The 57,124-nt window shown below is 53.5% G+C and carries 52 protein-coding genes and 1 tRNA gene (1 of these 53 cut by a window edge); 32 read left to right on the top strand and 21 right to left on the bottom strand.

The features are described from left to right. From ytfQ to ACTU3N_RS20970, 6 genes are all read left to right on the top strand, one after another. A protein-coding gene (gene ytfQ / locus ACTU3N_RS20995) for a galactofuranose ABC transporter, galactofuranose-binding protein YtfQ (protein WP_443088068.1) crosses the window boundary here: on the top strand, positions 1–815 show its 3' portion. The gene continues 142 nt to the left of window position 1, outside the view; 815 of the gene's 957 nt are visible here — the last part of the coding sequence; its start codon lies beyond the left edge, outside the window; it ends in the stop codon at positions 813–815. Between the two features lie 75 nt (positions 816–890). Continuing rightward, complete coding sequence (ytfR, locus tag ACTU3N_RS20990; protein ID WP_443088067.1) at positions 891–2,393, top strand: galactofuranose ABC transporter, ATP-binding protein YtfR; 1,503 nt, start codon at positions 891–893, stop codon at positions 2,391–2,393. Positions 2,394–2,406: 13 nt separating this feature from the next. Then, entirely contained in the window at positions 2,407–3,429 is a 1,023-nt protein-coding gene (ytfT, locus tag ACTU3N_RS20985; protein WP_443088157.1) for a galactofuranose ABC transporter, ATP-binding protein YtfT, read from the top strand. Beyond that, positions 3,416–4,414 (top strand): galactofuranose ABC transporter, permease protein YjfF, encoded by a 999-nt coding sequence (yjfF, locus tag ACTU3N_RS20980; RefSeq protein ID WP_443088066.1) that lies wholly within the window; start codon positions 3,416–3,418, stop codon positions 4,412–4,414. Before ytfT ends, yjfF begins: the two co-directional genes overlap by 14 nt. 111 nt (positions 4,415–4,525) lie before the next feature. After that, a complete protein-coding gene (locus ACTU3N_RS20975; RefSeq protein WP_443088065.1) occupies positions 4,526–6,091 on the top strand; it encodes a methyl-accepting chemotaxis protein in 1,566 nt (521 codons plus the stop codon). Between the two features lie 109 nt (positions 6,092–6,200). Then, a complete protein-coding gene (locus ACTU3N_RS20970; RefSeq protein WP_443088064.1) occupies positions 6,201–6,314 on the top strand; it encodes a DUF2569 family protein in 114 nt (37 codons plus the stop codon). Between the two features lie 33 nt (positions 6,315–6,347). Here the strand turns inward: ACTU3N_RS20970 and fbp are convergent, their stop codons facing one another. After that, positions 6,348–7,346: a class 1 fructose-bisphosphatase gene (fbp, locus tag ACTU3N_RS20965; RefSeq protein ID WP_443088063.1), complete on the bottom strand. Its 999-nt coding sequence runs from the start codon at positions 7,344–7,346 to the stop codon at positions 6,348–6,350. 355 nt (positions 7,347–7,701) lie between these two features. On the opposite strand from fbp, the gene mpl reads away from it, so the two are divergent. Next, a complete protein-coding gene (gene mpl, locus ACTU3N_RS20960) occupies positions 7,702–9,084 on the top strand; it encodes a UDP-N-acetylmuramate:L-alanyl-gamma-D-glutamyl-meso-diaminopimelate ligase (protein ID WP_443088062.1) in 1,383 nt (460 codons plus the stop codon). A 57-nt stretch (positions 9,085–9,141) separates the two neighbouring features. On the opposite strand, the gene ACTU3N_RS20955 is transcribed toward mpl, so the two are convergent. From ACTU3N_RS20955 to yjgA, 3 genes are all read right to left on the bottom strand, one after another. Continuing rightward, positions 9,142–9,840, bottom strand: coding sequence for a hypothetical protein (locus tag ACTU3N_RS20955; RefSeq protein WP_443088061.1), 699 nt, complete (start codon positions 9,838–9,840; stop codon positions 9,142–9,144). Between the two features lie 335 nt (positions 9,841–10,175). Next, positions 10,176–10,874, bottom strand: a complete 699-nt coding sequence (locus ACTU3N_RS20950) for a hypothetical protein (RefSeq protein ID WP_443088060.1) — start codon at positions 10,872–10,874, stop codon at positions 10,176–10,178. A gap of 129 nt (positions 10,875–11,003) precedes the next feature. Beyond that, positions 11,004–11,558: a ribosome biogenesis factor YjgA gene (yjgA, locus tag ACTU3N_RS20945; RefSeq protein ID WP_443088059.1), complete on the bottom strand. Its 555-nt coding sequence runs from the start codon at positions 11,556–11,558 to the stop codon at positions 11,004–11,006. 107 nt (positions 11,559–11,665) lie between these two features. On the opposite strand from yjgA, the gene pmbA reads away from it, so the two are divergent. From pmbA to ACTU3N_RS20890, 11 genes are all read left to right on the top strand, one after another. Next, the gene (gene pmbA, locus ACTU3N_RS20940; protein ID WP_443088058.1) at positions 11,666–13,006 is read left to right on the top strand and encodes a metalloprotease PmbA; all 1,341 of its coding nucleotides are present in this window, start codon (positions 11,666–11,668) and stop codon (positions 13,004–13,006) included. Positions 13,007–13,060: 54 nt separating this feature from the next. Then, positions 13,061–13,447 (top strand): cytochrome b562, encoded by a 387-nt coding sequence (gene cybC, locus ACTU3N_RS20935; RefSeq protein WP_443088057.1) that lies wholly within the window; start codon positions 13,061–13,063, stop codon positions 13,445–13,447. 305 nt (positions 13,448–13,752) lie between these two features. Continuing rightward, positions 13,753–14,070 carry a PRD domain-containing protein gene (locus tag ACTU3N_RS20930; RefSeq protein WP_443088056.1) on the top strand — a complete coding sequence of 106 codons (318 nt, stop codon included), beginning with the start codon at positions 13,753–13,755 and terminating at the stop codon, positions 14,068–14,070. A 10-nt stretch (positions 14,071–14,080) separates the two neighbouring features. Next, positions 14,081–14,443, top strand: a complete 363-nt coding sequence (locus tag ACTU3N_RS20925; RefSeq protein WP_079775591.1) for an SFCGS family glycine-rich protein — start codon at positions 14,081–14,083, stop codon at positions 14,441–14,443. A 2-nt stretch (positions 14,444–14,445) separates the two neighbouring features. Continuing rightward, a complete protein-coding gene (locus tag ACTU3N_RS20920) occupies positions 14,446–14,742 on the top strand; it encodes a DUF4312 family protein (RefSeq protein ID WP_443088055.1) in 297 nt (98 codons plus the stop codon). A 50-nt stretch (positions 14,743–14,792) separates the two neighbouring features. Next, positions 14,793–15,569, top strand: coding sequence for a DUF4311 domain-containing protein (locus ACTU3N_RS20915; protein WP_443088054.1), 777 nt, complete (start codon positions 14,793–14,795; stop codon positions 15,567–15,569). A gap of 9 nt (positions 15,570–15,578) precedes the next feature. Next, complete coding sequence (locus ACTU3N_RS20910) at positions 15,579–16,220, top strand: DUF4310 family protein (protein WP_443088053.1); 642 nt, start codon at positions 15,579–15,581, stop codon at positions 16,218–16,220. Between the two features lie 42 nt (positions 16,221–16,262). Then, the gene (locus ACTU3N_RS20905) at positions 16,263–17,396 is read left to right on the top strand and encodes an amidohydrolase/deacetylase family metallohydrolase (RefSeq protein ID WP_443088052.1); all 1,134 of its coding nucleotides are present in this window, start codon (positions 16,263–16,265) and stop codon (positions 17,394–17,396) included. Next, the gene (locus ACTU3N_RS20900) at positions 17,380–18,498 is read left to right on the top strand and encodes a DgaE family pyridoxal phosphate-dependent ammonia lyase (RefSeq protein WP_443088051.1); all 1,119 of its coding nucleotides are present in this window, start codon (positions 17,380–17,382) and stop codon (positions 18,496–18,498) included. Before ACTU3N_RS20905 ends, ACTU3N_RS20900 begins: the two co-directional genes overlap by 17 nt. Beyond that, on the top strand, positions 18,495–19,235 hold the full coding sequence (gene dagF, locus ACTU3N_RS20895) for a 2-dehydro-3-deoxy-phosphogluconate aldolase (RefSeq protein ID WP_443088050.1): 741 nt from the start codon (positions 18,495–18,497) through the stop codon (positions 19,233–19,235). The genes ACTU3N_RS20900 and dagF overlap by 4 nt, the downstream gene beginning before the upstream one ends. Positions 19,236–19,459: 224 nt before the next feature. Next, positions 19,460–21,370 carry a BglG family transcription antiterminator gene (locus ACTU3N_RS20890; RefSeq protein ID WP_443088049.1) on the top strand — a complete coding sequence of 637 codons (1,911 nt, stop codon included), beginning with the start codon at positions 19,460–19,462 and terminating at the stop codon, positions 21,368–21,370. Here the strand turns inward: ACTU3N_RS20890 and ACTU3N_RS20885 are convergent, their stop codons facing one another. Beyond that, a complete protein-coding gene (locus ACTU3N_RS20885; RefSeq protein WP_443088048.1) occupies positions 21,371–22,204 on the bottom strand; it encodes an oxidoreductase in 834 nt (277 codons plus the stop codon). 105 nt (positions 22,205–22,309) lie between these two features. Here ACTU3N_RS20885 and ACTU3N_RS20880 point away from each other — a divergent pair, with 105 nt between their 5' ends. Next, entirely contained in the window at positions 22,310–23,230 is a 921-nt protein-coding gene (locus tag ACTU3N_RS20880; RefSeq protein WP_443088047.1) for an AraC family transcriptional regulator, read from the top strand. Positions 23,231–23,242: 12 nt separating this feature from the next. Here ACTU3N_RS20880 and nrdG read toward each other — a convergent pair whose 3' ends face one another. The 5 genes from nrdG to treR all read right to left on the bottom strand — a co-directional run bounded on the left by nrdG (position 23,243) and on the right by treR (position 30,756). Continuing rightward, on the bottom strand, positions 23,243–23,707 hold the full coding sequence (gene nrdG / locus ACTU3N_RS20875; RefSeq protein ID WP_443088046.1) for an anaerobic ribonucleoside-triphosphate reductase-activating protein: 465 nt from the start codon (positions 23,705–23,707) through the stop codon (positions 23,243–23,245). 318 nt (positions 23,708–24,025) lie between these two features. After that, entirely contained in the window at positions 24,026–26,161 is a 2,136-nt protein-coding gene (nrdD, locus tag ACTU3N_RS20870; RefSeq protein ID WP_443088045.1) for an anaerobic ribonucleoside-triphosphate reductase, read from the bottom strand. Positions 26,162–26,540: 379 nt separating this feature from the next. Beyond that, positions 26,541–28,202, bottom strand: coding sequence for an alpha,alpha-phosphotrehalase (treC, locus tag ACTU3N_RS20865; protein WP_443088044.1), 1,662 nt, complete (start codon positions 28,200–28,202; stop codon positions 26,541–26,543). 51 nt (positions 28,203–28,253) lie between these two features. After that, the gene (gene treB / locus ACTU3N_RS20860) at positions 28,254–29,675 is read right to left on the bottom strand and encodes a PTS trehalose transporter subunit IIBC (protein ID WP_443088043.1); all 1,422 of its coding nucleotides are present in this window, start codon (positions 29,673–29,675) and stop codon (positions 28,254–28,256) included. A 133-nt stretch (positions 29,676–29,808) separates the two neighbouring features. After that, entirely contained in the window at positions 29,809–30,756 is a 948-nt protein-coding gene (gene treR / locus ACTU3N_RS20855; RefSeq protein WP_443088042.1) for a trehalose operon repressor TreR, read from the bottom strand. A gap of 441 nt (positions 30,757–31,197) precedes the next feature. Here treR and ACTU3N_RS20850 point away from each other — a divergent pair, with 441 nt between their 5' ends. Beyond that, complete coding sequence (locus ACTU3N_RS20850; RefSeq protein WP_443088041.1) at positions 31,198–33,582, top strand: beta-N-acetylhexosaminidase; 2,385 nt, start codon at positions 31,198–31,200, stop codon at positions 33,580–33,582. 40 nt (positions 33,583–33,622) lie between these two features. Here the strand turns inward: ACTU3N_RS20850 and ridA are convergent, their stop codons facing one another. The 4 genes from ridA to ACTU3N_RS20830 all read right to left on the bottom strand — a co-directional run bounded on the left by ridA (position 33,623) and on the right by ACTU3N_RS20830 (position 35,667). Continuing rightward, positions 33,623–34,009: a 2-iminobutanoate/2-iminopropanoate deaminase gene (gene ridA / locus ACTU3N_RS20845; RefSeq protein WP_443088040.1), complete on the bottom strand. Its 387-nt coding sequence runs from the start codon at positions 34,007–34,009 to the stop codon at positions 33,623–33,625. 108 nt (positions 34,010–34,117) lie between these two features. Beyond that, a complete protein-coding gene (gene pyrI / locus ACTU3N_RS20840) occupies positions 34,118–34,579 on the bottom strand; it encodes an aspartate carbamoyltransferase regulatory subunit (RefSeq protein WP_443088039.1) in 462 nt (153 codons plus the stop codon). 12 nt (positions 34,580–34,591) lie between these two features. Beyond that, entirely contained in the window at positions 34,592–35,527 is a 936-nt protein-coding gene (gene pyrB, locus ACTU3N_RS20835; RefSeq protein ID WP_443088038.1) for an aspartate carbamoyltransferase, read from the bottom strand. Positions 35,528–35,529: 2 nt separating this feature from the next. Next, positions 35,530–35,667, bottom strand: a complete 138-nt coding sequence (locus ACTU3N_RS20830; RefSeq protein ID WP_443088037.1) for a pyrBI operon leader peptide — start codon at positions 35,665–35,667, stop codon at positions 35,530–35,532. A gap of 342 nt (positions 35,668–36,009) precedes the next feature. On the opposite strand from ACTU3N_RS20830, the gene ACTU3N_RS20825 reads away from it, so the two are divergent. Continuing rightward, positions 36,010–36,462: a YhcH/YjgK/YiaL family protein gene (locus ACTU3N_RS20825; protein WP_443088036.1), complete on the top strand. Its 453-nt coding sequence runs from the start codon at positions 36,010–36,012 to the stop codon at positions 36,460–36,462. Positions 36,463–36,515: 53 nt separating this feature from the next. On the opposite strand, the gene argF is transcribed toward ACTU3N_RS20825, so the two are convergent. Both argF and argL read right to left on the bottom strand, forming a co-directional pair. Beyond that, the gene (gene argF, locus ACTU3N_RS20820; RefSeq protein WP_443088035.1) at positions 36,516–37,520 is read right to left on the bottom strand and encodes an ornithine carbamoyltransferase; all 1,005 of its coding nucleotides are present in this window, start codon (positions 37,518–37,520) and stop codon (positions 36,516–36,518) included. Beyond that, complete coding sequence (argL, locus tag ACTU3N_RS20815) at positions 37,490–37,564, bottom strand: putative translational regulatory protein ArgL (RefSeq protein WP_443088156.1); 75 nt, start codon at positions 37,562–37,564, stop codon at positions 37,490–37,492. The genes argF and argL overlap by 31 nt, the downstream gene beginning before the upstream one ends. A gap of 117 nt (positions 37,565–37,681) precedes the next feature. Between argL and rraB the strand changes: the two genes are divergently transcribed. Together rraB and miaE are read left to right on the top strand one after the other, a co-directional pair. Beyond that, the gene (rraB, locus tag ACTU3N_RS20810; RefSeq protein WP_443088034.1) at positions 37,682–38,104 is read left to right on the top strand and encodes a ribonuclease E inhibitor RraB; all 423 of its coding nucleotides are present in this window, start codon (positions 37,682–37,684) and stop codon (positions 38,102–38,104) included. A 45-nt stretch (positions 38,105–38,149) separates the two neighbouring features. Continuing rightward, positions 38,150–38,908: a tRNA isopentenyl-2-thiomethyl-A-37 hydroxylase MiaE gene (gene miaE, locus ACTU3N_RS20805; protein ID WP_443088033.1), complete on the top strand. Its 759-nt coding sequence runs from the start codon at positions 38,150–38,152 to the stop codon at positions 38,906–38,908. Positions 38,909–38,910: 2 nt separating this feature from the next. Here miaE and ACTU3N_RS20800 read toward each other — a convergent pair whose 3' ends face one another. After that, positions 38,911–39,414 carry a GNAT family N-acetyltransferase gene (locus ACTU3N_RS20800; RefSeq protein WP_443088032.1) on the bottom strand — a complete coding sequence of 168 codons (504 nt, stop codon included), beginning with the start codon at positions 39,412–39,414 and terminating at the stop codon, positions 38,911–38,913. 192 nt (positions 39,415–39,606) lie between these two features. Between ACTU3N_RS20800 and ACTU3N_RS20795 the strand changes: the two genes are divergently transcribed. Together ACTU3N_RS20795 and ACTU3N_RS20790 are read left to right on the top strand one after the other, a co-directional pair. Beyond that, positions 39,607–40,809, top strand: a complete 1,203-nt coding sequence (locus tag ACTU3N_RS20795) for a YjgN family protein (RefSeq protein ID WP_443088031.1) — start codon at positions 39,607–39,609, stop codon at positions 40,807–40,809. Between the two features lie 112 nt (positions 40,810–40,921). Further along, positions 40,922–45,205, top strand: a complete 4,284-nt coding sequence (locus tag ACTU3N_RS20790) for a hypothetical protein (RefSeq protein ID WP_443088030.1) — start codon at positions 40,922–40,924, stop codon at positions 45,203–45,205. A gap of 45 nt (positions 45,206–45,250) precedes the next feature. Here the strand turns inward: ACTU3N_RS20790 and ACTU3N_RS20785 are convergent, their stop codons facing one another. The 3 genes from ACTU3N_RS20785 to pepA form a co-directional block, all read right to left on the bottom strand. Next, positions 45,251–48,106: a valine--tRNA ligase gene (locus ACTU3N_RS20785; RefSeq protein ID WP_443088029.1), complete on the bottom strand. Its 2,856-nt coding sequence runs from the start codon at positions 48,104–48,106 to the stop codon at positions 45,251–45,253. Beyond that, the gene (holC, locus tag ACTU3N_RS20780; protein WP_443088028.1) at positions 48,106–48,549 is read right to left on the bottom strand and encodes a DNA polymerase III subunit chi; all 444 of its coding nucleotides are present in this window, start codon (positions 48,547–48,549) and stop codon (positions 48,106–48,108) included. Before holC ends, ACTU3N_RS20785 begins: the two co-directional genes overlap by 1 nt. A gap of 177 nt (positions 48,550–48,726) precedes the next feature. Beyond that, positions 48,727–50,238, bottom strand: a complete 1,512-nt coding sequence (gene pepA / locus ACTU3N_RS20775; RefSeq protein WP_443088027.1) for a leucyl aminopeptidase — start codon at positions 50,236–50,238, stop codon at positions 48,727–48,729. A 153-nt stretch (positions 50,239–50,391) separates the two neighbouring features. Here pepA and ACTU3N_RS20770 point away from each other — a divergent pair, with 153 nt between their 5' ends. The 5 genes from ACTU3N_RS20770 (at position 50,392) to ACTU3N_RS20750 (ending at position 54,993) form a co-directional block, all read left to right on the top strand. After that, the gene (locus ACTU3N_RS20770; RefSeq protein ID WP_231564360.1) at positions 50,392–50,442 is read left to right on the top strand and encodes a hypothetical protein; all 51 of its coding nucleotides are present in this window, start codon (positions 50,392–50,394) and stop codon (positions 50,440–50,442) included. Between the two features lie 63 nt (positions 50,443–50,505). After that, positions 50,506–51,606: an LPS export ABC transporter permease LptF gene (gene lptF / locus ACTU3N_RS20765; protein WP_443088026.1), complete on the top strand. Its 1,101-nt coding sequence runs from the start codon at positions 50,506–50,508 to the stop codon at positions 51,604–51,606. Next, positions 51,606–52,688 (top strand): LPS export ABC transporter permease LptG, encoded by a 1,083-nt coding sequence (gene lptG, locus ACTU3N_RS20760; protein ID WP_443088025.1) that lies wholly within the window; start codon positions 51,606–51,608, stop codon positions 52,686–52,688. Before lptF ends, lptG begins: the two co-directional genes overlap by 1 nt. A gap of 79 nt (positions 52,689–52,767) precedes the next feature. Further along, the gene (locus tag ACTU3N_RS20755) at positions 52,768–53,271 is read left to right on the top strand and encodes a hypothetical protein (RefSeq protein WP_443088024.1); all 504 of its coding nucleotides are present in this window, start codon (positions 52,768–52,770) and stop codon (positions 53,269–53,271) included. 84 nt (positions 53,272–53,355) lie between these two features. Further along, positions 53,356–54,993, top strand: a complete 1,638-nt coding sequence (locus tag ACTU3N_RS20750; RefSeq protein ID WP_443088023.1) for a dihydroxyacetone kinase subunit DhaK — start codon at positions 53,356–53,358, stop codon at positions 54,991–54,993. Between the two features lie 43 nt (positions 54,994–55,036). Here ACTU3N_RS20750 and ahr read toward each other — a convergent pair whose 3' ends face one another. Continuing rightward, positions 55,037–56,056, bottom strand: a complete 1,020-nt coding sequence (gene ahr / locus ACTU3N_RS20745) for an NADPH-dependent aldehyde reductase Ahr (protein ID WP_443088022.1) — start codon at positions 56,054–56,056, stop codon at positions 55,037–55,039. Between the two features lie 404 nt (positions 56,057–56,460). Between ahr and ACTU3N_RS20740 the strand changes: the two genes are divergently transcribed. Next, a tRNA-Leu gene (locus ACTU3N_RS20740) sits at positions 56,461–56,545 on the top strand. 220 nt (positions 56,546–56,765) lie between these two features. After that, complete coding sequence (locus tag ACTU3N_RS20735) at positions 56,766–57,002, top strand: Arm DNA-binding domain-containing protein (RefSeq protein WP_443088021.1); 237 nt, start codon at positions 56,766–56,768, stop codon at positions 57,000–57,002. Positions 57,003–57,124 lie beyond the last annotated feature (122 nt).

Genomic DNA, 57,124 nt, shown 5'->3' with positions numbered 1-57,124 from the left:
AGGCCAGCAAGCGGGGCATTACGCTGAAGATTGCTGACGCGCAGCAAAAACAGGAAAACCAAATCAAAGCTGTTCGCTCCTTTATTGCCCAGGGCGTGGATGCCATCTTTATTGCGCCGGTCGTGGCAACGGGCTGGGAACCGGTGCTAAAAGAAGCGAAAGATGCGGAAATTCCGGTGATCCTGCTCGATCGCTCGATTGATGTGAAAGACAAGTCTCTCTATCTGACCACCGTCACCGCAGACAACATCCTGGAAGGCAAGCTGATTGGTGAATGGCTGGTGAAAACCATTGGCGGCAAGCCATGTAATGTAGTGGAACTCCAGGGCACCGTGGGTGCAAGCGTTGCCATCGACAGGAAAAAAGGGTTTGCCGAAGCGATTTCTCAGGCCTCAAACATAAAAATTATCCGTTCTCAGTCCGGCGACTTTACCCGCAGCAAAGGTAAAGAGGTGATGGAAAGTTTTATTAAGGCGGAAAACAACGGCAAAAACATTTGCATGGTTTATGCCCACAACGACGATATGGTCATCGGTGCTATCCAGGCCATCAAAGAAGCGGGCCTGAAACCGGGCAAAGATATTCTCACCGGTTCGATAGACGGCGTACCGGATATATATAAAGCGATGATGGAAGGCGAAGCAAATGCCAGCGTGGAGCTGACGCCAAACATGGCTGGCCCGGCATTTGACGCGCTGGAAAAATTCAAAAAAGACGGCACCGAACCACCGAAACTCACCATCACAAAATCCACGCTCTACCTGCCGGATACGGCGAAAGAAGAGTTAGAGAAGAAGAAAAATATGGGTTACTGATAGCCGTGCTCCCCGGCCAGTTCTCTCCTGTAAGGAAGGGGCCGGGCGGGGAGACACCGTGCCGGGGAGGGAGAAATGTTCGCTGTAACAGACGATGAAATCCTGCGTACCGAAGGTTTAAGTAAGTTCTTTCCCGGCGTGAAGGCGCTTGATAACGTAGATTTCAGCCTGCGTCGCGGCGAAATCATGGCGTTACTCGGCGAGAACGGCGCGGGGAAATCGACGCTTATCAAAGCATTAACCGGCGTATATCACGCAGATAAAGGCACTATCTGGCTGGAAGGCCAGCCTGTGCGCCCAAAAAACACCGCTCATGCACAACAGCTTGGCATCGGTACGGTCTACCAGGAAGTAAATCTCCTGCCTAATATGACGGTGGCAGATAACTTATTTATTGGTCGGGAGCCGCGTCGCTTTGGCTTGTTGCGGCGCAAAGAGATGGAAAAGCGCGCCACGGCGCTGATGGAATCCTACGGTTTTTCACTTGACGTGCGTGAACCGCTAAACCGCTATTCGGTGGCGATGCAGCAGATTGTGGCCATTTGCCGCGCTATCGATCTCTCGGCCAAAGTCCTGATCCTCGACGAACCAACCGCCAGTCTGGATACCCAGGAAGTCGAGATGCTGTTTACCCTGATGCGCCAGTTGCGCGATCGGGGCGTCAGCCTGATTTTTGTCACCCACTTTCTCGACCAGGTTTATCAGGTCAGCGACCGTATCACCGTGCTGCGTAACGGAAGCTTTGTCGGGTGTCGCGACACGCGCGAGCTGCCGCAAATAGAGCTGGTCAAAATGATGCTTGGTCGTGAGCTGGACGATAAAGCGCTCCAGCGTGCGGGCCGGACATTATTAAGCGACAAGCCGGTGGCCTCGTTTCATGATTTCGGCAAAAAAGGCGTCATTTCTCCGTTCAATTTTCAGGTGCGACCTGGCGAGATAGTGGGCCTGGCGGGGCTGCTCGGCTCTGGGCGTACCGAGACCGCCGAAGTGATTTTTGGTATCAAGCCTGCCGACAGCGGTAGCGCGCTGATTAAAGGCAAAGCGCAAAAATTAAACTCGCCGCACCAGGCATCCTGCCTGGGGATTGGCTTTTGCCCGGAAGACCGAAAAACGGACGGCATCATCGCGGCGGCGTCGGTGCGGGAAAACATCGTGCTGGCGCTCCAGGCGCAGCGCGGCTGGCTGCGGCCAATTCCGCGCAAAGATCAAAACGCGATCGCTGAGCGGTTTATCCGCCAGTTGGGGATCCGCACACCGGGCGCAGAACAGCCGATCGAATTTCTCTCCGGCGGCAATCAGCAAAAAGTACTGCTCTCGCGCTGGTTACTAACCCGCCCGCAATTTCTGATCCTCGATGAACCAACGCGCGGTATTGATGTGGGCGCGCATGCGGAGATCATCCGTTTGATCGAAAGTTTGTGCGCCGATGGCCTGGCGCTGCTGGTCATCTCTTCGGAACTGGAAGAGCTGGTGGGCTACGCGGACAGGGTGATTATCATGCGCGATCGCAAACAGGTGGCAGAGATCCCGCTTGCTGAGCTTTCCGTTCCGGCGATCATGAACGCCATTGCGGCATAAGGAGAAGACAGTGATGCCTCAATCTCTTGGGCAAACGGAGCCGCCAAAGCGCCGCTTCAACTGGCCGACCGGGACGTCGCAAGTGGTCGCGCTGTTGCTGGTGCTGCTGGTGGACAGCCTCGTTGCGCCGCATTTCTACCAGATCGTTTTACAGGATGGGCGACTGTTCGGCAGCCCTATCGATATTCTTAACCGTGCTGCGCCGGTGGCGCTGCTGGCGATCGGCATGACGCTGGTTATCGCAACGGGCGGCATCGATCTCTCCGTTGGCGCAGTGATGGCGATTGCCGGGGCAACGGCTGCGTCATTAACCGTGGCCGGGCACAGTTTACCCGTGGTTTTATTGGCGGCGCTCGGCACCGGTGTGCTTGCCGGGCTGTGGAACGGTATCCTGGTAGCGGTTTTAAAAATCCAGCCCTTTGTCGCCACGCTGATTTTGATGGTTGCCGGGCGCGGCGTCGCCCAGCTCATCACCTCCGGGCAAATTGTCACCTTTAATGCGCCATCGCTTGCCTGGATTGGCAGCGGCTCGCTGCTGCTGTTCCCGACGCCAGTGATTATTGCGCTGCTGACGCTGGTGCTGTTCTGGCTGTTCACGCGCAAAACCGCGCTCGGTATGTTTATCGAAGCCGTAGGGATTAATATTCGCGCGGCCAAAAACGCCGGGGTCAATACGCGGGTGGTGGTGATGTTGACCTATGTGTTGAGCGGTGTTTGCGCTGCCATTGCCGGGGTGATTGTGGCGGCGGATATTCGCGGGGCGGATGCCAACAACGCCGGGCTATGGCTGGAGCTGGACGCAATCCTGGCGGTGGTGATTGGCGGTGCTTCGCTGATGGGCGGGCGCTTTAACCTTGCGCTGTCGGTCGTTGGGGCGCTGATTATTCAGGGTATGAATACCGGCATTCTGCTCTCCGGTTTCCAGCCGGAGCTTAACCAGGTCGTCAAAGCGGTGGTGGTGATGTGCGTGCTGGTGGTTCAGTCGCCACGCTTTATCGCGCTGATTAAAGGAGTTCGCGGTCATGATAAAACGTAATTTACCGCTGATGATAACGCTGGGCGTCTTCGTGCTGGGCTACCTTTACTGCCTGACGCAATTCCCCGGTTTTGCATCAACGCGAGTGATATGTAACATTCTGACCGATAATGCTTTCCTGGGAATTATTGCGGTCGGCATGACGTTTGTCATCCTCTCCGGTGGCATCGATTTATCCGTCGGTTCCGTTATCGCTTTTACCGGCGTCTTTTTGGCAAAAGCTATCGGTGCCTGGGGCATTTCACCCCTGCTGGCATTTCCGCTGATTCTGCTGATGGGCTGTGCATTTGGCGCGTTTATGGGTCTGTTGATTGATGGCCTGAAGATCCCGGCGTTTATCATCACCCTGGCGGGGATGTTTTTCCTGCGCGGCGTCAGTTATTTGTTGTCGGAAGAGTCGATTCCTATCAATCACCCGATTTATGACACTCTTTCAAGCCTGGCCTGGAAGATCCCCGGCGGCGGGCGTTTAAGTGCGATGGGGCTGCTGATGCTATTGGTGGTGGTTATCGGTATCTTTCTTGCGCACCGTACCCGCTTTGGCAACCAGGTGTATGCTATCGGCGGCAATGCGACCTCGGCGAACCTGATGGGTATCTCAACCCGCAGCACCACGGTGCGTATCTATATGCTCTCTACCGGGCTTGCGACGCTCGCGGGCATCGTCTTCTCTATTTATACCCAGGCGGGTTATGCGCTGGCTGGGGTGGGTGTGGAGCTGGATGCCATCGCATCGGTGGTGATAGGCGGTACGCTACTGAGCGGCGGGGTGGGCACGGTGCTGGGCACGCTCTTTGGTGTGGCGATTCAGGGACTTATCCAGACCTATATCAATTTTGACGGTACGCTGAGTTCATGGTGGACAAAAATCGCCATCGGTATTCTGCTGTTTATTTTTATCGCCTTGCAACGCGGGCTGACGCTATTGTGGGAGAATCGTCAAAGTTCGCCGGTGAGCCGGGTGAATACCGCAAATATTGAATAGTAACTCACTGATATCACTATTTCTTCTTAAAGAAATTCCGGTGGGCGGTCGATAACTGCCGAACAGGCTAAATTTACGCCAAAAAGTATCACTGCTACCGGGATTCACATTATGCTTAAAACGCTTTCGATCCGTACTGGTTTACTTTCTTTACTGGCTGTTATGACACTTCTCCTGCTGCTGGTCAGCGGCATTGGTATTTACGCACTGAATAAAAGTTCCTCATCACTGGTACGAATAAGCCAGCTACAGGGTGAAAAAATGGCCCAGCTGAGCGAGGGATATACACAGATCCTGCGCGCTCGTAACGAGGCAGGGCAGGCCGTTCGCATGATGGAAGTGGGGTTGCTGGACGAAGCGGCAAAATCGGTACAGATGATCAACGCCGAGATAGGCCAGGGTGAAAAATCCCTTTCAGCGGTCATCAGCGCGGGTGTGGATGATGAGCAGGGCACGGCGCTGCTGGCAAAGGTGGCGAAAAGCTACACGGAATATGTCAGCCAGGGAATCACCCCGATGCAGGAAGCGTTAAACCAGCAAAGCGCAGATACCTATTATGAGCTGCTGGAAAGTAAACTGATCCCGATTTCCCGCCAGTTTGATAACGATATGCAGGCGTTCCAGCAGTGGGGCGAAAAGCGTGGCAAGGCTGAAGTCGCCGCGGTGCAGAGCAGTAAAAATGTCGTCATGATGCTGATTATGGTGGTGGCACTGGTGGTCGCCGGGATCATCGTGCTGGCATGGCTGGCGCTGCGCCATATGCTGCTTAAACCTCTGGATACTTCAATTCAGCAGCTTGAGCAGGTCGCCGCAGGCAATCTCAGCTATCTTAAAGCCGAGACCGCCAGCAAAGAGTTTAACCGTCTGAATGCGGCGATTGATGAGATGCGTCATGCGCTGGTTAGCTCTGTCACCCGTGTGCGCGATGCCAGCTCGCAGATTGATACCGGCAGTCGCGAACTTGCCGCCGGTAACCTGGACTTGTCACAACGCACCGAGTCGACAGCCACCTCGCTGGAACAGACTGCCGCGAGCATGGAAGAGATCACCGCAACCGTAAAACAGAACGCTGACAACGCCGAACAGGCGCATAAACTGGCGCAAACTGTTTCGAATACCGCCGATCGCGGCAGTGAAATGGTGTGCTACGTTATTGAAAAAATGCGCGATATCGCTGGCAGTTCCGATCGTATTGCCGACATTCTAAGCGTTATTGACGCGATTGCTTTCCAGACCAATATTCTTGCGCTGAATGCTGCCGTTGAAGCGGCGCGCGCCGGTGAGCAAGGGCGCGGCTTTGCCGTGGTGGCCGGTGAAGTCCGTACGCTCGCCAGCCGAAGCGCTGATGCGGCGAAAGAGATCCGCCAGCTGATCGGCAGCTCGCAGGCACAGGTTTCTGAAGGAAGCTCCCTGGCGATGCAGGCGGGTGAAACCATGGATGAAATCGCAGAAGAAGTGGTGCGCATGACGAAGCTGATGCGCGAGATCGCTAGCGCGTCGCAGGAGCAGAGCCGCGGTATTGAACAGGTGAATATCGCCGTGAGCCAGATGGATGAAACCGCGCAGCAAAATGCGGCGCTGGTGCAGCAATCTTCCGCCGCGACGCGCTCGCTGGAAGAGCAGTCGCGTGCATTGCTGCAAGCGATGGCGTCGTTCCGCCTGCAAGCGCAAGGGTAATCTGAGTAAGGAAAATTTGCCTGCAATGCGACAATGAGGCGCTTAAAGGGAGCGACTTTTGCGCAGCGTGTGAAGAGGTGAATTTAAAAAGATCTGCGGCTGACTTTATGTGCTGTACGTTTATACGTCGGTGCAGCCGCTGATACGTAATCTGGTCAGCGCGTGTATCTCGGTACCGTACTTTATTGTTTCGGTGCGGGTCAAACGCACCTTCGTCCGCTAAATAAAAGGCGCCGCAGGGGCGCCTTTGTCTTTTTTACGCGTCCGGGTATTCGCGTATAAAACGTTCCACGTCGTCTACCATATGCTCGGTGCCGACAAAGAACGGGCGGCGCTGATGCAGGCTTTCCGGCTGGATATCAAGGATCCGCTCTTTACCATCGCTGGCCTTACCGCCCGCCTGCTCGGCGAGGAAAGCCATCGGATTGCACTCGTAGAGCAAGCGCAGTTTACCCTGCGGATGGCTTGCGGTGCTTGGGTAGAGGTAGATCCCGCCTTTTAACAGGTTGCGATGGAAATCCGCTACCAGCGAGCCGATATAGCGCGACGTGTAAGGACGGCTGGTCGATGTATCTTCTTCCTGGCAGAACTTAATATATTTCTTCACGCCCTGAGGGAATTTGATGTAGTTACCTTCGTTAATGGAGTAGGTATTGCCGCGCGCCGGGTAATGCATACGCTCCTGGCACAGGCAGAACACGCCCAGCGACGGATCGTAAGTAAAGGCATGCACGCCGCAGCCGGTGGTATACACCAGCATGGTCGATGAACCGTATACCACATAACCCGCCGCAACCTGTTTGTTGCCCGGTTGCAGGAAATCTTCTTCCGTCACCGGCGTACCGACCGGCGTGACACGGCGATAGATAGAGAAAATGGTCCCGACAGAGACATTCACGTCGATGTTGGAAGAGCCATCCAGAGGGTCCATCAGCACCACGTATTTGGCGTGCTCGCACCCTTCGAAAACGACGATTTCGTCTTCTTCTTCAGAGGCAATCCCCGCCACGATATCGCGTGCGCGAAGTGCAGCTTTCAATTTTTCATTAGCGAACAGGTCGAGTTTCTGCTGAACCTCACCCTGCACGTTTTCGGCACCGCTGGCACCCAGGATATCGACCAGACCGGCCTTATTGATATCGCGATGAATGATCTTAGCGCCCAGCTTTATTGCCGACAGCAAAGCAGTGAGCTCACCCGTAGCATGAGAGAACTCGTGCTGCTTTTCGACAATAAATTCACCTAACGTTTTCATAACACTTTCCCTGCATTGATATGGAGTAAAGCGACGTGAACACGCGACCTTTCACGCGGTCTGTTTGTTGACTGAACCTGAGAAAGCCCAGACCTGCCGACGCGACGCATCGTAAATGATTTCGTGCCATCCTGAGGTTTTCTGCTGGCAAGGTGCGAATAGTAAACAGCCAGAGCCGTTACAAACCGCGCTTTTGCCCCGGAAAACGCATGGACATGCAACAATACTAACAAAGATTCAAAACTCCGCGCACTGGTGAATCGCGCCAGCAACATACGGATTATCCTGAAATGCATTTCGCTGACGTTAAACATATGAGTAAAATGTGCCCCAGTTTAAGAAAGGACAATGACGTATGCGCATTCACATTTTGGGGATTTGTGGCACTTTTATGGGCGGGCTGGCGGTGCTGGCGCGCTCGCTTGGGCATCAGGTTACGGGTTGTGATGCCAATGTCTACCCGCCTATGAGCACCTTGCTCGAAAAGGAAGGTATTGAACTGATTGAAGGATATGACGCAAGCCAGCTCGATCCGGCACCAGATTTGGTGATTATCGGTAACGCAATGACCCGCGGTAACCCCTGCGTGGAAGCGGTGCTGGAAAAAAACATTCCTTATATGTCTGGCCCGCAATGGCTGCATGACTTTGTGCTGCGGGATCGCTGGGTGCTGGCGGTTGCCGGTACGCACGGTAAAACCACTACCGCCGGGATGGCCGCCTGGATTCTGGAAGCCTGCGGCTACAAACCCGGTTTCGTTATCGGTGGCGTGCCGGGCAATTTCGACGTTTCCGCACGCCTGGGCGAGAGTCCGTTTTTTGTTATCGAAGCCGATGAGTATGATTGTGCCTTCTTCGATAAGCGCTCAAAATTCGTACACTACTGCCCACGGACGCTGATCCTCAACAACCTTGAGTTCGATCACGCGGATATCTTTGATGATCTGAAAGCGATTCAAAAACAGTTCCACCACCTGGTGCGTATCGTGCCGGGGCAGGGGAAAATCATTTGGCCTGAGAATGATATCAACCTGAAGCAGACTCTGGCGATGGGCTGCTGGAGCGAGCAGGAGCTGGTGGGCGAGCAAGGGAACTGGCAGGCGAAAAAGCTCAATACCGATGCGTCAAGCTGGGAAGTGTGGCTGGATAACGTCTGTGTCGGCCAGGTGAACTGGGAACTGGTTGGCGAGCACAATATGCATAACGGGCTGATGGCGATTGCTGCCGCGCGTCATGTTGGCGTTGCCCCCGCAGAGGCGGCGAACGCGCTGGGTTCATTTATCAATGCCCGCCGCCGTCTTGAGCTGCGTGGTGAGGCTAATGGCGTCACCGTGTACGATGATTTTGCCCATCACCCGACGGCGATTCTGGCGACGCTCGCGGCGCTGCGCGGTAAAGTCGGCGGCACTGCGCGCATTCTTGCCGTGCTGGAGCCGCGCTCAAACACCATGAAAATGGGGGTTTGCAAAGACGATCTGGCGCCTTCGCTTGGTCGCGCTGATGAAGTGTTCCTGCTGCAACCGCAGCATATTCCGTGGCAGGTTGCCGAAGTGGCAGAAGCCTGCGTGCAGCCTGCGCACTGGAGCGCGGATGTCGATACGCTGGCGGAGATGGTGGTGAAAACGGCGCAGCCAGGCGATCACATCCTGGTCATGAGCAACGGCGGGTTCGGCGGGATCCACCAGAAGCTGCTCGACGGGCTGGCGAAAAAGGCGCAATCCGCGACAGAAAGCGTTTAATTCTTTGCTCTGAATAAAAAAAACCGTGCCGGTTACCGGTCACGGTTTTTTTTGCTATCAGACTCTGACTTCCCCGGGCTGATTATCAGGTAAGTGAATGATTTCATACAAAGGAGAAAGAACTTTTCTGTCGAGGAAAATTTCCTCGCAAAAGACTTTGGATGTCTCTTCGAGGCCGCTGCTTAATCCAGGGAATGTCGTAACGGGTTTATCAATGCCATAGCAGACTACGCTTCGCTCTAATTCTCTTGCCATTTGCCCGGCTAATGACTTGGGACTCAAACCGCCGGAGTAGCAGCATATTAAGTGCAGAGGGCCACTGCCGGTATTCCCCGACCGGTGCAAATCAAGGCCAAAGTCTTTATTCACTGCAGCAACAAAATCATGCACGTTTAATAATTTATGCACCGCTTTTTCACCCGATGCATTTTTGTAGTCGATACATGAACCTTTATAATAGATGATCCCCGGCCCCAGTTTACTCTGTGGGTTATTACCATGCAGGATCAGCGCAGGTTCTTGCCTTGGACCAAAATGGCTAATAAACCCTGTCTGGTTTTTTTGTTGACTTTGCGTGATGTAATTATTGGAAAAGACCTTATAAAACTTGCAGGGCTGGGTAGTGAAATCAACCTGGCTGTTTCTTACTCTGGAAATTTTCGAGAAAAAATGAGCCAGAGATTTTTTAATGTTCTGGAAAGGATGATTTTTGTGAATGTTCTTAACGAACGAGCTTAATGAATTACTTGTTCTCATTTTTTCAATGCATAGGTAATTGATCAAAGTATAGTGTGAATTGATAATGTCACAAAATATAATCTGTAACTATCATAATTCAGTTCTATGAAATTATTCTCTCTGCGAGAGAATAAGCTGGAAAACAAACTTCCTGGGCTTTCTGGTATACAAAGGTAACATGTACGCGCTTCGGTGTCATGCCTGGATATTTTGTTGCAGAAAGAGGAAAATAAGCAAAATTTTCACTGGGGAATGGCAGATGCCGCAGGTGAAATGTGCCCGGAAAAGTATCGTCATACGATAAAAAACCGGGGCAAAATTGTATGAGGCGGCAGGACGATGAAAACGTGGCGTTATTCTCTGATTTGCCCCGGTTTGTTATCCGGGAAATGAATAATTGGCTTTAACGGTTTTAAAATTCCGTTGGGATATCTCTTATCAGGTGAATAAACACGCGTCCTTTCATCCATTGTATCTATTAATTTACCGAAGATTTCGACAGGACTATTATCGCCATAGGTTACTACGCTTCTTTCCAGTTCTCTTGATAGCTCTCCTGCTATCGAATCCGCGCGGAAACTCCCGGAGAAGCAGCATATTAAGTGCAAAGGATTGGTTCCAGTGTTGCCTGTGCGGTGCAGATCGAGGCTAAAATCTTTTTTTACCGTAGCAACAAAGTCCTTTATGCTTAAATAGCTATCAACCGCACTTTCTCCTGCAAGGTTTTTATTGTCGACAGTTATGCCTTTGGAATAAACAATGCCTTTTCCGTTTTCATAATGTGTACCGCTTCCGTGGATAAAAATAGCTGGCTCTTGATAACGTCCGAAATGGCTAAGAAACCCTGTTTGGTAATTAAACTTAAGGTTCGAATCATAATCATTAGAAAAGCATTTGAAATATTTGGCTGGCTGAGTTCTTAAATTTTCATTGTTATTTTTGATGCCAGAAACTTTAGAAAGTAAATTGTTGAAAGTGTTTCTTATACCTTTAACGTGTTTGCCCTGAAAAGTATGTGAAACCTTCGTAAAAAAAGTATTGCAGATTTTCATGAGTCAGTGTGCTTTTAATAAAATAATATATTGAGGAGAAACACACTTATAATGCCACTAAATGTTTTTGGTGAATATCATAAATCAATTCAATGACACCCTCTCTTTGTAGAGAGGGTGTGAATAAGATCAGGCCTCGCTATTCTCGGCCAGTTCGCGCAGATACTGGAAGATCAAACGCGCCGACTTCGGCGGCTTGTTGCCTTCTTTCTCTTTCTTCGCATTGCGAATCAGCGAGCGCAACTGCTGGCGATCGGCGTCAGGCCACAGGTTCAGCACCTCCGGCACCGCATCGTCGCCTTCTTCAATCAGACGATCGCGCAGATGCTCCAGCTTATGGAAAAAGGCCACCTGCTGGTTGTGACGGTTTTTGAGCTTATCCAGCGCCTGGCGGATTGGCTCCACATCGCGCTGGCGCAGCAATTTACCAATCAACTGCAACTGACGGCGGCGGCCCTCTTTCTTAATACGTTGCGCCAGTTCGATGGCGTCACGCAAATCCTGGTCGAGCGGCAGCTTATCCAGCGCGTTCTTACCAAGATCAACCATTTCTGCGCCAAGCTGCTTTAACTCCTCAGCATCGCGCTTTATTTCACTTTTACTGACCCAGATGATTTCATCATCTTCGTCTTCAATATCATCACCGGGCACGTCGTCGAGCCAGTCGTCGGGCTGCTTTGTCATCTCAGGCTCCTTAAAAAAAGAGGCTAATGTTACCAGTTAAGGCGCGCACTGAAAAACGGTTCTCTGTTAGACTTCAAATATTCTCTCCTTTAATTATGGCATTATTGATGAACGTAATCACACAAGTTGCACAACAACGCAAAGCACTGGAAGAAGCCGTCTCTACAGCGCTGGAGTTAGCCTCAGGCAAAGCGGATGGTGCGGAAGTGGCGGTCAGCAAAACCACTGGCATCAGCGTCAGCACCCGCTATGGTGAAGCGGAGAATGTAGAATTCAACAGCGACGGCGCGCTGGGCATCACCGTCTATCTCAACAATTGCAAAGGCAGCGCGTCCTCCACCGACTTAAGCCCTCAGGCGATTGCCCGTACCGTGCAGGCGGCGCTGGATATCGCGCGCTATACCTCGCCAGACCCTTGTGCTGGCGTGGCGGAAAAAGATCTTCTGGCATTCGACGCGCCGGATCTCGACCTGTTCCACCCGGCGGAAGTCACGCCGGATGAAGCCATCGAATGGGCCGCGCGTGCGGAGCAAACCGCACTGAAGGCAGACAAACGCATCACCAATACCGAAGGCGGCAGCTTTAACAGCCACTACGGCATCAAAGTGTTCGGTAACAGCCACGGTATGCTGCAAAGCTACTGCTCTACCCGCCACTCGCTCTCAAGCTGCGTGATCGCAGAAGAAAACGGCGACATGGAGCGTGATTACGCCTACACCATCGCTCGCGCGCTTAGCGATCTGCAAACGCCGGAATGGGTAGGTGATGAGTGCGCAAAGCGTACGCTCTCTCGCCTTTCGCCGCGTAAACTGCCCACCATGAAAGCACCGGTCATTTTTGCCCACGAAGTGGCGACCGGGCTTTTTGGCCACCTGGTCGGGGCGATTGCCGGTGGCGCGGTGTATCGCAAGTCCACCTTCCTGCTGGACTCGCTGGGCACGCAAATCCTGCCAGAATGGTTGACCATCGAAGAGCATCCGCATCTGCTTAAAGGCCTGGCATCCACTCCGTTTGATAGCGAAGGCGTGCGCACCGAGCGCCGCGATATCGTGAAAGATGGCGTGCTGATGCAGTGGCTGCTGACCAACTACTCTGCGCGCAAACTGGGGCTGAAAAGCACCGGGCACGCGGGCGGAATCCATAACTGGCGTATCGCCGGGTGCGGAAAAAGCTTCGCACAACTGCTCAAAGAGATGGGTACCGGGCTTGTGGTCACCGAGCTGATGGGGCAAGGTGTCAGCGGTATTACCGGCGACTATTCTCGCGGCGCATCGGGCTTCTGGGTAGAAAACGGCGAAATCCAGTATCCGGTCAGCGAGATAACCATTGCGGGCAACCTTAAAGATATGTGGCGCAATATCGTTACCATTGCAGATGATATTGAGCTGCGAAGCAATATCCAGTGTGGTTCAGTGTTGTTGCCGGAGATGAAAATCGCCGGGCAGTAATTCCGTGGCGTCTGTGCTACGGCTTTCGCGTAATTAATAAAAAGGAAGTGAGCAATGCGTAAAAACCTGTTAGCGATCCTTGCTGTGTCATCGTTGTTTGTTGGATCGGCGGCGTTTGCAGCCGATCTTGAAGAGGATATGGATACCCTCAACCAGAACTATAAAGTGGTGCAGAAAACCAGCGACGCGGCTGAATTAAAAGAGGCGCTGAGCAATATGCGCGCCGCCGCGCTGGATGCGCAAAAAGCCACGCCGCCAAAACTGGAAGATAAACCCGCCGATAGCCCGGAGATGAAAGAGTTCCGCCAGGGCTTTGATATCCTGGTGGGTCAGATAGACGGCGCGCTGAAGCTGGTTAACGAAGGCAAGGTTAAAGAAGCACAGGCAGCAGCAAAATCACTGGCCGATACCCGCAATACTTACCACAAGAAGTTTCGCTAAGCATTCAGAGCGGGGCAAACGTCCCGCTTTCTCATAAGCGAAGCTTATTCACATCACACTTTTCTCTTTTTGTTCGCGCTCTTTTTGTTCTGCAGATTGCGTGCTTCTTCACAATTTTTCATCAAAGCTGTGACCCCGATACAGTGAAATATGGCTAAGACGCCCGTTTCTGTGGCGCAGATCACTAATGCCTGTCTCCTTTCCACTTCGAAGTGGAAAACTCCTCGCTACAAACTCTTAACCTGCACGGCTAGTTTTATCCTGAAGTCATCAATGGGGTTAGACGTGTGGATAACGAAGCGGTAATGAATGACGCACAGAAGGCAGAGCAGACGGCAACGCTCGCCGAACGGATGCTGACACAGGTGTATACCCTGCTCGGCCATCACAACATTGCGCCGAACGCGGTACAGCAGCAGATGCTGACCTCTCATGTCCGCGCGATGGCGCACCGGTCGGTGACCGGCGAGCCGCTGCCGGAAGTAGACGCCAGTCTGTTTGACGAAATCTCGCCAGAATCGATGGATCTTGCCCACCAAGTGGTCGCCGCGTTTGGCAATCTCCCACAAGAAGAGGCCTGGCTTTTGTCGGTGCACTTCGAAGTGGCGAAAGACAACCTTTAAGGAGTAAACGATGGAACAGATTACCGTAGTGATTGGCGATCGTCTGGGTAAAGGCCAGAAAGTCGCCGCAGGTGTGGAAAAAGCAGGCGGCCGCGCGGTGGTCGTACCCGGCGTTGCCGCAGACATGAAGCTGGGCGATGTCATGAAGACTGAAAATGCCACCTTCGGCATCTCTTTTTGCGGCAGCGGCGGCGCAGGCGCCATTACCGCGCAGAACAAATATGGCTACAAAGCGAAATACGGCATGCGTTCCGTAGACGAAGGCGTTACCGCCATCAATGAAGGCTGCAACGTGCTGGGTTTCGGTTTTATGGATAAAGAAGAGTTAGGCGAGCGTCTGGTGCAAGCGTGGCAGAAAAAATACGGCGCGTAACCATGAAAGAACAGTTCACCACCACGGTCAGGGTAAAGGGGAAGGGTGAGGCCAAAGCGCGCGCCTTCGCCGATGCGTTGAACCATGTGCAGGCCGCGGTGATGAAGGCATCGCCGCATATTTTATTGCGTATTGAGCCACAGGAGGTGCAGGTCGTTCGTGCGCATGAAACGACGCGGAAAGAGGCGTTTTTATTTCTCTTTCTGCGCCGCGAAAGACGGGCGTACAGCGTGGAGCTGGACGTAACCGTCAACGTGACCGCCATCAATCTCGATAAAGTGGATTTCGTCACGAAATAACTCAACGCATACCCGTGGGTTGTTTACCGCAGATAGAAGAGGGCAGACAGATGTTCTTAATCATACTAATAAAATCGCTCATCATCGGCGGCCTGGTTGGCGTCGGTGTTGGCGCAGGGGCTGCACGCATGTTTCATGCGCCAACCACCCAGGGAATGGGCGCGTTTCGTACACTAGGGGAGTTGAATTCCTGCGAAGGCGATCCGGCATCGCACTTCTCCTTTGGCCTGGGCTTCTTTTTTAACGCCTGGGCTTCCTCCGTTGCGGCGGGTTCCTTCACCCAGGACGTTGACCACCGCATTATCCCGAACTGGGGCGCGGCGGCGCTGATGGTCAAAAACCGTAACGTCGGCGAAACCCTGCACTGTCCGAAAAAGATGGCTATCGCCTGTGGTTTGATAGGCATGATCGTCGTCACCTTCCTTAACCTGACGGCGTCTTCTGTTCCGGCGGCGCTGCAAGTGACGGCGGTGAAAGTGCTGGTTCCGGCAGCAAACCTGCTGGTAAACACCGTGATGCCGGTGATTTTCTGGCTGGCGGCGATTGATGCGGGCAAGAAGTCGGGCTTCTGGGCCACGATTTTTGGCGGCGCGGCACAGCTTATCATGGGCAACGCCGTACCGGGTCTGGTGCTCGGCATCCTGATTGGCAAAGGCGTTGAAGAGAGCGGCTGGAACCGCGTCACCAAAGTGATGATGACGGCCATTGTGGCCCTGTTCGTGCTGAGCGCTTTCTTCCGCGGTTTCGATCTGAAAATGATCGAGTCTTTCCACCTGAGCGCGCCGAACTGGCTGGAGCTCATCCACAACTCGCTCAGCGGCAAATAAGGAGCCGAGATGGAACAGAATAAAGGTTTTTGGTACGCCGACTGGTCTTTCCCGATCTTCGTTGGCCTGCTCTCATCCGGCGTTTTCGCCGGGACGCATATGTACTACCTGTACGGCATCGGTGCCTTTAACGAAGTGGCTTTCGTCTCCATGCTGCGTGCCGGGATGGATACCGGCGTGTACGGCGCGGTTGCCGCCTTCGGTGCCAGCTTCCTGTTTGCCCGCATTATTGAAGGCTCGTTAGTGGGGATTCTGGATATTGGCGGCGCAATTCAGACCGGCGTTGGGCTGGGCGTGCCTGCGCTGCTACTGGGCGCGGGTCTGGTGTTTCCGGTGGAAAACTTTATCGCGTCGCTGGTAACCGGTCTGGTGATTGGCCTGGCCATTGGCTACCTGATAATCCTCGCGCGTAAGTTCACCATCAACCAGAGCGACTCGACCTACGGTGCCGATGTGATGATGGGCGCGGGCAATGCTTCGGGTCGTTTTCTCGGGCCGTTGATTATCCTCAGCGCGATGACCGCCTCTATCCCTATCGGTATTGGCTCGCTGATTGGCGCGCTGCTGTTCTACATCTGGCAAAAACCCATCACCGGGGGCGCAATCCTTGGTGCGATGCTGCTGGGTTCAATCTTCCCGGTAGCCCTTTGACCTCTACGGGCGCTGCGGCGCCCGTTATCACTGGAGATACGCATGTTTGATTTACTCCTGCGCCGGGCGCGTCTGGTGGACGATACGATCACGGATATTGCCATCAACGCCGGGAAAATCGCCGCGCTGGGCGACATTCACAGCCCGGCCAGCAAAGTCATCGACCTGCACGCGGAGCACTATGTGAGCGCCGGGTGGATTGACGCCCACGTACACTGCTACGCCAACTCGCCTATCTACCATGACCAGCCGGACAGCGTCGGCATTGCGACCGGCGTCACCACGGTGATTGACGCGGGCAGCACCGGCGCGGATGACGTGGATGATTTCTACGCCATCACCCGCCAGGCGGTGACGGACGTCTACGCATTGCTGAATATTTCCCGCGTGGGGCTTATCGCGCAAAACGAACTGGCCAATATGAACAATATCGATGCCGGGGCGGTACGCGATGCGCTAACGCGCCACCCGGATTTTATCGTCGGTTTAAAAGCACGCATGAGCAGCAGCGTGGTCGGTGAAAACGGTATCGCTCCGCTTGAGTGCGCGAAGGCTATCCAGAAAGAGAGCGGCGGCCTGCCGCTGATGGTGCATATTGGCAACAACCCGCCAAACCTTGACGACATCGCGGAGCTGTTAACCTCCGGCGACATCATCACCCACTGCTATAACGGTAAACCTAACCGCATTTTGTCCCCGGAAGGCGCGCTGCGCGCTTCTGTCTCCAGGGCGTTAGCCCGTGGCGTGCGCTTAGACGTCGGGCATGGCGGCGCCAGCTTTAGTTTTGCCGTGGCGAAGCAGGCCATCAGCCTGGGTATCCTTCCGCATACCATCAGCTCGGATATTTATTGCCGCAACCGTATCAATGGCCCGGTGCGCTCGCTGGCGCACGTGATGTCTAAGTTTCTCGCCATTGGCCTCTCTTTGCCGCAGGTGATTGCCTGTGTCACCGAACACGCCGCAGAGGTGTTGCGCCTGAAGCAAAAAGGCCGCCTGGCGGTGGGTTACGATGCGGATCTGACCCTGTTCGACCTGCGTCGCCAGCCGGTGCTGTTTACCGATGCTGAGCAGGAGAGTTTGCACGCTGAACAGTTGCTCACGCCGCTGGCCGTGATCCGCGCAGGCCAGGGCTATTTAACCGAACAAGGGAGCGCAGAAAATGCCTTCGATTTATGATAAGTATCAATTAAAACAGGTGATTAATGCTTCCGGTCGTATGACTGCGCTGGGGGTTTCCACGCCACGCCCGGAAGTGGTGGATGCGGTAGTTAGCGGCATGAATCTTTACTTTGAAATGAAAGACCTGGTGAATAAAACCGGGGCGTACATCGCAAAACTGCTGGATGTGGAGAGCGCGACGGTTGTCTCGTGCGCCTCGGCAGGCATCGCCCAGTCCGTGGCTGCCGTGCTGGTCAAAGAGAGCGACTGGCTGCTGGAAAACCTGCACAGCACAACGATTGAGAACAACGAAATCGTGCTGCCGCGTGGGCACAACGTGAACTTCGGCGCGCCGGTCGGCACGATGGTGGCGCTGGGCGGCGGCAAAGTGGTGGAAGCGGGCTATGCCAACGAGTGTTCAGTCGATCAGCTGGCTGCCGCCATCTCGCCCCGCACGGCGGCAATCCTTTACATAAAGTCGCACCATTGTGTGCAGAAAAGCATGCTCAGCGTGGAGCAGGCAGTGGTGGTGGCGCGCAAACACAACTTGCCTCTTATCGTGGATGCTGCCGCCGAAGAAGACCTGCAATGTTACTACCGTGCGGGTGCGGATTTAGTTATCTACAGCGGCGCGAAGGCCATTGAAGGGCCCACGAGCGGGCTGGTGATTGGCAAGACGCAATATGTCGAGTGGGTGAAGCGCCAGACGGCGGGCATTGGCCGCGCCATGAAAGTGGGTAAAGAGGGCATTCTCGGCCTGACCTGCGCCATTGAACACTATCTCAGCGCGACGAAAGAGAGCGGGGCGGAGATGGTGAGCAAAATGACGCCTTTTATTGAGCAACTCAATACGTTGCAAGGCGTAAGCGCACGCGTGGTATGGGACAGCGCAGGGCGGGATATCGCACGCAGCGAAATCAAATTCGATGAAGCCGTCACCGGCATCGCGACCGGCGAGCTGGTCAGCGCGCTGAAACAGGGGCAATACGCTATCTATTTTCGTGGTTATAAAGCCAACGAAGGCATTATCGAAGCCGATGTGCGCAGCGTCAGCGCTGAGCAACTGGAGATTGTTTTCCACCGCATCGCTGAAGAACTCAACAAGGAGCAAACCGCATGAAACTGACGCCGAACTTTTACCAGCACCGCGTGTGCCTGAACGTACTGGCAGGCAGCAAAGAGAACGCCAGTGCGATTTTTGAAGCCGCAGAAGGGCATGTGCTGGTCGGGGTGTTGTCGAAAAATTACCCGGACGTGGCAAGCGCGGTGGCGGATATGCGCGAGTACGCCGCGCGCATTGATAACGCCCTCTCTGTCGGGCTTGGCGCAGGCGATCCCAACCAGTCCGCGATGGTGAGCGCCATCTCCCGCGAAGTGCAGCCGCAGCACGTAAACCAGGTGTTTACCGGCGTGGCAACCAGCCGCGCGCTGTTGGGGCAGAGCGAAACCGTGGTTAATGGTCTGGTTTCCCCGACCGGTACGCCGGGGCTGGTGAAAATCTCCACCGGGCCGTTGAGCAGCCAGGCTGCCGATGCAATTGTGCCGGTAGAAACAGCCATCGCGCTGCTAAAAGATATGGGCGGCAGCTCGATTAAGTATTTCCCGATGGGCGGGCTGAAATGCCGCGACGAGTACCTGGCTGTTGCCAACGCCTGCGCGCGTCATGATTTTTGGCTGGAGCCAACGGGCGGAATCGATCTGGATAATTTTGGCGAGATCCTGCACATCGCGCTGGACGCGGGGGTCAGCAAAATTATTCCGCATATTTATAGCTCAATCATTGATAAAGCCAGCGGCAACACCCGCCCGGAAGATGTACGCAAATTGCTGGAGATCACTCGCAAACTGCTTAACTAGCCGTACACATTACCCCTTGCACCGGTTATCGTCGGGGTCGAGGGGTCACCTCCCTGCTCTCTGAGCATTGCTAACCAGGCGTGGGGGTGATAAGTGTTGAATCAGTGCCGTGAATATTACGCGTTTTCGTATTGTCGGGGGCGGCACAGTGCACTTTGCGCCGGGTTACGCGCCGGTGCAGCCCGTTATTTCACCCGGCACCAGAGCTGTGAGAGGACACTGATTTGCGATTCCCGAACCAACGTTTAGCGCAACTTTTTATGATGTTGCAAAACGAGACGCTGCCGCAGGATGAACTGGCGCAGCGGTTGTCTGTCTCTACACGTACCGTTCGGGCCGATATCACCGCACTCAATGCCTTGCTGGAAAATCACGGCGCGCAGTTTGTCTTAAACCGCGGCAGTGGTTATCAGCTTAAAATCAGTGATGCGATGCGTTACCAGCATTTGCAGGCGGCGCGCCCGCGCGCGCTGCGCATACCGCGTAACGGGCAGGAGCGCGTGCACTATCTGGTGGTGCGCTTTTTGACTTCGGCGTTTTCGCTCAAGCTTGAAGACCTGGCGGATGAATGGTTTGTCAGCCGCGCTACGTTGCAAAATGATATGGCTGACGTGCGGGAGTGGTTTGCTCGTTATCACCTGACGCTGGAAACACGCCCGCGCCACGGCATGAAGCTGTTCGGCAGCGAAATGGCGCTGCGTACCTGCCTGACGGATTTATTGTGGCAGCTGGCGCAGCAAAATATTCACAATCCGCTGATTGTGGAAGAGGCGCTTAACGCTGAGGTTTTGCAGGCGCTGCTGCCGGTGCTGCACGACTGTTTTAGCCAGTATCACATTCGCCTGACCGATGAAGGAGAGCTGTTTATTCGCCTCTACTGTGCGGTTGCGGTGCGTCGTATCAGCGAAGGTTATCCGCTGCCGGAGTTCAGCGCGGAGGAGGATGACGAAAGCGTGCGCAATGCGGCGCGGGATATCGCAGCCGTGTTGCAACAACTGGCTGGTAAACCGCAGGCTGCGGCGGAAGAACACTGGTTACGCGTGCAAATCGCCGGGCGGCGAGTGCAGGAGATTGCCCCGAGCGCCATCAGCGCTGACGATGATGAAACGCTGGTAAATTATATTCTTGGCTATATCAATACGCACTATAACTACAATCTGCAAAATGATGCCCAACTGCACGCCGACCTGCTGACTCATATCAAAACCATGATCACACGGGTGCGCTACCAGATAATGCTGCCGAACCCGCTGCTGGAAAATATTAAACAGCACTACCCGATGGCATGGGATATGACGCTGGCGGCGGTGTCGAGCTGGGGAAAATACACGCCTTACACCATCAGCGAAAACGAAGTCGGTTTCCTGGTTCTGCACATCGGCGTTGGTCTGGAGCGTCATTACAATATTGGTTATCAGCGCCAGCCGCGCGTGCTGCTGGTGTGCGATGCGGGCAATGCGATGGCGCGTATGATTGAAGCGGTGCTGGCGCGGAAGTATCCCCAAATCGTGGTGACTCGCACGGTGACGCTGCGTGAGTACGAGCAGTGCGACGATCTCAGCGAAGATTTTGTTATTTCTACCGCGCGTATTCGTGAAAAGGATAAGCCCGTTGTGACGATCGCGCCGTTCCCGACGGATTACCAGTTAGAGCAGATTGGCAAACTGGTGCTGGTGGACAGAACACGCCCGTGGATGCTGAACAAATATTTTGATGCCGCGCATTTTTGCATTATCGACGGTGCGATGGACAGGCAAACGCTGTTCAAAACTCTCTGCGAGAAGCTACAGGATGAGGGCTTTGTCGATGCGGAGTTTCTGGAATCGGTTGTTGAGCGTGAAGCGATTGTCAGCACCATGTTCGGTGAAGGTATCGCGCTGCCCCACGCCCTGGGGTTGCTGGCGAAAAAAACGGTGGTATATACCGTGCTGGCTCCGGGAGGGATCTCATGGGGAGAAGAGACGGCTCACGTTATCTTTTTGCTCGCGATAAGTAAGAGCGAATACGAAGAAGCGATGGCAATTTACGATATTTTTGTCACCTTCCTGCGCGAGCGCGCCACCGCCAGGCTTTGCGCCTGCAAAGATTTTGCTGCTTTCAAAGCGGTGGCGATGGAGTGTGTGAGCCGTTTTTAATTAGCCGTCGGTGGAGCGGGTCAGCGTTTCCCAGGCATCGATTTCCGCGCTCAGCGTTGCCAGCTTTTCCCGCACCAGCGTGAGTGCGTCGCTGCCGAGCAATAGATGTGCAGGCGGCGTGTCGCTATCGATAATCGTTAAAATGGCGCGCGCCGCTTTGACGGCATCGCCAGGTTGCTTACCGCTTTTTGCCTCGCGCGCCTGGCGAATGGGATCGAAAAGCGCATCGTAATCAGCAATCGCGCGAGGCGTGCGGATCATCGAGCGCCCGGCCCAGTCGGTACGAAACGATCCTGGCGCGACGGCCGTCACGTGGAGTCCAAAGGGTTTCACCTCTTTACCTAAGGTTTCAGAAATGCCTTCCAGCGCAAATTTGCTGCCGCAGTAGTAGGCGATACCTGGCAGGGTAATAAAACCCCCCATTGAGGTAATATTGATAATGTGCCCGCGGCGGCGCTGGCGCATGCCCGGCAGCACCGCTTTGATCATCGTGACCGCGCCAAACACATTGACGTCGAACTGGTGGCGCATCTGTTCGAGCGGGGATTCTTCAAGGATGCCCTCATGGCCGTAACCCGCGTTGTTCACCAGCACATCAATTGGCCCGAGGGTCGCTTCGATCTCGTTAATCACCTCGTTGCAACGCGCAACGTCCGTGACATCCAGCTGGCGGGCAAATGCCCGGTGCGTATTTAGCGCTTCGAAAACCTGTTGTGCTTCGCGGTTACGTACGGTACCAACGACCCGGTGGCCCGCAGACAGCGCCTCCTGCGCTAGCGCCCGTCCAAAGCCGCTGCTGACGCCAGTAATAAAGACAGTTTTTGCAGATGACATAACGCGTACTCCCGTGGAATATGGAAGTTGCATACTATTCGGCAGGCTGCTGGATTTTTAGGCCATTTTTTCTCTTTTTATTGCCTGATCTTATGAGGAGGCGCAATGTCGGCAATGGTTGAATTACTAAAAGCGCTCGCTCCGCAGGAGGGGTACAACCTGACTGCGCTTGCCGACGTGCGTATTCTGCGCGCCGATCGTCCCCTTGCCAGAACGCCGGTGCTTTACGATCCCGGGGTCGTGATTGTCTGTCAGGGCAGCAAGCGAGGTTATTTTAATCAGCAAATCTATCTTTATGACGAGCAACATTACCTGGCGGTCTCGGTGCCGGTACCGTTTGTGATGGAAACCGATGCCTCGGCAGAACATCCGCTGCTCGCCATTTATCTGCACCTCGATTTTCAGCTCGCCGCCGAGGTGATGCTGCAAATTGAGCAGCACGATACGCCGACGTTTTACGCCGCGCCGCAAAGTATGATGTCCAGCCCGATGGATGAGACGGTAAAAAGTGCGGTGTTGCGCTTGCTGGACGTGCTTGGCAATCCTGCTGAGGCGGCAATTCTTGGCCCAGGGCGGGTGCGCGAGCTCTATTTTCGCGTATTGACCGGAGCGCAGGGAAAAGCGATGCGCGCCGCGCTGGCGTTGCAGGGGCAATTCGGCAAAATCAGCAAAGCGCTGCGGCGCATTCATGCGACTTATACTGAGCCGTTAAAACTGACGCAGCTGGCACTGGAAGCCGGGATGAGCGTGCCGACATTTCACAGCCATTTCAAAGCGATAACCAGTATGCCGCCGATGCAGTACGTTAAATCGGTCCGCCTGCATCAGGCGCGGATGTTGATGGTTCGCCAGCAGGTCACCGCTGCTGCGGCAAGTTATGCTGTCGGGTATGAAAGCCCGTCGCAATTCAGCCGCGAGTTTAAGCGGCTTTTTGGCCTGTCGCCTGCCGAAGAGGTGAAACGCATGCAGAAAAGTTTTGCGATACCACCGATTCATCCGGCATCGGTATATATTTCATCGCACTGAAGAAGAGCGATATCAACGCAGGTGATGGACGACTTGGTTGCTGCTGCCGCGCCAGATAAGCATCGGATCTTTGAGATCCTGCACGAACTTGCCGTCGATCAGAACGTTAATCAGATCCACTACCTCGCGCTGAGCCGCATTCAGCTCGTCTATCTTATAACCGGTCCATAGCCAGATATCTTTGCCGGGGCACTCAGCACGGATGCGCGTAACCAGCTTTAAGATCTCCGGCACGTTCTGCGGGTGCAGCGGATCGCCGCCGGAAAGCGAAAGCCCCTGGCGCTTAATACGCGTATCGTTGAGATCCGCAATAATCTGATCTTCCATCTCCTGCGTGAATGGCACGCCGGAATCCACACGCCAGGTACTCTTGTTATAGCAGCCGCGGCATTCGTGCACGCAGCCGGAAACGAACAGGGTGCAGCGCGTGCCGGGGCCGTTGACGATGTCGACGGGGTAGTATTGGTGGTAATTCATATCAATCCCTTTTCGCTGCACATTTGACGCCATGGCTGCGTTAGCTGCTTTCGCGCGCCCGCGTCACTTACTTATGTAAGCTCCACGGGACTCGCTCAATTGCCGCCTTGTCATGACGCCACTTGTTTTGCGAATTTTCGCTGCACATTTGACGCCATGGCTGCGTTGGCTGCTTTCGCGCGCCCGGGTCACTTACTTATGTAAGCTCCACGGGACACGCTCACTTGCCGCCTTGTCATGACGCCAACTGTTTTGCGAAATTTCCCGGATAATCTGCTTTGAAAAAATTTCGCTCTGTGGCCAAACAATGCCTGGTATTTAGCCGATTTGCCCGTTACCCAGGTGTTTAACGCGGCGTTTGACCTCTTCCTGCTTACCGGCGTTGAACGGACGTGCGTCAGGGCTGCCGAGATAACCACATACGCGGCGAGTCACCGACACGCGGGAGGCATCATGGTTGCCGCATTTCGGGCAGGTAAAGCCTTTACTGGTGCAGGCAAACTCGCCGGTAAAACCGCACTCATAACACTCATCAATAGGCGTATTGGTACCGTAATACGGCACATGCTGATAGCTGTAATCCCACACATCCTCCAGCGCCCGCAGATTATGCTGAATATTCGGATACTCGCCGTAGCAAATAAAACCCCCACTGGCTAAAGGCGGATACGGTGCTTCAAAATCAATTTTGTCGTACGGATTCACCTTCTTCTCAACGTCCAGATGGAAGCTATTGGTGTAATACCCTTTATCGGTTACGCCTTCGACAACACCAAACTCGGCGGTATCAAGGCGGCAGAAACGATCGCACAAGTTCTCACTCGGCGTGCTGTACAGACTAAAGCCGTAACCCGTCTCCTCTTTCCACTCATCCACCGCTTTACGCAAACGCTCAACGATAGCAATACCCTTCGCCCGCAACGTTTCGCTATCATAAATATGCTGATTACCAGACAGCGCATTAATGGTTTCGTGGATACCGATATAGCCCAGAGAAATAGACGCCCGGCCATTTTTGAAAATGGTAGAAATGTCGTCATCCGCATTCAGACGTACACCACACGCCCCTTCCATATACAGAATAGGCGCGACCCGCGCTTTCACCCCTTCGAGGCGAGCGATACGCGTCATCAATGCTTTACGCGCCAGTTGCAGGCGGCTATCCAGCAGCGCCCAGAAGGCCTCTTCGTTACCTTTAGCCTCCAGCGCAATACGCGGCAGGTTCAGGCTGATAACGCCAAGGTTATTACGCCCATCGTGGATCTGCTCGCCATTCTCCTCATACACACCGAGGAAACTGCGGCAGCCCATTGGGGTTTTAAACGAACCGGTAACTTTTACTACTTGATCATAATTGAGGATATCCGGGTACATACGCTTGCTGGCGCATTCCAGCGCCAGCTGCTTGATGTCGTAGTTCGGATCGTCAAACTTATGATTAAGACCGTCGCGGATAGCAAACACCAGTTTCGGGAACACAGCGGTTTTACGGTTTTTACCCAGGCCTGCAATTCGGTTACGCAGAATAGACTGCTGGATCAGGCGCGATTCCCAGCTGGTACCCAGACCGAAACCAAAGGTGACGAACGGCGTCTGACCGTTAGCGGTATGCAGCGTATTCACCTCATATTCCAGCGACTGGAAGGCGTCATAGCACTCTTTCTCTGTGCGGCTATGCGCGTAGCCGTCCGCATCCGGGATCTGCCACTCCTGCGCGACCTTACGGTGTTTTTCGAAACTGGCGGTAACGAACGGTGCCAGCACCTCATCGATACGGTTAATCGTGGTGCCGCCATAAATATGGCTGGCAACCTGGGCGATGATCTGCGCGGTCACGGCTGTAGCGGTAGAAATGGATTTTGGCGGTTCAATCTCCGCGTTACCCATTTTAAAACCCTGGGTGAGCATGCCTTTCAGATCGATCAGCATGCAGTTAAACATCGGGAAAAACGGAGAGTAGTCCAGATCGTGATAATGGATCTCGCCACGTTCATGCGCCAGTACCACATCGCGCGGTAACAAGTGCTGGCGTGCATAGTGTTTCGCCACGATCCCCGCCAGCAAGTCGCGCTGGGTCGGGATCACTTTACTGTCTTTGTTGGCGTTTTCGTTGAGCAGTGCCGGGTTGGTCTGCTCCACCAGCCCGCGAATTTCCTGATTGAGACGACCACGCTTCTCACGGGAGATATCGCGGTCGTGGCGATATTCAATATAGGCGCGCGCCAGTTGTTTATACGGCCCGGACATTAACTGGTTTTCTACGGCAGTCTGGATCTCGCTTATATCTACCTGCGAGCGACCCTGCATTTGTTCACTGATAACTGCCGCGACGGTGGCGCAATAGTCTGCGTCATCGACTCCCGCTGCTTTAGCTGCACGCAAAATCGCCTCTTGAATGCGCTCTGATTTGAAAGGCACTTTGCAGCCGTCTCGTTTCATCACATGCGGTGTCATGATCACTCCATCTTTGAAAACAGGTTATCCACAATGAAGGAAGAGCTGACCGGAAATTTATTCATTACGAATACCAGTGAGTTCGTCCCATGTTGGCCATTTTTATCCACAGAGCGCGCCGTAACTAAAATGGCTTGCTTGTTTGAATATTAGTCGATTAATACAACATATAGGGCCGGGATGCATTCTAAGTTCTATATATAGTGATTTGCATCAAACATGTTTACGTTTTTTTTGACCTGGAACAAAGTAAAAATCTGATGGCGCAGAGGACGGGCGTCAGAGGCTTCAGACAAGTCTGAATATTTTTGTGGATAAAAATTCAGCAAAAACAGCAAGTTTATGCCTGCTGTTTTTGCCACGTTTTTATGAGGGTGAATTACTGCTGTAGCCACCACACCGCTTCGTAAGGGCGTAAGGACATTTCACCGGGCGCGGGAGAGACCTCGACATAGTTACCGAGCAGTAATTCCCAGCGCCCCGGCATGGCGGCGGGCTGCCACACCTGGCAGGTTCGGAGCAGGTTAGCCACCACCAGTAGTGTCTGACCCTGCCATTGCCGACGGTAACACCACAAGCCCGGATGGTCAGGCAGGAGATCCTCATAATCTCCCCAGGTGAGCAGCGGCAAGGTTTTGCGTAAGCTAATCAGGGTTTGATAGGTATAAAACACCGAATCAACGTCACCAATAGCGTTCTCCACATTGATCTCGCGATAGTTATTGCACAAGTCAATCCACGGCTCGCCAGTGGTGAACCCGGCGTTTTTTCGCGAAGTCCACTGCATGGGCGTGCGCCCGTTATCGCGGGATTTGCTGGCGAGGATAGCCAGCAGTTCGTCGCCATCGCGACCGGCGGCGCGCAGCGTGGCGAACATATTGTGGCTTTCCACATCGCGATAGTCGGTGATGCGTGAAAAGTGCGGGTTGGTCATGCCTATCTCTTCGCCCTGAAAAATGTAGGGCGTGCCTTGCATACCGTGCAGCACCATCGCCAGCATTTTTGCACTGGGTACGCGCAATGCTCCCTCTTCACCAAAACGTGAGACGACGCGAGGCTGATCGTGGTTACACCAGAACAGCGCATTCCATGCCACGTTATGCATACCTTGCTGCCAGTTGCGAAACAGCGCTTTAAGCGCCACAAAATCGGGGCGGGCCAGCGTCCATTTTTCACCGTTGGGGTAGTCCACTTTCAGATGGTGAAAATTGAAGGTCATGGAAAGTTCGCTGCCATCGAGCGCGGCGTAACGCTGGCAGTTTTCCAGCGTGGTTGAGGACATTTCGCCGACCGTCATCAGCTCGCGCGGGCGGAACACATCGCGGCTCATCTCCTGTAAAAAAGCGTGGGTGCGCGGCAGGTCGGTGTAGAAGCGACGCCCGTCACCATCGGGATCGCTCGGGAAATCCTGATCTTTGGCGATTAAATTCACCACATCAAGCCGTAAACCATCAACACCCCGATCGGCCCAGAAGTCGCACACCTTTTTTAGCTCTTGCCGCACCAGCGGGTTTTCCCAGTTGAGATCTGCCTGTTCAGGCGCGAAGAGATGTAAATAGTACTGGTTGCTCTGGCTATGCCAGCGCCACGCGCTGCCGCCGAATTTCGACTGCCAGTTATTGGGCGGCATTGTGGGTTCGCCGTCGCGCCAGATATAGAACGAGCGATACGGGCTTTGCGGGTCTTGCGCGGCCTGGAACCATACATGCTGCGTTGAGGTGTGATTAAACACCATATCCAGTATCAGCCGGATCCCGCGCCGGTGCGCCTGCGTGACCAGCTCGTCAAAATCGTCCAGCGTGCCATAGAGCGGATCAATCGCCGTGTAATTGGCGACGTCATAGCCGTTATCCACCTGAGGGGAGATATAAAACGGTGTCAGCCAGATAGCATCCACCCCCAGGGTGCGCAAATAGTCGAGGCGAGCAATCACCCCACGCAAGTCGCCCGTGCCGCTGCCCGTCGTGTCCTGGAAACTTTTGGGGTAAATCTGATAAATAACACCGTTTTGCCACCAGTGTGGAAGGGGAAGGGTATTCATAGCTTTTTCCTGGTAAAAAAGGGGGGCGCAATGCGCCCCAAAAACAGAAGACTAAACAATCTGCAAGGTGCCCAGGCGGGACTTGCGCAAGTACACGAACGAGGTCAGGGCCATCGGAATGATTACCGCTACGCCCATTGCGAGGAGAAAAACTTGCCAGTAGGTAGGTTGTATCGAAAGGATGCCCGGCAGGCCACCGACGCCGATGCCGTTCGCCATCACGCCTTGCAGGCCGCATAACAACCCGGCCAGGCCAGAACCAATCATGGCGCACAGCATTGGAAAGCGGTATTTCAGGTTGATACCGTACATTGCCGGTTCTGTCACCCCGAGGTAGGCAGAGATAGCCGCCGGAACAGAGACTTCACGTTCGCCCGATTTGCGACTGGAGATAATAATACCGACCACTGCCGATGCCTGGGCGATATTAGACAGCGCGATCAGCGGCCATACCGGCGTGCCGCCCATGCTCTGGATCATCTGCATATCAATGGCAAGCGTCGTCTGATGCACGCCGGTTATCACCAGCGGTGCATAGAGGAAGCCGAACAGCGCCGCGCCGACGGGCGCAAAACCGCCGCTCATCAGATGCTTCACCGCCCAGGCCACGCCGTCGCCCACCAGGCGGCCAAACGGGCCGATAAACGCATGGGCAAGAAACACCGCCAGCATCAGCGAGCAGACCGGCACCACCACCAGATAGAGGTTATCCGGCACCAGCCGTTTGAGGTTTGTCTCAATCATGCCGAGCGCAAGTCCTGCCAGCAGCGCCGGGATCACCTGCGCCTGATAACCCACCTGCGCGATGGTAAACAGGCCGAAATCCCAGACCTGTGGCGTATCCACACCGAGCAGGTAAGCATTCATTAGCTGCGGTGAAACCAGCGTGACGCCTAACACAATCCCCAGGATTGGCGTGCCGCCAAGCTTGCGCACCGCCGACCAGCAGATCCCGACCGGTAAATAGAAGAAGATTGCTTCGCCGATAAGCCACAGGAAGTCATATAGCGTTTTTAGCGGGGGGTACATCTGCGCAAGCGTCTGGCCATTGCTCATCGGTACGTCGCCTATCACATTACGAAAGCCGAGGATCAAACCGCCGCTGATTAACGCAGGCAGCAGCGGGAAGAAGATCTCGGCGAAGTGGGAGATCAGGCGTTCGTGCCACTTCATATTTTGCCGGGCGGCCTGTTTCGCCTGCTCTTTATCAGCATGGGCCAGACCAGTAGTGCTGCAAAGAACCTGGTAGTAATCGCCCACATTTGTGCCGATCACTACCTGGAATTGCCCGGCATTGGTAAAGCAGCCTTTGACCATCGGTAACGCTTCAATAGCTTTAGGGGAGGCTAAAGCCGGATTGTTCAACACGAAGCGTAACCGCGTAATACAGTGGCTGACGGTGGCGATGTTTTCGCGCCCGCCCACCAGTGCGATCAGACTGTCAATGTCGGATTGTTTAACTTTGCTCATCATGATGCCTCTCGGGGTGAGAAATGATGCGTAGTGACCGCTGATGAGCGTAACCGTGGGTTAACTTTTTGAAAATGGGAACGTTCCCGAAATCAGGTAAAGATCACAATTATCTGTATGACATCCAAAAAAGATCTCAGGCGAGTCTGGCGGGGATCAGTATCTGACGCGGTTCAGCGCGTCCATTTACCTGTTCAATTAACTGTGCTGCGGCTTGGTGGCCTGCTTCCGCATAACCGGGATCGACGGTGATAATTTCCGGGTGGAGAAATTTCATCAGCGGGGTGTTGCCGACGCTGGCAAGCTGAAGGTTTTCTATGCGTTGTTCCTGCAAATATTTGCAGGCGCCGATGGCCAGCGTATCGGTTGCACAGACCAGTGCTGTGGTTTTTGGCGTCAAGACATCCGCGACATGCTCGTAACCTTGCTTCATCGCAAGGCCGGGAAGCACCGATTGCGGCGCAAGCTGGTGCGTTTTGCAAAATGCCAGATAGGCTTCGTGACGGCGCTTGCCGGTGGTGATATCCGTGTGGGGCACGCCAAGATAACTGATATGGCGGTGGCCTTGCTCGTAAAGCTTGCCCATCAAAAGCCCAATCGCACCGTCGTCATCGTAGCTGACCGAAGAGCAGCCGTTAGCGTCGCGGGCAAGCAGCACCAGCGACGACTGCCAGGCCGTCAGCACTTTTTCCGGTACACCGGTGAAACCAAACAGCACCACGCCGTCAATATTTCGATGGCGCAGCATTTCAAGGTGTTCTTCCAGCAGCTGCGGCGAAAACTGGCTTTCCATCATGATAGGGTCATAGCCCCGCGCATAAAAGGCGGGCAGCATGGTTTGCACGGCGAGATTTTCAGACAGCGAATCCAGACGGGAAACAATAATGGCCACGACTTTGTCGCTTTGGCCCCGCATGGCGCGGGCAGAGCGGGAAGGGGAGAAACCGTGCTGATTCACCACCGCTTCTACGCGCTCGCGCGTGCGCTGGCTTACGCCGCTTTCATTGTTCAGTACGCGAGAAACCGTGGATTTCCCCACGCCGCTTAATCGCGCAATGTCTTTGATCGTCAGCCGGTTTTGCATATGTTCTATCAGGTTCCTGAATCACGGTTCGAAGAATGGGCAAGTTTTGCACCGGAACATATATTACAACAATGAGTAATATCTGGTTTATACACTTCTTAGGGGGAGGTGACACCGTGCGCTGCCAGTAAATTGCGTATCATTGTGCGTAGGTTTGATTAAATTTAGCGCACGTATATTACTCATCATATTTATATTTTGTATTTATATCAAAGCGCTGTGAAAACATGAACCCGCTTCGCATGTCGCTTTCTTTGCCGGTTATCCCAGCCTTGCTTTCACGAACTGTAAAGTCATTGCGGGTATTGTCTCAATTTGCCCGACCTGTGATCCCGGTCATCCCCTGCGCTTGACGGTAAAATATGCCCATGTTAACAAAATGTTTACTTCCTCCGGCTCGCGAGTTTAGCGTCTGCACCGACAGGCGAATAAGGAACATTCATGTTACGTTACAGCGTATTAACTGCCGGGCTGCTGCTTGGTTTTTCTGCCTTTGGCGCGCCCGCAGGGGAGTTGCCGCTGATGCCGTGGCCCACAAAAGTGGAGTCTCCTGCCACACCAGGGATGCTGGTGTTAAACGATCGCGTGTCGGTTCGCATCACGGGCGACACGCTTGACGATGCAGCGAACCGGCTGCGGGCGCGCATTGCACAGCAAACGGGCTGGACGCTGCAACCTGCGGATAATAAATCACAACATGCTGATATTAATATTATTATCGCCCAAAAAGTTGCGCCGCAACCTGAGCCAGACAGTGACGAAAGCTACACGCTGACGGTGGATGCCCGCGGCGTCACGCTCGCGGCGAATAGCCGTTTTGGCGCGCTGCATGGTATGGAAACCTTACTGCAATTAATACAAAACGGGGCAGAGAATAGCGCGTTGCCGTGGGTGACGATTGAAGATTCGCCGCGCTTTCCCTGGCGAGGCGTGCTGCTTGATTCGGCGCGTCATTTTCTGCCTGTTGCCGATATCAAACGGCAGATTGACGGCATGGCGGCGGCAAAACTGAACGTTCTGCACTGGCATTTGGCGGATGACCAGGGCTGGCGCTTCGCTTCAGCGCAGTATCCAAAGCTAACGCAGCTTGCCAGCGACGGTCTGTATTACAGCGCCGAAGAGATGCGCGAGGTCGTGCGTTATGCCACCGCGCGCGGTATTCGCGTTGTGCCGGAAATTGATATGCCGGGGCATGCTTCAGCCATTGCCGTGGCGTACCCGGAACTGATGAGCGCGCCGGGGCCGTATACGATGGCGCGCCAGTGGGGCGTGCTGAAACCGGTACTTGATCCCACAAAAGAAGAAACATATCGCTTTGCAGAGACGATCGTCAGCGAACTGGCGGCTATCTTCCCCGATCCCTGGGTGCATATTGGCGGCGATGAAGTGGATGATACGCAGTGGAAAAACAACCCGGCTATCCAGCAGTTTATGCAGCAAAACAATCTGGCGGACAGCCACGCATTGCAGGCCTGGTTCAACCGTAAGCTGGAAAAAATCCTTGAAAAGCATCAGCGGAAAATGGTGGGGTGGGATGAAATTTACCATCCTTCGCTGCCCAAAAGCATTCTGATCCAGTCCTGGCAGGGGCAGGATGCGTTGGGTGAGGTCGCTAAAAAAGGCTACAAAGGGATACTTTCTACCGGTTTTTACCTCGATCAGCCGCAATATAGCGCATATCACTACCGTAACGAGCTGGTGCCGCAGGGCTTAAACGGTGTGGACAAACTGAGCGCGACTGACCATCCCCGGAGCTGGTCATTTTCTATGCCGCGCCTGAAAGGCAGCCCGGTTACGGGCAGTTTTACGCTGGTCAAGGGGGAAACTGGCTGGCGAGGGTTTATTGATTTCGACGGTAAGTCGCGCCGGGCCGTGCAAAATATCGTCTGGCGCAGCGAAAATCAGGTCACTTTTTCCGTCGATACCTGGATGAGCGAAACGCGCCCGGTGCTGACGCTCAACGCAGATAAACTCGACGGCTATTTTCTGCTGGGCAACGTACGTTATCCGGTCACCGGAACTCGCTTAAATACGGTGCCGCCGGGTATTGCGCCAGCGGTGCCGGATGCCAGCCAGCAGGACAATCTGCTGGGCGGTGAAGTTGCGCTGTGGGCGGAAAATGTGGCCGCGCCGGTGCTGGATATCAAACTTTGGCCCCGCGCTTTTGCGGTGGCGGAGCGGCTATGGTCAGCACAGGATGTGGTGGATGTCAGCAACATGTATACCCGCCTTCAGGCGATGGATAGCTGGTCGGCGGTGTCTGTTGGCTTGCAGCAACACAGCCAGCAGCAGGTTCAGTTTATCCGCCTGGCAAACAGCGCTGATATTCTGCCGTTGCAAATTCTGGCGCAGGCGGTGGAACCCGCGCACTATTACACGCGTAATCACCTGAAGTTCCAGGCGGGTAATTACCATCAATTTGAACCGCTTAACCGTTTTGTTGACGCATTGCCCGCCGAGAGCACTACCGTTCGCCAGATGAATTTCAGGGTGGAGCGGCTGGTCAGTGATGCTAACGATAAGGACAGCGCAGCGGCGCTACGCCAGCTTTTTACGCTCTGGCAGAACAACACGCAGCAGGCGCTGGCGCTCAGCGAGCGTAATTATCAGCTGCGGGCGATAACGCCTGTTATCCACCAGGTCGATAAGCTGGCGTCGATGGGGATGCGGCTGACGGATTTGCTGGCGCGGCAGGGTGTGCTTGACGAGTCGGAAAAAGTCTCTATTCAGCGCGAGCTGGACAGTGCGGCGGAAATTCAGGACGAAGTCGTGGTTGCAGCGGTGTACCCACTGGAGAAACTGCTCCAGGCGGCTGGCAAGCGGTAAATAAAAAGGCAGCCGAAGCTGCCTTTATTGCTGATGAAGCTTAGCGGCGCACCGCGATCGCTTCGATCTCAATTTTGACATCTTTAGGCAGGCGCGCTACTTCCACACAAGAACGTGCCGGGAAGGTCGCGTCGTGCTCGGTGAAGAACGCTTCATAGGTCGCGTTCACCGTGGCAAAATCATTAAGATCCTTCACAAAAACCGTCGTTTTTACAATGTCGCCCACTTTTAGACCAGCGGCTTCGACGATGGCTTTGACATTTTCCAGCGATTGACGAGCCTGCGCCGCAACATCTTCCGGTACGCTACCTGTTTTCGGATCAACCGGGATCTGACCTGAGGTCAGGATCATGTTGCCGAGATCAACAGCTTGCACATAAGGGCCGATGGCTGCGGGTGCATTTTCCGTCGCGATGGTTTTAGTCATAACTTCTCCTGAATGACAGCGGTAATAAGTGACCGGGTTATTATACACTTTCTCCTTCAGGCTGCGCCTTTGATGGCGAAATCAAAGGCGGCTTTTGCAGCATCGGGCTTAGTTTGCCAGCACCACATGGTGCGAGAACTCTTTCTCGCAGTATTTACACTTCAGTGCGATATCGTCTGCGCGTTTTTTTACCGCAAAGCTGGAAGAGACCGGCTCTGCGTGGCTGATGCAGTTACTGTTCGGGCACACCAGGACACCAACAATATGCTCCGGCAGGCTTGGGCGAGACTTGCCGACCACTTCATATTCGTCGATACGGTTGACCGTCGCGTGCGGCGCATACAGCGCCAGCTGGTTCACCTGCTCGTCGGTCAGGAAAGTATTTTCGATTTTAATCAGATCTTTGCGGCCCATTTCGCCGGACGGCAGGTTCAGACCGATAGTGATACGCTGATCGGTTTCCGTCAGCTTGAACAGGGACAAAAGCTGAAAGCCTATCCGCGCCGGAATATGGTCAATTACGGTGCCGCGTTTGATGGCTTCGACCTGAAGTTTATTATCATGCGTCATTATCGTTTCCTCTTACAGAACCAAGCCGCGGTTGAGAACCAGCGCCAGCAACGCCTGGCGAGCGAATATTCCATTACCGGCCTGCTGGAAATACCAGGCGTGCGGGGTTTTATCCACGTCAGTTGTGATTTCATCAACGCGCGGCAGCGGATGCAGTACCTTCATATTGCTGCGAGCGCCGACCAGGTCGCTGGCACGCAGAACAAACTGCGCTTTGACGTTTGCGTATTCCGACGGGTCCAGACGCTCTTTTTGCACGCGGGTCATATAAAGGATATCCACTTCCGGCATCACCTCTTCGATACTGGCGTGCACACTCCAGGCGATATCCTTTTCATCCAGCATATCGAGAATGTATTGCGGCATCGCTAGCGCATCCGGCGCGATAAAGTAGAAACGGTTGCCGTTAAATTTCGCCAGCGCCTGCGCCAGCGAATGCACGGTGCGGCCATATTTCAAATCGCCCACCATGGCGATATGCAGGTTTTCCAGCCGCCCCTGAGTTTCCTGAATGGTGAACAGGTCAAGCAGGGTCTGCGTTGGGTGCTGGTTGGCGCCGTCGCCCGCATTGAGCACCGGAATACCGCCGGAAAATTCTGTCGCCAGCCTTGCTGCGCCCTCTTGCGGGTGGCGCATAACGATGGCGTCCACGTAGGTGCTGATAACCGAAATGGTGTCCGCCAGCGTCTCGCCTTTTTTACCCAGCGAGGTGTTGCTGCTGTCGGAGAAGCCAACCACGCTTGCGCCGAGACGGTGCATGGACGTTTCAAAAGAGAGGCGTGTGCGGGTTGATGCTTCGAAAAAACAGCTGGCAATCACTTTGTGCTTGAGCAGTTCTGGCTGTGGATTGGCCTTCAGTCGGGCGGCGGTGGCTAGCACCAGCAAAAGTTCATCGCGGCTGAGATCGTTTATGGAAATGATATGTTTCTGATAAAGCGGATTAGCCATGTTTATCTCCTGACGACCGGGCAAAAAAAAGCCCCTCTAACAGAGGGGCTGTGGAATAGGTTAGCAACGGGAAAGAAAAACGGCAGGCCAGCGTCCTGATTCAGACGCGGTAAGCGCGCTTGTCGTACACTCTGGCTCATGCTTCCTCCCGGCAAATTGTCCCGGATTATACGCAGCTGTTTTTGCGGATCAAGCGATCGATGCACAATTTATCCAAAGCAAACGGTTTGTGTGAATAAGTATGCCAAATTACGCGTTTTTTAATCATCCAGTTATTGCTGTTGCGGGTAGCTATGTTGCCGTATTAAAAAAGTGGTTCGCCTGCAATTTAACAGGGCAATATATGTTCGCGACATAATGTATTACTTATTTATGATAACTATGCGTTATCGCAAAACTGCAGCAAAAAAGGGTGGTATGGCAGGGGGAATTCTCGTATAAAAACAAGAAATGAAACGATGTTTTATATCGAGGGTTAAACCATGATCGTTGGCAATATTCACAATCTACAGCCCTGGCTGCCCGAAGAACTGCGCCAGGCCATTGAGCATGTTAAGCAGCATGTCACTGATACGACCGCCATTGGCAAGCATGAAATAGACGGCAACCGCCTGTTTTATCTGGTATCTGAAGATATGACTCAGCCTTTTGCCGAGCGTCGCGCGGAGTATCACGCTCGCTATCTGGATATTCAAATTGTGCTGAAAGGGCAGGAGGGCATGACCTTCAGTACGCACCCTGCGGGCGCGCCGGACACCGACTGGCTGGCGGATAAAGACATAGCTTTCCTGGCGCAAGGCGTAGAGGAAAAAACCGTGGTGCTCAATGAAGGGGACTTCGTCGTTTTCTATCCGGGCGAAGTGCATAAACCGTTATGTGCGGTCAATGCGCCTGCGGCTGTGCGAAAAGTAGTGGTGAAATTACTGGTTAGCTAATGTCCCTGGCGTTACCTGTGTGAGGGGGACGGCCCCCTCACCGGTGCTGGCAGTTACTGGCTCAGCGTCGCGACCATTACGGCTTTAATGGTATGCATGCGGTTCTCTGCCTGATCGAAAACGATACTCGCCGGGGACTCAAACACTTCATCAGTCACCTCCATGCCGCCATGCAATGCGAATTCTTGCGCCATTTGTTTACCCAGCGTCGTTTGATCGTCATGAAAAGCTGGCAGGCAGTGCAAAAACTTCACGTTCGGATTACCGGTTAACGACAGCATTTTGCTGTTCACCTGGTAAGGACGCAGCAGTGCAATACGCTCTGCCCACTTCTCTTTCGCTTCGCCCATCGACAGCCAGACGTCGGTATAGATGAAATCAGCCTCTTTCACACCCGCCGCGATATCTTCAGTAAGGGTGATATTTCCGCCATTTTTCACCGCCAGCGCGGTGCATTCGGCAACCAGACTGCTTTCAGGCCAGCAGGCTTTGGGCGCGACAAGCCGTAAATTCAGCCCCACCAGCGCGGCCGCTTCTAATAAGGAATTCCCCATGTTATTCCGCGCATCCCCTGCATAGGCCAGCGTCATCTGATTAAACGCCTTGCCAGGCATATGTTCGCGCATAGTGAGCAAATCGGCCAGGAGCTGAGTGGGATGGAATTCATCAGTCAAACCGTTCCATACCGGCACGCCCGCGTAGTGCGCCAGCGTTTCAACAATATGTTGGCCGTAGCCGCGATACTGAATACCGTCGTAGATGCGGCCTAAAACGCGTGCGGTATCTTTAATTGATTCTTTATGCCCAATCTGGCTCCCGGCCGGGCCGAGATACGTCACGCGTGCGCCCTGGTCAAATGCGGCAACTTCGAAAGAGCAACGGGTGCGGGTTGAGTCTTTTTCGAAGATGAGCGCGATATTTTTCCCGGTAAGCTTCTGTACTTCCTTACCTTTTTTCTTATCGTCTTTGAGTTGAGCGGCGAGTTGTAGCAGAGCATTGATTTCAGCAGGCGTAAAATTGAGTAATTTCAAAAACGATTTCTGGTAAAAGGCGGACATGTTTCCCTCTCATGGTTCAAGCCATTTATTGAATTAAAATTCAATTTATATGTATGAATATTCAAAATCAACCCTTAAAGATAATTCTTTTCGCCTGACAGTGGAGGCAATGACCTGGGTGTGTGACAATAAGTATATCTGCCACAAATGAGGAACGAGCCATGGCAAACGCAGAACACCTGGAAGAGCAGCGCGAAGAAACGCGCTTGATTATCGAAGAATTGCTTGAGGACGGCAGCGATCCTGATGCGCTGTACACCATTGAGCACCATCTGTCGGCAGATGATTTCGAGACGCTGGAGAAAGCCGCTGTTGAGGCGTTCAAGCTGGGTTATGAAGTCACCGAGCCTGAAGAGCTGGAGCTGGAAGGCGGCGAGATCGTTATCTGTTGCGATGTACTCAGCGAATGTGCGCTGAATGCCGAGCTGATTGACGCCCAGGTTGAACAACTGCTGAATCTGGCTGAGAAATTCGACGTTGAATATGATGGCTGGGGGACTTACTACGAAGACCCGAACGGCGAAGACGGCGAGGATGATGACGAAGACTACGTTGACGAAGAAGACGACGGAGTACGTCACTAAGTAAAAGTTGCGGCAGCGCCCGCTGCCGCAAAGCAAGGAATCGCTATGGACTACGCGCAAACACTCGCCCCGATTTTAGATTTTCTCCACTGCCCAACGCCTCAGGCCTGGATAGACAAAGCTCGCGAGCCAACGATGTTGCCGCTGCTGCTGACCGATCATATGGTTTGCGAGCTGAAAGCCGCGCAAACCGCTATGCTGCTGGTGCGCAAATATGTGGCGGATAAAAGCGGAGCAGATGCTTTGCTGGCGTGGCTAAAGCCTTATGAAGCCTTTACCTTCCGTGAAGGGCCGGAGCCGGACTTCGTTGCACTTCATAAGCAGATTAGCAAAAGCGTGATGCCGCAAACGGACGATCCCTGGGGCCAGGCGCTGATCGATAGCATGGTGCTGTTGATCAAAGAGGAACTGCATCATTTCTGGCAAGTACGGGAAGCGATGATTGCGCGAAATATCCCTTACGTGAAGATCACGGCCAGCCGTTATGCAAAAGAGATGTTAAAAGAGGTACGCACGCACGAACCGCTGACGCTCATTGATAAACTGATTTGCGGTGCGTATATCGAGGCGCGATCCTGCGAGCGTTTTGCAGCGCTGGCCCCGTATCTTGACGATGATTTGCAGAGATTTTACCTGTCGTTGCTGCGCTCAGAAGCGCGCCATTATCAGGATTACCTCACACTGGCGCAACAGATTGCAAAAGAGGATATTGCGCCGCGCGTGCGCTACTTCGGTGAAACAGAAGCGGCGCTGATTTCAACGCCGGATAGCGAGTTCCGCTTTCATAGCGGCGTGCCGGTGTAATATTACAGCGCTTTTAGCATGCGAACTTCACAATCAACATGCCCGGTGCAGCCCAGCGGGGCATTGATATGCTCAAACCCCAGATGCTCATACAGGCCGATAGCTTCTTTTAAAAAGGCGGTGGTTTCGAGGTAACAGCGGGTAAAACCCTGTTCGCGAGCATGCTCCAGCGCGACCTGCGCCAGTTTTTTCGCCAGCCCCTGGCCGCGCGCCTTCGGTAGGAAATACATCTTTTGCAGCTCGCAGATATCCGGCTCGCTGCATTCAAGCGGTGCAACACCGCCGCCGCCAACGACATCCCCATTGTGTTCCACGACCCAATAAGCACATCCCGGCTGGCTATATTTTTGATATAGCTCGTCCAGATCCGGATCGGCAACGGTATAGCCCTTATCTGCGGTGAGGCCATATTCCGCTGATACTTCGCGGATCACCGATGCGATGGCGGCGTTATCGGCAGCCGTAATACGGCGCATTTTGACCTCTACCGGCGCGGTTACATTCATCTCAGTACTCTGTTTTCTTCTTTCTACCATGTTCTTGCTTAATACCACTCATTGAGCGTAATGACAAGACCAGGAATATTGGTCGCTATTTTTTTTCCTCATATCTATTTAGACTTAAAATGGAGAAAACTATTTTGCAATATTATTGCATTCTCTGGTTTGTTTTTTTCGATATTTACGATAAGGATTGTTATGATTTCCATTTCTAAAGGTTCCGGGGCGGCTCCGGTACGCCATTTTCTTTTTCAGGGGAGTGGTAAAGGCTATTTTCTGGTCTGGCTGGTAAATATTTTGCTAACCCTGGTAACATTAGGGTTATATTTGCCCTGGGCGTTGGTGCGCGCGCGCCGCTATTTCTACCAGAACACAGAGCTTAACGGTCAGCGCTTTTCCTACCACGCGACCGGTCGTTCTATATTTGTTGGCTGGCTCTGTTTGCTGGCACTGTATGCGGTTTTTCTTATTAATATCATATACCATAACATGACTCTGCAACTGTGCATGTTTGCGTTATTCGTGATCTTCTTACCGTGGCTGATTACGCAAGGGTTGCGCTACCAAATGTTGATGACAGAAATTAACGGCGTTCGCTTTAATTTCTATGCCAGCCCGCTGCGCGCCTGGTGGGTGATGATGGGATGCCCGCTGGTGATTGCTGGGGTATCCGCGCTGATTTTCGTCTTTTTCTTGCGTAGCGCGGCGACAAGCATTTCCTACAACGCGATTTTTATTACGTTGGGTATTGGTACGCTGGTCTTATTGCTGGGTATTGCCTTTATGCAAGGTGTATATGCTGCGCAGTGGTTTGGTATGTTGGTTAATAATTTGCAGTATGGCAAATTAAAATTCTCGGCTGACCTTTCTATAAAGAAATGTGTCACGATTATTGTACTGTCAATGCTGCTATTTGTACCTTTTATCGCACTGGCGATGTATATCGTTATTCCGGCCATGTTTATGATATCGCAATATGCCTTCCTGGCGGCAGGCGATCCGGAGCGTATGGCGATGCTGATTGCGCCGCTCTATGGCAAATTAATCTTTAGCTATGTTGTTTATATCGTTGGCGCAGTAATATGCTATATCTTCGCCTTTGTGAAGATGCGTAATTATATTTACGGTCAGATGTCACTGGAAGGGGACATTGGTTTCTCTTCTACAGTAACGGTTGGCCGCGTTTTCTGGATCTCTGTAACGAATATGCTGGTGTGTCTGGTGACGTTATTCCTCGCGTGGCCGTGGGCGAAAGTACGTTTTACGCGCTACCTGCTGGAAAACACCCATGTTCATGGCTATCTGGATGCATTAACGCTTGAGAATCACGACGTACAACCGGCAAAAGATCCTGCTAACTTGCTGGCGCGCGGTTTGTCATTCTTCCCGGCTGCATTCTGACAGTCGTAACCCTAAAAATACGCTGGCTTGCTGGTCAGCGTGTTTCCTGATATTTCTTTTTTAAGCTTAAAATTAATATTGGTTACATGTTGCACTGTCCAGGGATAAGGATATGCCATCAGTAACATCCGGCAGTACAGTATTTACCCCACTTAATTACCCTCACCAGCAAAACGATTCAGTCTATTATTTATCTCACTGGCAGGCATGGGAAAGAAATACCCCGGCGGGCAGTGGGGAATTCAGGCGTATTGCAGTTGAAAGGTTACAGGCTTGCCTTGAATATAAAAATGCGACGCTCGATCTTGCCGACCTGGAATTATCTTGTATTCCTGCTGTTTTACCCTCCCATATTACGACGCTCAATTTAACCAATAACCAGATAACTCATCTGCCTGGTGCTTTCCCGCCATCTCTAAAAAATGTGTTTCTCGACAATAATCCGTTAAGCTGCGAAACGCGGCAGCGTTTAAAAGCGTTGCCGGGCGCTGAGTCTGTTATCCATTTCGCTGAGTCACAGAGTGAGAAAACAGCGCTGATACCGAGCGACTATCCTGCACTGCAGGCAGTACTTAAGCAGGGGCGTGAAATTCGTCTGGAGGTGAAAGAGGCGCTCGCGTCCCGCCACTGGCTGGCGAATATGATAACGCCGCGTACTTCACTGCTGGCTGGCGGTATTATAGCAGGCATAGCGTTAGTTTCCGGTGCGGCAATTTACCTGGGCCGACAAGGGGCAAATTACGCTGCGGCAAAGGAGAATATGCCTGTTGCGGCACGGGGACTGGATAATCAGTCATCGGGTGAGTTAGTTGTTGCTGAACCGGTGATGGCAGATTTATCTGTTCCGGTTAATAATACCGGAAAAATAAATATTTCCCCTGATAATTCTACGGAGGGGGACCTGCTTGATTTCTTTCGCCGCGAGAATCTCAACCTTGATTGTCAGCCAACGAAAGAGGCGCTGGTGAGCTGTGTGGCGCGCTGGCTTTTTCCCCTTGTTGCGTCAGCTAACGTCAAAAATAATACGCTGAAGCTGGTGAAATATATTCTGAATAATACCGATTTTTATAGTGGAAAAATAGAGGAACCTCTTTCTCCGCAGGTGGCGAAAAGCGTCATTCGGCAGTGGGTTATCTCTACGTTACTTGATAAACCGCTGCACGAATATATCGCTGAAAAAATGATTGCCGATACAACAGGCCGTTATCAAACCCTGGCGAGTCTTTATCACTTGATCTCTATGCCCGCGCTATTTTTTGACGGAAAACTGGATGTTAATAATATTCCCGCGGGTCAATGGAATAGTTTCGAGTCCATGTGGAACACCATTATTAACGCAGAAATCCCGCTACTGGACGAAAAATTTAAAGGTGTGCAACAAAAGAGATTCACCGAATATGAATTTCTTGCACTGTACACAGGTGCAGAGTTTCTTGCCCAGCAGGGCGCGCTCGATAATTTTACTCTGTCAGACATTGCTGAAACCGGGGCGAGCATTTGGGGCACAATGATACGTGGGCGCGAGGCGATGGTTATGCTGCCTTACCTTATTACCCCTGCACTATGGTTTGTTGCCTGTAGCGCACCGGACTTGCTGAAAGGGCCGCGGGCATCCTGGCCTGAGACGGTCGTACCTGTTGTGCTGCGTCAATGGCAAGACGCACAGGAACTGGCGAATAATATCCAGAGGTATCTTAGTGATTACCAAAATGCGTTTGACGTTTGGGCGAATAAAGGCGCCCTGGCGGATAAGTTTGTTGCCCGATGTCCTCTGGATAAAATTATGTATATGCAAAACTGGGGCGATGATAACTTGCCTCAGTGGCAAATAAACAAAAATATTCGCGAGCAAGCTAAAGAACGATATTTACTTTATAACGATCCTCCTTGTACGCAGGATAATGTACCACCTTCATTGAACCTGGAATATCAGCAGGTAACAGATAATGTTGCTAATGCTTTTAGAAAACTTGACCGTTTATTAGTCGAAGGCGCGCTCTCTTCCGTCAATAAAGATGATTATAATTTTATCTGCTCTCCCACCAGTAAAACGCATCCGGCATTTTTGAAAATGCGCACAGAAGTACAGGCGGAGCTCTCGGCACCAACGATGTTTGGCGGCGCTCCCTATGTGTTTATTCTTATCGAGCTTAAGAATACGGAGCTTTTTGCCGTAATAAATAATAATGAGGAGCGTATTTATGGCCTGAAAAAAAACGATGGGGACCATAATGGCTATACATTATATCGGCTCGATCGCGACGTGCGTCTTTATATCAACCATGACATGCTAACTTATGAACATTTCTGGACAAATTACCAGCTAATTGATGAGAAAGTTAAAACGCGTGGCCATCTTTTCTCTTTCAATATCAACGTGCCGCAAACACAGCTGTATGAGAATCGGGACACGGGAAGCGATGCCTTTATTAATTATTTCAGCACGCAGCATAGGGAAACATTTCACAAAACGCTTTATCGAATGGGCGATGTACGTTCAGCAACGGAAAATTTCTGGAGCGCGCTAAAACCGATTATTCCTTTTTATGGCTGTATTGAAGGGCTGGCAAGTGATGTCCCGATGGAAAAAGTCGAGGCCGGGCTTTCATGTTTTCTTGATGTCATCTCTCTGCTCCCGGTCATTGGTCAGGCGACGGCGATCGGCGGCAAGTTTGGCTTAAGTGTGGCGATGGGGATGCGAAGCGGGGTGCTGAAAGCAGGCCAGGGAGCGACGGCCAAAGCCATTGCTTCGGCGGTAGCGGCAGGTATTGCACTCCCGGCGGCAGGGGAGATGCGCGCGCTGCTGCTCTCGGCGCTAAGGGCGCTGGACCCCGGTATGGAGCCGCTGCTAAGAGGTGGCGCGCGGATAGCCCATATCAGCGCAGGCGTTAGCAATCCGCAGCTGGCTGATAAACTAGAGCAAATCGCCGCCAGGCCACCCGTGGCTGCAAAAAATTACCGCAAAGCAAAATTGCCGGTTTCCGGGCAAGAAGTCAGTATCAAAAAAGTACGCAAGAATCAATGGGTGCAGGTGAACCCGCAAACCGGCGAGGAGGTCGGCAAATATTATCGCCTGGAAAAAGGTGAGCTAAAAGTCATCGAAAGAGATACCCACATGGCGAAGCATCGGCATGCAGCTGATGCGAGTGTTGCTGTTCATCCCCCGGCTTTGCAGCCAGCGCCCGCTGGATACAGGCTGTTGCCGCCTGTTCCGGGCCGTTCATCCTACTGGAATACCGTGCGGGGAATCACTGACAATTTCCCCGGGATGATAATAGACCCGTCACCCAATAACAATATCCAGCGTTTGAACCGCTTTCTGCCAGAGCCACCGCTCAGGTCGGAGAGTGTGGAAAAGGCGAACGAGATAATAAAAGCCGATCTGGAGAATTTTTATGCGCCTTATCCATGGCGTGCATGGGCAGGCGTGAACCCTTATTCGCCTGAAAGCGTGCCACCCTGGCTTGCGCCAATGCAGGACGCGTTACGCTCCCAGGCGCAACAAAGCCTGAGCACCTTTCAGCGCGTCTGGATTAGGTTGTGGGGAATTGAATATCATGGCGCAATAATGGAGTCGAATGTCGGTCATTATTTAAGTGGGATTTTGAATACGGATCAGCCAGAAGTTATTCAGGAAGCATTTTCCCGGCTGAGTAATATTGTCAAAAGAGGATATAACTATTTAACGGCGGTTAAAGAGGTTGATTATAATAATTTAATTATTGCCTCAAGCGATCTGCAACTCGATTCTGCCAATCCAGGTCGCTATATTTCTACGCTGCCTGACACGCAATTATATACAGTTGTTCCTTTCGCTGCGGTGTTAAGAACCGATCCCGAAAGTCGAATTGTCTTTTTTGCGGATAAATATCACAATAATTTATTGTTGCCGACCAGCATAACTGACAATCTTAATCATGAGGTTTCGCATGCCTCGTCGAATACCGGGGATATGTTTACTCATACCCTTCCTGAGAGTGGGGAAATAAGTAATGGTATGGATGTGCGCAGAATGTTTTATGATAATTTTGCGATAAGAAAAAGTAGGCATCATTTCGCTATTATTTATGATAGACCCGATTTTATTAATTTTATAAATAATCTGAAAATGCATCAGGGCATTACCAAAGATTTAACTGAGTCGGAAATTTTTGCTGCTGTTGTTTACGATCCGATGTTTCGGGCCAATATAATGATGTCAGATGCCCAGGTCGTCGCCACGATAATCAGAGATATTGCCGCCGATCGCCCCTTTGACGCGGTTATTCGCGCCAGACGTGACGCAGGCGAGCATAATAATTCATCCTCTGTAAACGATGCGCTGCGTCATGCATGGATTTCGCTCACGGTGGGGGAGGCGCTCAGGGTCGGGAAATATGACCGGCGGCAGCCGTAAAAAAGCCGGGCAATGACATGCCCGGCCTGATATGACTGCTTTACATTACAGGGCGGCGATAACGCCCTGTTGTTCAACCAGTTTAGCTTTTGCCTGCGCGTAGCCTTCCAGCTTTTCACGCTCTTTGGCAATCACCGCCTCCGGTGCGCGCGCCACAAAGCCTTCGTTGCTGAGCTTGCTTTCGATGCGGCCAATTTCCTGCTCAACTTTCGCCACTTCTTTTGCCAGACGCGCCAGTTCAGCTTCTTTGTCGATAAGGCCTGCCATTGGGATCAGCAGCTCTGCGCCGTCAACGATTTTGGTCACCGATACCGGGCCTTTATCATCAGCAGGCAGAATAGTGATGCTCTCCAGACGCGCCAGGGTTTTCAGGAAGTTCAGGTTGTCATTAACCCGACGCTGAGCCTCGATGTTGGCATTACGCAGCAGCAGTTCCAGCGGTTTACCCGGCGCAATATTCATCTCTGCGCGGATATTACGCACGGCAACGATCGCCTGCTTCAGCCATTCCGTATCGGCCAGCGCCTGCTCGTCAACCTGCGAAGCATCATAAGCCGGGAACGGTTGCAGCATAATGGTGTCTGCTGTGATGCCTTTCAGCACTTTCACGCGCTGCCAGATGGTTTCCGTAATAAACGGAGTGATCGGATGCGCCAGGCGCAGCAGACCTTCCAGCACGGTCACCAGCGTATGACGCGTGCCGCGCAGCTCGGCGTCAGAGCCACCGTTCATCACCGGCTTGGTCAGCTCCAGATACCAGTCGCAGAACTGGTTCCAGGTGAACTCATACAAAATACCGGCCGCGATATCGAAGCGGAAGCTATCCAGCGCTTCACGGTACGCTTTGATGGTCTGATTGAATTCAGAAATGATCCAGCGGTCTGCCAGCGACAGCACCAGCTCGCCGCCGTTAAAGCCGCAATCCTTTTCTTCGGTATTCATCAGCACAAAGCGGCTGGCGTTCCACAGCTTGTTACAGAAGTTACGATACCCTTCCAGGCGTTTCATATCCCAGTTGATATCGCGGCCCGTTGAAGCAAGCGCGGCCAGCGTGAAACGCAGGGCGTCGGTACCGTGCGGCTCGATGCCGTCAGGGAACTGCTTCTCGGTACGTTTACGAATTTTCTCTGCCAGCTGCGGTTGCATCATGTTGCCGGTGCGTTTTTCCAGCAGCTCCGCCAGCGAAATGCCGTCGACCATATCCAGCGGGTCAATCACGTTACCTTTGGATTTGGACATTTTCTGGCCTTCGTCATCGCGGATAAGACCGGTCATATAGACCGTCTTAAACGGCACCTGCGGCTTGCCGTTTTCGTCCTTGATAAAGTGCATGGTCATCATGATCATGCGCGCTATCCAGAAGAAAATAATGTCAAAACCGCTCACCATCACGCTGGTTGGGTGGAACTGACGCAGCGCATCGGTGTTCTCCGGCCAGCCGAGCGTGGAGAACGTCCACAGCGCGGAGGAGAACCAGGTGTCGAGCACGTCGTCATCCTGGCGCAGCGCGATATCGGCAGAGAGGTTGTTTTCCTGACGCACTTCCTCTTCGCTGCGGCCAACGTACACGTTGCCGTCGTTGTCATACCACGCCGGAATGCGATGGCCCCACCAAAGCTGGCGGGAAATACACCAGTCCTGAATGTCGCGCATCCAGGAGAAATACATGTTTTCATATTGCTTAGGCACAAACTGAATGTCGCCGTTTTCCACCGCTTCCACAGCCGGTTTCGCCAGCACATCGGCACGCACGTACCACTGGTCGGTAAGCATCGGTTCGATAACCACGCCGCCGCGATCGCCGTAAGGCACGGTTAAATCGTGGGCTTTGACCTCTTCCAGCAGGCCGAGCGCATCAACGGCGGCAACAATAGCTTTACGCGCAGCAAAGCGCTCCAGCTTGCGGAACTCTGCCGGGATATCGGTCGGATACACGTCAGACTCGTTACCGTTGGTGTCGAAGACTTCTGCGCTTTCACGGATATCGCCATCGAAAGTCAGGATATTGATCATCGGCAGCTTATGACGACGACCGACTTCGTAGTCGTTAAAGTCGTGCGCCGGGGTGATTTTCACGCAGCCGGTGCCTTTTTCCATATCCGCGTGTTCGTCGCCAACAATCGGGATACGACGGTTTACCAGCGGCAGCACCACGAACTTGCCGATCAGATCTTTGTAGCGCGGATCTTCCGGGTTCACGGCAACACCGGTATCGCCCAATAACGTTTCCGGGCGCGTAGTGGCAACGACCAGATAATTTTTGCCGTCGGCGGTTTTCGCGCCGTCTGCCAGCGGGTAGCGGATATGCCACATGGAGCCTTTCGACTCGCGGTTTTCCACTTCCAGATCGGAGATAGCGGTGCGCAGTTTCGGATCCCAGTTAACCAGGCGCTTGCCACGGTAAATCAGATCTTCTTTATATAAACGCACAAACACTTCTTTGACCGCGTTGGACAGGCCTTCATCCATGGTGAAGCGCTCGCGATCCCAGTCCACAGAGTTACCGAGACGGCGCATCTGGTTGGTGATGGTGCCGCCTGATTCTGCTTTCCATTGCCAGATTTTGTCGATGAAAGCGTCGCGGCCATAGTCGTGGCGGGTTTTACCTTCTTCAGCGGCAATTTTACGCTCAACCACCATTTGCGTCGCGATACCTGCGTGGTCGGTACCGACCTGCCACAGGGTATTTTTGCCCTGCATGCGCTGATAGCGAATCATCGTATCCATGATGGTTTGCTGGAAGGCGTGGCCCATATGCAAACTACCGGTGACGTTTGGCGGCGGGATCATGATGCAGAAGCTTTCCTGGCTTTCATCACCGTTCGGTTTGAAATAGCCCTGCTTTTCCCACTGCTCGTACAGCGGCTGTTCGATATCTTTGGGGTTATATGTCTTTTCCATTATTTCCAGGTTGCCGTGTTCAGGTTGAAACCAGCCACGCGGTAGGCTTTATAGCGTTCGCGCGCCAGTTGTTTCAGAGAGTCTTCGTAAGGGACAAAGTCTATCACTTCTGTGAAAGCGGTGGCAAAATCTGCAAACTCCGCGCGCAGGCTAATTAATACGTCTCGCGGGCTGCTGCTGCGCTTTTGCGGCCAGGCCAGCTCCACCGGCGCGCCGCCGCGCGGCCCTTCGCCAGCCAGATTGTGCGGGACGAAGCTGTCCGCCGGGCGCGCCCATAGCGCTTCATCCAGCCGGGTTGCCTGCTGCTCATCTGCGCAGGCTATCAGCACGCGTTTACCACTGCGCCAACGTTCTGCGGCAATTTCACACACCAGCTGTTCAACGGCGCTTAAGCCATCGACGGTGTTGTCGTCATTAAGAAGGTAGAACGTTGCATTTTTCATAACTCAACCCGTTGTCTTTCAAAGTGCCTCTTTGCTGGCTGCCGGAGCGCGCCTGGCGACAGAGTAACATGGGCGCATGGGATGTGCTGAGTTACCACCACGATGCAACGCGCAATCCAGAGGGGATAGACTTTTCTCTGCCAGAAGTTTTATGCCGGACGATGCCGGCACAGAGTTTTACTCTTCGCCGTTAAATCCGGCGCGGTTAAGCAGGAACTGCGACAGCATCGCCACCGGTCGGCCCGTTGCGCCTTTCGCTTTGCCTGAGCGCCAGGCGGTACCGGCGATATCCAGGTGCGCCCAGTTATACTTGCGGGTAAAGCGCGACAGGAAGCAGCCCGCGGTGATAGCACCACCAGGACGGCCGCCGATGTTGGCCATATCCGCAAAATTGGACTCCAGTTGCTCCTGGTACTCATCGCCCAACGGTAAACGCCAGGCGCGATCGCCCGCCTGCTCAGATGCGCCAATCAGCTCATGCGCTAACGGATTATGGTTCGACAACAGGCCGGTAATGTGATGCCCTAACGCAATCACGCACGCACCGGTCAGCGTCGCCACATCAATCACCGCTTCCGGCTCAAAGCGCTCGACGTAGGTCAGCACATCGCACAGCACCAGGCGGCCTTCCGCGTCCGTGTTCAGCACTTCTACGGTCTGGCCGGACATCGTCGTCAGCACATCGCCGGGGCGATAAGCGCGCCCGCCAGGCATATTCTCACAACCGGCCAGCACACCAATCACGTTAAGAGGCAACTGAAGCTCCGCCACCATACGCATCACGCCGTACACTGCCGCCGCGCCGCACATGTCGTACTTCATCTCGTCCATGCCTTCGGCAGGCTTGATGGAGATACCGCCGGAGTCAAAGGTCAGGCCTTTACCCACCAGCACTATCGGGCGCGCATCTTCAGACGGATTCCCTTTATATTCAATGACCGACATCAGGGATTCGTTCTGCGAACCCTGGCCGACGGCCAGATACGAGCACATGCCCAGCTCGCGCATTTGCTGCTCGCCAATCACGCGCGTTACCACGTTTTGGCTGTAGGTATCCGCCAGTTGGCGCGCCTGAGACGCCAGATACGCGGCGTTACAAATATTGGGCGGCATATTACCGAGATCTTTCGCCGCTTTGATCCCGGCAGAGATAGCCAGGCCATGCGCAATGGCGCGCTCGCCGCTGGTCAGCTCGCGACGCGTCGGCACGTTAAAGACCATTTTACGCAGCGGACGGCGCGGCTCGCTTTTATTGGTCTTCAATTGATCGAAGCTGTAAAGGGTCTCTTTCGCTGTTTCCACCGCCTGGCGAACTTTCCAGTAGGTGTTACGGCCTTTGACATGCAGTTCTGTCAGAAAGCAGACCGCTTCCATTGAGCCGGTGTCATTAAGGGTGTTTATGGTTTTCTGGATAACCTGCTTGTACTGTCGCTCATCCAGCTCACGTTCTTTACCGCAGCCAATCAGCAGAATACGTTCGGAAAGGACGTTAGGTACATGATGGAGCAGCAACGTTTGCCCCGGCTTACCTTCCAGCTCTCCGCGACGCAGCAGCGCGCTGATATAGCCGTCGCTGATTTTATCGAGTTGTTCGGCAATCGGAGAAAGTCGGCGCGGCTCAAAGACTCCGACAACGATGCAGGCACTCCGCTGTTTCTCCGGGCTACCGCTTTTTACACTGAACTCCATGCACTACGCTCCTGAATCTTAAAGACAACGGCGGCTGCTACGGATAGAATTGCAAGCTTTCGTAACTCATGTCCGCTGTTGCGGTGACTTCGTGTTAATCTTAATGGTACTTCGGTTTCGGCACGTCAGGATCTGATCTCACGCGCGTATCCGCTGAGTATATTAATCTTAGCGATGATTTCGACGACTCAAGAGCATAAATGACGTTTAAGCCATGAAACAAGCTATTTTCCAGGAAAAAGACTGGTTTTTACGGGCGTATTTAAAGTGATAATCATAAGATATCTGGCGCGGGAGACGCTGAAAAGCCAGCTGGCGATCCTATTCATCCTACTTCTGATTTTCTTTTGTCAGAAACTGGTAAGGATTTTAGGCGCGGCCGCAGACGGCGAAATCCCCACAAACCTGGTGCTCTCGCTGCTGGGCTTAGGGGTGCCGGAAATGGCGCAGCTTATCCTGCCACTGAGTCTGTTCCTTGGCCTGCTCATGACGCTGGGCAAACTGTATACCGAGAGCGAAATCACGGTCATGCACGCATGTGGCCTGAGCCGCGCGGTGCTGGTTAAAGCCGCGATGATTCTGGCGCTGTTTACCGGCGCAATTGCTGCGGTGAATGTGATGTGGGCAGGCCCGTGGTCCTCCCGTCATCAGGATCAGGTGCTGGCGGATGCAAAAGCGAACCCCGGCATGGCGGCTCTGGCGCAGGGCCAATTTCAGCAAGCATCGGACGGTAACGCGGTGCTCTTTATTGAGAGCGTTGAGGGGAATACTTTCCACGACGTCTTTCTGGCGCAGATTCGCCCGAAAGGCAACGCACGGCCCTCGGTTGTGGTTGCCGATTCGGGGCAACTCTCTCAGCGCAAAGATGGCTCTCAGGTGGTGACGCTAAATGCCGGTACGCGTTTTGAAGGCACGGCGATGCTGCGCGACTTCCGCATTACGGATTTCCAGGACTATCAGGCGATTATCGGCCATCAAGCGGTTGCGCTTGACCCTTCCGATACTGAGCAGATGGACATGCGCACGTTGTTTATGACTGACGACGATCGCGCGCGCGCTGAGCTGCACTGGCGCTTAACGCTAATCTTTACTGTATTTATGATGGCGCTGATGGTCGTGCCGCTGAGCGTGGTGAACCCGCGCCAGGGCCGCGTACTTTCTATGCTGCCCGCCATGTTGCTCTATCTGGTGTTCTTTCTGTTGCAAACGTCCATTCGCTCTAACGGCGCGAAAGGCAAGCTGGACCCGATGGTCTGGATGTGGGCCGTTAACCTGCTGTACCTGGCGCTGGCAATTGTCCTGAACTTGTGGGATACGGTACCGCTACGCCGGTTCCGCGCCCGGTTTGCGCGCAAAGGAGCGGTATAATGCAGGCATTTGGCGTTCTTGATCGCTATATCGGTAAAACGATATTCACCACCATTATGATGACGCTGTTCATGCTGGTGTCGCTTTCCGGCATTATTAAGTTTGTCGATCAGCTGAAAAAAGCCGGGCAGGGCAGCTATGACGCGCTCGGCGCTGGTTTTTATACTTTACTGAGCGTGCCGAAAGATATTCAGATCTTTTTCCCGATGGCCGCGCTGCTTGGCGCATTGTTAGGCCTGGGGATGCTGGCCCAGCGCAGCGAGCTGGTCGTGATGCAGGCATCCGGCTATACCCGCATGCAGGTGGCGCTCTCGGTGATGAAAACGGCCATTCCACTGGTTATTTTGACGATGGCGATTGGCGAGTGGGTCGCGCCCCAGGGCGAGCAGATGGCGCGTAATCAGCGCGCACAGTCCATGTATGGCGGTTCATTACTTTCGACTCAGCAAGGGTTGTGGGCGAAAGATGGCAACAACTTTGTCTATATCGAACGGGTAAAAGGCGACGACGAACTGGGTGGCGTAAGTATTTATGCCTTCAATGATCAGCGCCGTTTGCAGTCGGTGCGCTTTGCCGCGTCAGCGAAGTTCGATGGCAATCAAAAGGTGTGGCATCTGTCGCAAGTGGATGAATCGAACCTGACCGATCCGAAGCAGATTACCGGTGCGCAGACCGTTAGCGGTACCTGGAAAACGAACCTGACGCCAGACAAGCTTGGCGTGGTGGCGCTGGACCCGGATGCGTTATCCATCACGGGTTTGTATAACTACGTGAAGTACCTGAAATCGAGCGGGCAGGACTCCGGGCGTTACCAGCTCAATATGTGGAGCAAAATCTTCCAGCCGCTTTCCGTTGCGGTGATGATGCTGATGGCGCTGTCGTTTATCTTCGGCCCGCTGCGCAGTGTCGCGATGGGCGTACGCGTGGTTACCGGTATCAGTTTCGGTTTTGTCTTCTACGTTCTGGATCAGATTTTCGGCCCGCTGACGCTGGTGTATGGCATTCCGCCAGTTGTCGGCGCGCTGCTGCCAAGTGCCTCATTTTTCTTAATCAGCCTGTGGTTGCTGATGCGTAAAAATTGATACGCGTTCCTCCGCAAGGATTTTGTATCAATTAAAAAGAGAGGCTGCGGCCTCTCTTCTGTTTTGAAAGGAGCAGCGCATGTTGCGCGGTTTACGGCGTTTTTTTACTTCTCTCATCACCTTGCTGGCAAGCAGTGTCGTTGCCGTCGCGATTTTCATTGTGCAATGGCGTATATTTTGGGCCGGCGACGGCGCGCTTGGGGTGACAGTTAACAGTGCGCTACTTATTTTTGAAGCCTTGTTGCTGCTGTTTGCGCTGGCCATCGTTGAACTGCTGGTTCGGCGGGCAATTAAACTGGCGCTTAAAGTGGGTACTGTACGTATCGGCTCACCTGAGGAGAAGCAGGCCGACCGGGTACTTTGGCATTTCGACCTGGTGACCACGTCTGTTATCTTTTTTTGGGGAACGTTCTGGTTACCGGCATTTGCCGCATTTTTTTTACTTGAGCCGCAGTGGCCGATTTACCTGCATGGCACGCTATTAGTTATGGCGATTATCGGTACAAACTGGCAAGAGCACCGCCTTGAGCGAGTCAGGCAAGCCTGTGGTTACAGCGAGGGTTTTGGACGCTTAACGCCTTAATCTACTCAGTAAAATCTGTTCTTTGCCCCGCCCGACGCCCTGCAGACTATGCTTGATGAACAACTCACAACATATTGGGGAACTATGTCCAGGTTCTTTTTCGATGACCGCAAACAGCTGGTCAATGATGCTATTGAAGGTTTGGTGATTTCCGCACCGCACGGCAACCTTGTTCGACTCGATATTGATCCGGCTATTCGCATTGTGGCGCGCGCCGACTGGGATAAAAGCCGCGTGGCGGTGATTTCCGGCGGCGGCTCCGGCCATGAACCCGCGCACGCCGGGTTTGTCGGCAAAGGGATGCTGACCGCAGCGGTGTGCGGCGATGTGTTTGCGTCACCAAGCGTTGATGCCGTGCTGAACGCTATCGTGGCGGTGACCGGCGATCGCGGCTGCCTGTTAATTGTGAAAAATTACACCGGCGATCGTCTCAACTTTGGGCTGGCGGCGGAAAAAGCCAAACGCTACGGCCTGAAAGTCGAGATGGTGATTGTCGCCGATGATATCGCGCTGCCGGATAATAAACAGCCGCGCGGCATTGCCGGAACGGCGCTGGTGCATAAAATTGCCGGTTATGCCGCCGAGCACGGTAAATCGCTCAGCGAAGTGCGCGACATTGCGCAACAAGCGTGCGACAACGTGCGTAGTCTCGGTCTGGCTATGGAAAGCTGTAACCTGCCGGGCAGCGATGGCGACGAAGAGCGCATCCAGCGCGGCAAGGTGGAGCTTGGGCTGGGCATTCACGGCGAGCCGGGCGCAACGGTTGTGGATACACATAACAGCAAAGCGTTAATCGAAACGCTGGTAAAACCCTTACAGGCTGAAATCGGCAACGATCGCGTGGCGGTGCTTATCAATAATCTTGGCGGTGTGTCGGCGCTGGAGATGGCGCTGCTCACCAAAGAGCTGGCGCATTCCTCCCTCAAAGATCAGATAGCGTGGCTGATTGGTCCGGCGCCATTAGTCAGTTCGCTGGATATGAAAGGGTTCTCCCTTTCTGTGCTTCGCCTGAACGACGAATTTGAAAAAGCGCTTTGCGCTGATGTGCAGACGGTCGGCTGGCAAAAACCGGTGCCGTTCGCGCCGATGAAAACACAGCCGTACAGCGCGGTCTTCGATGGGCTGGCGTTCTCGCCGTCTGATAATCCACAGGTTAAAGCGCTGGTGAGCGCGGCGACGCAGACCTTGATAGGCCTGGAAAATCGTCTCAACGCGCTGGATGCCAGGGTAGGCGATGGTGATACCGGCTCAACGTTTGCCGAGGGTGCGCGGGAAATCGCTCGCCTGTTGGAGAACAACGCGCTGCCTCTCAATAACACTGCGCAGTTACTGCAACTGGTAGGCGAGCGGCTGGCGACCGTGATGGGCGGTTCCAGCGGCGTACTGATGTCTATTTTCTTTACCGCCGCAGGTCAGGCTGTGCAGGATGGTAGTGCGTTGCCGGAGGCTTTACTGCTGGGGATTAAAAAGATGAAGCAGTATGGCGGGGCGGAATTGGGCGACAGAACGCTGATTGACGCGCTGCAACCGGCGCTGGAATCGCTGCGTGATAAAGGGCTTGCCGCAGCCGTTGATGCGGCAAAAACGGGCGCTGCCAGCACGGCTTCGATGCAAAAAGCCGGGGCAGGGCGCTCGTCTTATGTCAACAGTGAAAACCTGGAAGGCATCAGCGACCCTGGCGCGGTAGCCATTGCTGAGGTGTTTGCAGCGCTGGTGAAATAGGCAAAAAACCCGGTGGCGCGATGGCTCACCGGGTTGCTCTGCGTCAGAAATCGGCTTTCAGTACCACGCGGTAACGCGCTTTGCCGTCGCGCACGTGCTGCAGTGCTTCGTTAATTTGCGACATCGGGAACATCTCGGTGGTCGGTGCAACCTTTGCGCGCCCGGCAAACTTCATCAGTTTGCGCAGCTCAAACGGCGTGCCGGTAGCGGAACCGGAGATGCTGCGATCGCCCGCGATCAGGGTGAAAGCCGGAACTTCCAGCGGTTTCATCACCGCACCCACGGTATGGAAATGCCCGCCGTGTGTCAGCGCTTCGAAGTAGGGCTGCCAGGTCAGGTCAACATTGACGGTATTGATAATCAGATCAAACTGGCCCGCCAGCGATTTAAGTGCTTGAGGATCGCGGCTGTTCACTACATAATCCGCGCCCATCAGCCGTACTTCTGCCTCTTTCGCCGGATTTGAGCTGAACGCCGTCACTTCACAGCCCATCGCATGGAGCAGTTTGATAGCAATGTGGCCCAGGCCGCCGATACCGATAACACCAACACGGCTGGTTGCGGTAATGTTATGCATTAACAGTGGCTTAAAGACGGTGATACCTCCGCATAACAGCGGTCCGGCGGTTTCGATATCGATACTATCCGGTAGCGGAATGACCCACTGCCAGTCGGCACGCAGCTTATCGGCGAAGCCGCCGCGGTTCATTATCGTCGGCACAGCACCTTCGAGACAGTTGATCTGATTGCCATCAATGCAGGCATCACAGTGACCACAGCTACGGGCGGTCCAGCCAATCCCTACTCGCTGACCCACTTTCAGGCCTTTGTTCTGTGCAGCGCTACCCAATGCAACCACGCGGCCAATGACTTCATGCCCCGCGACCAGAGGGTACTGAGAAAAGCCCCATTCGTTGTCGATCATCGACAAGTCGGAATGGCATATCCCGCAATAGTCCACCTGCACTTCAACATCTTCCGCAGCCAGCGGGCCAGCGTCATATTCCTGCAATTCGAGGGGGGCACCCGCTTGCGGCGCGACATAATTTTTTATGATGCTCATCACGAATTCCTTAGTTTGGGGTTGTGAAAGAAGTGTAGAGCAAAGCCATGCAGAAAGTGGGTTGCAATCCATGCGGTTTGGGTAGTTTTAGCGTTTTTCAGCAAGGGAATAACGCGGGTCATGTTGCGATCGGCGCGCCAGTTCAGGCTTATTCGCTCGGAAGTAGGTTTTGTTGTACATGCCTTTTCGGAACTCCGCCATGCCATAAAATGACCGCATAGCAAATGCCACGTGGGGAATGGATAGTTTTTGTGAATTAAACCAGCGTCAGGCCTGATGAATGGTGATGTATTGGTTGGGAGGCGCTGAATTTTTCAGCACTTGGTATGACTTACGCGTACCGCTGCTTGCATGGATGCGTATGACAGGTATAATCCAGAACGTTTTCCGCATACCTCTTCAGTGCCGAAGTGGCGAAATCGGTAGACGCAGTTGATTCAAAATCAACCGTAGAAATACGTGCCGGTTCGAGTCCGGCCTTCGGCACCAAGTGATGCAAAAGCGAGCTACCTCCAGGTGGCTTTTTTTGTGTCCAAACTCGTCCAGATTAGTGCATATCCGTTTGTAAAATAAAGATAATTTTAATCGCTTTTAACCACTTCTAGTGTGTGGGTATTGTGCATGCTGGTCGTTTTTCATCCGTTGACATCCAGTCAATTTGGGGGCAAAAAAGGGGGCAAATCCGGTTCGATAAAGGTTTGACCCCCAAATGGCACTTACAGATCTCGCAATCCGGCATGCCAGGCCGTCTGGCAAGGCATACAGGCTCTCTGACTGTCACGGTCTTTACCTTCAGGTAAACCCTGGCGGTTCGAAGCTCTGGTATCTGAAATTCCGCTTCAAAAACAAAGAGAACCGTATGGCTTTAGGGCCATATCCTATGATTTCGCTCGCCCAGGCAAGGGATAAACAAGCGGAAATAAGACGGCTTATTTTTGAAGGGTGACCCGTCCTGAATAGCGTTGACACATTCCTGACTCAAACCCGGAGAACGTGATGATGACTGAGTTCAAACGCACCCAACGCGATTATCCTCTATCCTTTAAAATAGCCGTTGTTGAGCAGATC

Source organism: Vagococcus sp. WN89Y, assembly GCF_052220145.1.
Lineage (GTDB): Bacteria > Pseudomonadota > Gammaproteobacteria > Enterobacterales > Enterobacteriaceae > Kosakonia.
The sequence above is the reverse complement of the archived record's forward strand: the minus strand, read 5'-3'. Positions and strand labels throughout refer to the sequence as shown.

What these genes read in the sequence shown, in the direction of transcription:
- ACTU3N_RS20915 (WP_443088054.1), top strand. Translation starts at nt 14,793, where the DNA reads ATGTTCTTAATCATACTAATAAAATCGCTCATCATCGGCGGCCTGGTT.
- ACTU3N_RS20885 (WP_443088048.1), bottom strand. Translation starts at nt 22,204, where the DNA reads ATGTCATCTGCAAAAACTGTCTTTATTACTGGCGTCAGCAGCGGCTTT.
- ACTU3N_RS20920 (WP_443088055.1), top strand. Translation starts at nt 14,446, where the DNA reads ATGAAAGAACAGTTCACCACCACGGTCAGGGTAAAGGGGAAGGGTGAG.
- ACTU3N_RS20905 (WP_443088052.1), top strand. Translation starts at nt 16,263, where the DNA reads ATGTTTGATTTACTCCTGCGCCGGGCGCGTCTGGTGGACGATACGATC.
- pyrI (WP_443088039.1), bottom strand. Translation starts at nt 34,579, where the DNA reads ATGACGCATGATAATAAACTTCAGGTCGAAGCCATCAAACGCGGCACC.
- yjfF (WP_443088066.1), top strand. Translation starts at nt 3,416, where the DNA reads ATGATAAAACGTAATTTACCGCTGATGATAACGCTGGGCGTCTTCGTG.
- rraB (WP_443088034.1), top strand. Translation starts at nt 37,682, where the DNA reads ATGGCAAACGCAGAACACCTGGAAGAGCAGCGCGAAGAAACGCGCTTG.
- ACTU3N_RS20900 (WP_443088051.1), top strand. Translation starts at nt 17,380, where the DNA reads ATGCCTTCGATTTATGATAAGTATCAATTAAAACAGGTGATTAATGCT.
- ACTU3N_RS20750 (WP_443088023.1), top strand. Translation starts at nt 53,356, where the DNA reads ATGTCCAGGTTCTTTTTCGATGACCGCAAACAGCTGGTCAATGATGCT.
- ytfR (WP_443088067.1), top strand. Translation starts at nt 891, where the DNA reads ATGTTCGCTGTAACAGACGATGAAATCCTGCGTACCGAAGGTTTAAGT.
- ACTU3N_RS20925 (WP_079775591.1), top strand. Translation starts at nt 14,081, where the DNA reads ATGGAACAGATTACCGTAGTGATTGGCGATCGTCTGGGTAAAGGCCAG.
- dagF (WP_443088050.1), top strand. Translation starts at nt 18,495, where the DNA reads ATGAAACTGACGCCGAACTTTTACCAGCACCGCGTGTGCCTGAACGTA.
- ACTU3N_RS20825 (WP_443088036.1), top strand. Translation starts at nt 36,010, where the DNA reads ATGATCGTTGGCAATATTCACAATCTACAGCCCTGGCTGCCCGAAGAA.
- argF (WP_443088035.1), bottom strand. Translation starts at nt 37,520, where the DNA reads ATGTCCGCCTTTTACCAGAAATCGTTTTTGAAATTACTCAATTTTACG.
- ACTU3N_RS20755 (WP_443088024.1), top strand. Translation starts at nt 52,768, where the DNA reads ATGTTGCGCGGTTTACGGCGTTTTTTTACTTCTCTCATCACCTTGCTG.
- ytfT (WP_443088157.1), top strand. Translation starts at nt 2,407, where the DNA reads ATGCCTCAATCTCTTGGGCAAACGGAGCCGCCAAAGCGCCGCTTCAAC.
- treB (WP_443088043.1), bottom strand. Translation starts at nt 29,675, where the DNA reads ATGATGAGCAAAGTTAAACAATCCGACATTGACAGTCTGATCGCACTG.
- ACTU3N_RS20795 (WP_443088031.1), top strand. Translation starts at nt 39,607, where the DNA reads ATGATTTCCATTTCTAAAGGTTCCGGGGCGGCTCCGGTACGCCATTTT.
- cybC (WP_443088057.1), top strand. Translation starts at nt 13,061, where the DNA reads ATGCGTAAAAACCTGTTAGCGATCCTTGCTGTGTCATCGTTGTTTGTT.
- yjgA (WP_443088059.1), bottom strand. Translation starts at nt 11,558, where the DNA reads ATGACAAAGCAGCCCGACGACTGGCTCGACGACGTGCCCGGTGATGAT.
- ahr (WP_443088022.1), bottom strand. Translation starts at nt 56,056, where the DNA reads ATGAGCATCATAAAAAATTATGTCGCGCCGCAAGCGGGTGCCCCCCTC.
- ACTU3N_RS20880 (WP_443088047.1), top strand. Translation starts at nt 22,310, where the DNA reads ATGTCGGCAATGGTTGAATTACTAAAAGCGCTCGCTCCGCAGGAGGGG.
- ACTU3N_RS20950 (WP_443088060.1), bottom strand. Translation starts at nt 10,874, where the DNA reads ATGAAAATCTGCAATACTTTTTTTACGAAGGTTTCACATACTTTTCAG.
- ACTU3N_RS20800 (WP_443088032.1), bottom strand. Translation starts at nt 39,414, where the DNA reads ATGAATGTAACCGCGCCGGTAGAGGTCAAAATGCGCCGTATTACGGCT.
- ACTU3N_RS20955 (WP_443088061.1), bottom strand. Translation starts at nt 9,840, where the DNA reads ATGAGAACAAGTAATTCATTAAGCTCGTTCGTTAAGAACATTCACAAA.
- ACTU3N_RS20975 (WP_443088065.1), top strand. Translation starts at nt 4,526, where the DNA reads ATGCTTAAAACGCTTTCGATCCGTACTGGTTTACTTTCTTTACTGGCT.
- ACTU3N_RS20785 (WP_443088029.1), bottom strand. Translation starts at nt 48,106, where the DNA reads ATGGAAAAGACATATAACCCCAAAGATATCGAACAGCCGCTGTACGAG.
- ACTU3N_RS20735 (WP_443088021.1), top strand. Translation starts at nt 56,766, where the DNA reads ATGGCACTTACAGATCTCGCAATCCGGCATGCCAGGCCGTCTGGCAAG.
- ACTU3N_RS20830 (WP_443088037.1), bottom strand. Translation starts at nt 35,667, where the DNA reads ATGAGCCAGAGTGTACGACAAGCGCGCTTACCGCGTCTGAATCAGGAC.
- fbp (WP_443088063.1), bottom strand. Translation starts at nt 7,346, where the DNA reads ATGAAAACGTTAGGTGAATTTATTGTCGAAAAGCAGCACGAGTTCTCT.
- treC (WP_443088044.1), bottom strand. Translation starts at nt 28,202, where the DNA reads ATGAATACCCTTCCCCTTCCACACTGGTGGCAAAACGGTGTTATTTAT.
- treR (WP_443088042.1), bottom strand. Translation starts at nt 30,756, where the DNA reads ATGCAAAACCGGCTGACGATCAAAGACATTGCGCGATTAAGCGGCGTG.
- nrdG (WP_443088046.1), bottom strand. Translation starts at nt 23,707, where the DNA reads ATGAATTACCACCAATACTACCCCGTCGACATCGTCAACGGCCCCGGC.
- mpl (WP_443088062.1), top strand. Translation starts at nt 7,702, where the DNA reads ATGCGCATTCACATTTTGGGGATTTGTGGCACTTTTATGGGCGGGCTG.
- pepA (WP_443088027.1), bottom strand. Translation starts at nt 50,238, where the DNA reads ATGGAGTTCAGTGTAAAAAGCGGTAGCCCGGAGAAACAGCGGAGTGCC.
- pmbA (WP_443088058.1), top strand. Translation starts at nt 11,666, where the DNA reads ATGAACGTAATCACACAAGTTGCACAACAACGCAAAGCACTGGAAGAA.
- miaE (WP_443088033.1), top strand. Translation starts at nt 38,150, where the DNA reads ATGGACTACGCGCAAACACTCGCCCCGATTTTAGATTTTCTCCACTGC.
- ACTU3N_RS20930 (WP_443088056.1), top strand. Translation starts at nt 13,753, where the DNA reads ATGAATGACGCACAGAAGGCAGAGCAGACGGCAACGCTCGCCGAACGG.
- holC (WP_443088028.1), bottom strand. Translation starts at nt 48,549, where the DNA reads ATGAAAAATGCAACGTTCTACCTTCTTAATGACGACAACACCGTCGAT.
- ACTU3N_RS20850 (WP_443088041.1), top strand. Translation starts at nt 31,198, where the DNA reads ATGTTACGTTACAGCGTATTAACTGCCGGGCTGCTGCTTGGTTTTTCT.
- pyrB (WP_443088038.1), bottom strand. Translation starts at nt 35,527, where the DNA reads ATGGCTAATCCGCTTTATCAGAAACATATCATTTCCATAAACGATCTC.
- nrdD (WP_443088045.1), bottom strand. Translation starts at nt 26,161, where the DNA reads ATGACACCGCATGTGATGAAACGAGACGGCTGCAAAGTGCCTTTCAAA.
- ACTU3N_RS20910 (WP_443088053.1), top strand. Translation starts at nt 15,579, where the DNA reads ATGGAACAGAATAAAGGTTTTTGGTACGCCGACTGGTCTTTCCCGATC.
- lptG (WP_443088025.1), top strand. Translation starts at nt 51,606, where the DNA reads ATGCAGGCATTTGGCGTTCTTGATCGCTATATCGGTAAAACGATATTC.
- ridA (WP_443088040.1), bottom strand. Translation starts at nt 34,009, where the DNA reads ATGACTAAAACCATCGCGACGGAAAATGCACCCGCAGCCATCGGCCCT.
- ACTU3N_RS20790 (WP_443088030.1), top strand. Translation starts at nt 40,922, where the DNA reads ATGCCATCAGTAACATCCGGCAGTACAGTATTTACCCCACTTAATTAC.